Annotated in this window: 51 protein-coding genes (2 of these 51 only partly in view); 20 read left to right on the top strand and 31 right to left on the bottom strand. The window is 72.9% G+C overall.

What is annotated here, in order from left to right:
- The 12 genes from OG534_RS20835 to OG534_RS20780 all read right to left on the bottom strand — a co-directional run.
- Positions 1–306, bottom strand: the beginning of a protein-coding gene (locus OG534_RS20835; RefSeq protein WP_326589706.1) for a hypothetical protein. Its footprint begins 357 nt before the window's first position; the window shows 306 of its 663 coding nt (coding positions 1–306); its start codon is at positions 304–306; its stop codon lies off the left edge, out of view.
- 63 nt (positions 307–369) lie between these two features.
- On the bottom strand, positions 370–1,839 hold the full coding sequence (locus OG534_RS20830) for a lyase family protein (RefSeq protein ID WP_326589704.1): 1,470 nt from the start codon (positions 1,837–1,839) through the stop codon (positions 370–372).
- The gene (locus OG534_RS20825; RefSeq protein ID WP_326589702.1) at positions 1,839–3,887 is read right to left on the bottom strand and encodes an FAD/NAD(P)-binding protein; all 2,049 of its coding nucleotides are present in this window, start codon (positions 3,885–3,887) and stop codon (positions 1,839–1,841) included. The genes OG534_RS20830 and OG534_RS20825 overlap by 1 nt, the downstream gene beginning before the upstream one ends.
- Positions 3,877–5,418, bottom strand: coding sequence for a glutamine synthetase family protein (locus tag OG534_RS20820; RefSeq protein WP_326589700.1), 1,542 nt, complete (start codon positions 5,416–5,418; stop codon positions 3,877–3,879). The genes OG534_RS20825 and OG534_RS20820 overlap by 11 nt, the downstream gene beginning before the upstream one ends.
- The gene (locus OG534_RS20815; protein ID WP_326589699.1) at positions 5,415–6,914 is read right to left on the bottom strand and encodes an amidase; all 1,500 of its coding nucleotides are present in this window, start codon (positions 6,912–6,914) and stop codon (positions 5,415–5,417) included. The genes OG534_RS20820 and OG534_RS20815 overlap by 4 nt, the downstream gene beginning before the upstream one ends.
- The gene (locus OG534_RS20810; protein ID WP_326589698.1) at positions 6,904–8,613 is read right to left on the bottom strand and encodes a hypothetical protein; all 1,710 of its coding nucleotides are present in this window, start codon (positions 8,611–8,613) and stop codon (positions 6,904–6,906) included. Before OG534_RS20810 ends, OG534_RS20815 begins: the two co-directional genes overlap by 11 nt.
- Before the next feature lie 27 nt (positions 8,614–8,640).
- A complete protein-coding gene (locus OG534_RS20805) occupies positions 8,641–9,045 on the bottom strand; it encodes a GNAT family N-acetyltransferase (RefSeq protein ID WP_326589697.1) in 405 nt (134 codons plus the stop codon).
- A complete protein-coding gene (gene purB, locus OG534_RS20800; RefSeq protein WP_326589696.1) occupies positions 9,032–10,345 on the bottom strand; it encodes an adenylosuccinate lyase in 1,314 nt (437 codons plus the stop codon). Before purB ends, OG534_RS20805 begins: the two co-directional genes overlap by 14 nt.
- Before the next feature lie 73 nt (positions 10,346–10,418).
- Entirely contained in the window at positions 10,419–12,383 is a 1,965-nt protein-coding gene (locus OG534_RS20795) for an AfsR/SARP family transcriptional regulator (protein ID WP_326589695.1), read from the bottom strand.
- Between the two features lie 63 nt (positions 12,384–12,446).
- Positions 12,447–12,767 (bottom strand): PqqD family protein, encoded by a 321-nt coding sequence (locus OG534_RS20790; protein WP_326589693.1) that lies wholly within the window; start codon positions 12,765–12,767, stop codon positions 12,447–12,449.
- On the bottom strand, positions 12,767–13,477 hold the full coding sequence (locus OG534_RS20785; protein ID WP_326589691.1) for a hypothetical protein: 711 nt from the start codon (positions 13,475–13,477) through the stop codon (positions 12,767–12,769). The genes OG534_RS20790 and OG534_RS20785 overlap by 1 nt, the downstream gene beginning before the upstream one ends.
- 782 nt (positions 13,478–14,259) lie before the next feature.
- Positions 14,260–15,381 carry an MFS transporter gene (locus OG534_RS20780; protein ID WP_326589689.1) on the bottom strand — a complete coding sequence of 374 codons (1,122 nt, stop codon included), beginning with the start codon at positions 15,379–15,381 and terminating at the stop codon, positions 14,260–14,262.
- 251 nt (positions 15,382–15,632) lie between these two features.
- Here OG534_RS20780 and OG534_RS20775 point away from each other — a divergent pair, with 251 nt between their 5' ends.
- From OG534_RS20775 to OG534_RS20755, 5 genes are all read left to right on the top strand, one after another.
- A complete protein-coding gene (locus OG534_RS20775) occupies positions 15,633–16,457 on the top strand; it encodes an NAD-dependent epimerase/dehydratase family protein (RefSeq protein ID WP_326589687.1) in 825 nt (274 codons plus the stop codon).
- 122 nt (positions 16,458–16,579) lie between these two features.
- Positions 16,580–17,596, top strand: coding sequence for a YdcF family protein (locus tag OG534_RS20770; RefSeq protein ID WP_326589686.1), 1,017 nt, complete (start codon positions 16,580–16,582; stop codon positions 17,594–17,596).
- A gap of 106 nt (positions 17,597–17,702) precedes the next feature.
- On the top strand, positions 17,703–18,428 hold the full coding sequence (locus tag OG534_RS20765) for an HAD-IA family hydrolase (RefSeq protein ID WP_326589684.1): 726 nt from the start codon (positions 17,703–17,705) through the stop codon (positions 18,426–18,428).
- Positions 18,425–19,372, top strand: a complete 948-nt coding sequence (locus OG534_RS20760) for an ROK family protein (RefSeq protein WP_326589683.1) — start codon at positions 18,425–18,427, stop codon at positions 19,370–19,372. Before OG534_RS20765 ends, OG534_RS20760 begins: the two co-directional genes overlap by 4 nt.
- 9 nt (positions 19,373–19,381) lie before the next feature.
- A complete protein-coding gene (locus tag OG534_RS20755) occupies positions 19,382–20,113 on the top strand; it encodes a pyridoxine/pyridoxamine 5'-phosphate oxidase (protein ID WP_326589681.1) in 732 nt (243 codons plus the stop codon).
- Between the two features lie 21 nt (positions 20,114–20,134).
- Here OG534_RS20755 and OG534_RS20750 read toward each other — a convergent pair whose 3' ends face one another.
- From OG534_RS20750 to OG534_RS20740, 3 genes are all read right to left on the bottom strand, one after another.
- The gene (locus OG534_RS20750) at positions 20,135–20,614 is read right to left on the bottom strand and encodes a Zn-ribbon domain-containing OB-fold protein (protein WP_326589679.1); all 480 of its coding nucleotides are present in this window, start codon (positions 20,612–20,614) and stop codon (positions 20,135–20,137) included.
- The gene (locus OG534_RS20745; protein ID WP_326589677.1) at positions 20,611–21,063 is read right to left on the bottom strand and encodes a DoxX family membrane protein; all 453 of its coding nucleotides are present in this window, start codon (positions 21,061–21,063) and stop codon (positions 20,611–20,613) included. Before OG534_RS20745 ends, OG534_RS20750 begins: the two co-directional genes overlap by 4 nt.
- A 92-nt stretch (positions 21,064–21,155) precedes the next feature.
- Complete coding sequence (locus OG534_RS20740) at positions 21,156–21,962, bottom strand: maleate cis-trans isomerase family protein (protein WP_326589675.1); 807 nt, start codon at positions 21,960–21,962, stop codon at positions 21,156–21,158.
- Between the two features lie 160 nt (positions 21,963–22,122).
- On the opposite strand from OG534_RS20740, the gene OG534_RS20735 reads away from it, so the two are divergent.
- Positions 22,123–23,301, top strand: coding sequence for a flavin-containing monooxygenase (locus OG534_RS20735; protein WP_326589674.1), 1,179 nt, complete (start codon positions 22,123–22,125; stop codon positions 23,299–23,301).
- 62 nt (positions 23,302–23,363) lie between these two features.
- Here OG534_RS20735 and OG534_RS20730 read toward each other — a convergent pair whose 3' ends face one another.
- Complete coding sequence (locus tag OG534_RS20730) at positions 23,364–23,849, bottom strand: hypothetical protein (protein WP_326589673.1); 486 nt, start codon at positions 23,847–23,849, stop codon at positions 23,364–23,366.
- 302 nt (positions 23,850–24,151) lie between these two features.
- Here OG534_RS20730 and OG534_RS20725 point away from each other — a divergent pair, with 302 nt between their 5' ends.
- The gene (locus OG534_RS20725) at positions 24,152–26,386 is read left to right on the top strand and encodes an acetate--CoA ligase family protein (RefSeq protein ID WP_326589671.1); all 2,235 of its coding nucleotides are present in this window, start codon (positions 24,152–24,154) and stop codon (positions 26,384–26,386) included.
- 230 nt (positions 26,387–26,616) lie between these two features.
- Positions 26,617–27,420, top strand: coding sequence for an enoyl-CoA hydratase/isomerase family protein (locus OG534_RS20720; protein ID WP_326589670.1), 804 nt, complete (start codon positions 26,617–26,619; stop codon positions 27,418–27,420).
- Positions 27,421–27,435: 15 nt separating this feature from the next.
- Here the strand turns inward: OG534_RS20720 and OG534_RS20715 are convergent, their stop codons facing one another.
- The gene (locus tag OG534_RS20715; protein WP_326589668.1) at positions 27,436–28,230 is read right to left on the bottom strand and encodes a VOC family protein; all 795 of its coding nucleotides are present in this window, start codon (positions 28,228–28,230) and stop codon (positions 27,436–27,438) included.
- A 270-nt stretch (positions 28,231–28,500) separates the two neighbouring features.
- On the opposite strand from OG534_RS20715, the gene OG534_RS20710 reads away from it, so the two are divergent.
- Positions 28,501–29,118 carry a flavin reductase family protein gene (locus tag OG534_RS20710; RefSeq protein WP_326593729.1) on the top strand — a complete coding sequence of 206 codons (618 nt, stop codon included), beginning with the start codon at positions 28,501–28,503 and terminating at the stop codon, positions 29,116–29,118.
- Positions 29,119–29,189: 71 nt separating this feature from the next.
- On the opposite strand, the gene OG534_RS20705 is transcribed toward OG534_RS20710, so the two are convergent.
- From OG534_RS20705 to OG534_RS20695, 3 genes are read right to left on the bottom strand one after another with little or no spacing between them, the layout of a single operon-like run.
- Positions 29,190–30,257, bottom strand: coding sequence for a Zn-dependent alcohol dehydrogenase (locus OG534_RS20705; protein WP_326589666.1), 1,068 nt, complete (start codon positions 30,255–30,257; stop codon positions 29,190–29,192).
- A complete protein-coding gene (locus OG534_RS20700) occupies positions 30,254–31,453 on the bottom strand; it encodes an acyl-CoA dehydrogenase family protein (protein WP_326589665.1) in 1,200 nt (399 codons plus the stop codon). The genes OG534_RS20705 and OG534_RS20700 overlap by 4 nt, the downstream gene beginning before the upstream one ends.
- Before the next feature lie 17 nt (positions 31,454–31,470).
- A complete protein-coding gene (locus OG534_RS20695) occupies positions 31,471–32,391 on the bottom strand; it encodes an SDR family oxidoreductase (RefSeq protein WP_326589664.1) in 921 nt (306 codons plus the stop codon).
- A 115-nt stretch (positions 32,392–32,506) separates the two neighbouring features.
- On the opposite strand from OG534_RS20695, the gene OG534_RS20690 reads away from it, so the two are divergent.
- The 4 genes from OG534_RS20690 (at position 32,507) to OG534_RS20675 (ending at position 37,093) form a co-directional block, all read left to right on the top strand.
- Entirely contained in the window at positions 32,507–33,433 is a 927-nt protein-coding gene (locus OG534_RS20690; RefSeq protein WP_326589662.1) for a cyclase family protein, read from the top strand.
- Positions 33,434–33,590: 157 nt separating this feature from the next.
- On the top strand, positions 33,591–35,663 hold the full coding sequence (locus tag OG534_RS20685) for a serine/threonine protein kinase (protein ID WP_326589661.1): 2,073 nt from the start codon (positions 33,591–33,593) through the stop codon (positions 35,661–35,663).
- Between the two features lie 137 nt (positions 35,664–35,800).
- The gene (locus tag OG534_RS20680; RefSeq protein WP_326589660.1) at positions 35,801–36,493 is read left to right on the top strand and encodes a hypothetical protein; all 693 of its coding nucleotides are present in this window, start codon (positions 35,801–35,803) and stop codon (positions 36,491–36,493) included.
- Positions 36,494–36,631: 138 nt separating this feature from the next.
- Positions 36,632–37,093, top strand: a complete 462-nt coding sequence (locus OG534_RS20675) for a hypothetical protein (RefSeq protein WP_326589658.1) — start codon at positions 36,632–36,634, stop codon at positions 37,091–37,093.
- 153 nt (positions 37,094–37,246) lie between these two features.
- Here OG534_RS20675 and OG534_RS20670 read toward each other — a convergent pair whose 3' ends face one another.
- The 4 genes from OG534_RS20670 to OG534_RS20655 form a co-directional block, all read right to left on the bottom strand.
- Positions 37,247–37,711, bottom strand: a complete 465-nt coding sequence (locus tag OG534_RS20670; protein WP_326589656.1) for an ATP-binding protein — start codon at positions 37,709–37,711, stop codon at positions 37,247–37,249.
- A 446-nt stretch (positions 37,712–38,157) separates the two neighbouring features.
- On the bottom strand, positions 38,158–39,138 hold the full coding sequence (locus tag OG534_RS20665) for an acyl-CoA dehydrogenase family protein (protein ID WP_326589655.1): 981 nt from the start codon (positions 39,136–39,138) through the stop codon (positions 38,158–38,160).
- 5 nt (positions 39,139–39,143) lie between these two features.
- A complete protein-coding gene (locus OG534_RS20660; protein ID WP_326589654.1) occupies positions 39,144–40,298 on the bottom strand; it encodes an acyl-CoA dehydrogenase in 1,155 nt (384 codons plus the stop codon).
- Positions 40,298–41,584 (bottom strand): amidohydrolase family protein, encoded by a 1,287-nt coding sequence (locus tag OG534_RS20655; protein ID WP_326589653.1) that lies wholly within the window; start codon positions 41,582–41,584, stop codon positions 40,298–40,300. The genes OG534_RS20660 and OG534_RS20655 overlap by 1 nt, the downstream gene beginning before the upstream one ends.
- Before the next feature lie 147 nt (positions 41,585–41,731).
- Between OG534_RS20655 and OG534_RS20650 the strand changes: the two genes are divergently transcribed.
- Positions 41,732–43,333, top strand: coding sequence for an AMP-binding protein (locus OG534_RS20650; protein WP_326589652.1), 1,602 nt, complete (start codon positions 41,732–41,734; stop codon positions 43,331–43,333).
- A 644-nt stretch (positions 43,334–43,977) separates the two neighbouring features.
- Positions 43,978–44,301, top strand: a complete 324-nt coding sequence (locus OG534_RS20645) for a hypothetical protein (RefSeq protein ID WP_326589650.1) — start codon at positions 43,978–43,980, stop codon at positions 44,299–44,301.
- 32 nt (positions 44,302–44,333) lie between these two features.
- Here the strand turns inward: OG534_RS20645 and OG534_RS20640 are convergent, their stop codons facing one another.
- Together OG534_RS20640 and OG534_RS20635 are read right to left on the bottom strand one after the other, a co-directional pair.
- Positions 44,334–45,587: a zf-HC2 domain-containing protein gene (locus OG534_RS20640; protein WP_326589648.1), complete on the bottom strand. Its 1,254-nt coding sequence runs from the start codon at positions 45,585–45,587 to the stop codon at positions 44,334–44,336.
- Positions 45,584–46,162, bottom strand: coding sequence for a sigma factor (locus tag OG534_RS20635; protein WP_326589647.1), 579 nt, complete (start codon positions 46,160–46,162; stop codon positions 45,584–45,586). Before OG534_RS20635 ends, OG534_RS20640 begins: the two co-directional genes overlap by 4 nt.
- 302 nt (positions 46,163–46,464) lie before the next feature.
- On the opposite strand from OG534_RS20635, the gene OG534_RS20630 reads away from it, so the two are divergent.
- The gene (locus OG534_RS20630; RefSeq protein ID WP_326589645.1) at positions 46,465–46,983 is read left to right on the top strand and encodes an EF-hand domain-containing protein; all 519 of its coding nucleotides are present in this window, start codon (positions 46,465–46,467) and stop codon (positions 46,981–46,983) included.
- Between the two features lie 276 nt (positions 46,984–47,259).
- On the opposite strand, the gene purU is transcribed toward OG534_RS20630, so the two are convergent.
- Together purU and OG534_RS20620 are read right to left on the bottom strand one after the other, a co-directional pair.
- Positions 47,260–48,138, bottom strand: coding sequence for a formyltetrahydrofolate deformylase (purU, locus tag OG534_RS20625; RefSeq protein WP_326589644.1), 879 nt, complete (start codon positions 48,136–48,138; stop codon positions 47,260–47,262).
- A 14-nt stretch (positions 48,139–48,152) separates the two neighbouring features.
- On the bottom strand, positions 48,153–48,599 hold the full coding sequence (locus OG534_RS20620) for an SCO4402 family protein (RefSeq protein ID WP_326593727.1): 447 nt from the start codon (positions 48,597–48,599) through the stop codon (positions 48,153–48,155).
- A 198-nt stretch (positions 48,600–48,797) separates the two neighbouring features.
- On the opposite strand from OG534_RS20620, the gene OG534_RS20615 reads away from it, so the two are divergent.
- Positions 48,798–50,087, top strand: coding sequence for an ABC transporter substrate-binding protein (locus OG534_RS20615; protein ID WP_326589641.1), 1,290 nt, complete (start codon positions 48,798–48,800; stop codon positions 50,085–50,087).
- A 33-nt stretch (positions 50,088–50,120) separates the two neighbouring features.
- On the opposite strand, the gene OG534_RS20610 is transcribed toward OG534_RS20615, so the two are convergent.
- Both OG534_RS20610 and OG534_RS20605 read right to left on the bottom strand, forming a co-directional pair.
- Positions 50,121–51,452, bottom strand: coding sequence for a hypothetical protein (locus OG534_RS20610; RefSeq protein ID WP_326589640.1), 1,332 nt, complete (start codon positions 51,450–51,452; stop codon positions 50,121–50,123).
- A 357-nt stretch (positions 51,453–51,809) separates the two neighbouring features.
- Positions 51,810–53,192 carry a transcriptional regulator gene (locus OG534_RS20605; protein ID WP_326589638.1) on the bottom strand — a complete coding sequence of 461 codons (1,383 nt, stop codon included), beginning with the start codon at positions 53,190–53,192 and terminating at the stop codon, positions 51,810–51,812.
- Between the two features lie 233 nt (positions 53,193–53,425).
- Here OG534_RS20605 and OG534_RS20600 point away from each other — a divergent pair, with 233 nt between their 5' ends.
- The 3 genes from OG534_RS20600 (at position 53,426) to OG534_RS20590 (ending at position 56,749) form a co-directional block, all read left to right on the top strand.
- A complete protein-coding gene (locus tag OG534_RS20600) occupies positions 53,426–54,094 on the top strand; it encodes a bifunctional DNA primase/polymerase (RefSeq protein WP_326589636.1) in 669 nt (222 codons plus the stop codon).
- Between the two features lie 112 nt (positions 54,095–54,206).
- Positions 54,207–55,049, top strand: a complete 843-nt coding sequence (locus OG534_RS20595; RefSeq protein WP_326589634.1) for an ABC transporter ATP-binding protein — start codon at positions 54,207–54,209, stop codon at positions 55,047–55,049.
- Positions 55,046–56,749, top strand: a complete 1,704-nt coding sequence (locus OG534_RS20590; protein ID WP_326589633.1) for a transporter — start codon at positions 55,046–55,048, stop codon at positions 56,747–56,749. Before OG534_RS20595 ends, OG534_RS20590 begins: the two co-directional genes overlap by 4 nt.
- Before the next feature lie 150 nt (positions 56,750–56,899).
- Here OG534_RS20590 and OG534_RS20585 read toward each other — a convergent pair whose 3' ends face one another.
- On the bottom strand, positions 56,900–57,041 hold the 3' portion of the coding sequence (locus OG534_RS20585; RefSeq protein ID WP_326589632.1) for a hypothetical protein. It continues 377 nt past the right edge of the window; the window shows 142 of its 519 coding nt (coding positions 378–519); its start codon lies beyond the right edge, outside the window; it ends in the stop codon at positions 56,900–56,902.

The following is a 57,041-nucleotide window of genomic DNA, read 5'->3' as shown; positions in this document are numbered from 1 at the left end:
GGTGGCGGCGTGCTTGATCCAGTAGCCGTCGAGGATGACCACGTCCTCCTGCGCCGCGGCGGCGCGCTCCGCGGCGAGCGTGTTGAGCCAGCCGAGGAAGAGCATCCGCGCAGGATTGGGCATCTCCGCGATGCAGACCCGGAGTTCGTCCAGGGAGGAGCCGCGCAGGAAGCGGGCCTGCGGCACCCGGGCCTCCTCGAAGACCTGCCACTTTCCCACCACCCGGAACGACAGTCCCTGGCCGAGCGCCCAGCTCTCCAACCGCTTGACCTGTGTGCTCTTGCCCGCCCCGTCGGGTCCGTCCATCGCAATGATCATGTGGTTCGTCTTCCCTTCTCATCTCCGCAACGGGCCAATGCCGTACGGAAGTCAGTCGCGCGGCCCGGCGGGCAGGGTGGCGCGGTGGTGGGCGAGCGCCCGGTCGATCAGAGCGGAGGCCGCCCCCGTGTACCCGGCCGGCGCGAGCAGATCGGCCAGCCGTTCCGGTGTGAACTCGGCGGCCAGTTCCGGGGCCGCCGCCAGCAGTCCGTCCACGAGGGAGCCGGCGTCCGCGCCGCCGACGGACACCCGGGCGACCAGCCGCTTCGCGCCCGCCTTGCCCAGTACGGGCGTGAGGACGGCGGCGAGCCGCTCGGCGACGATGGAGCCGCCGGTGAGGGCGAGGTTGGCCCGCATCCGCTCCGGGTGCACCACCAGCCCCTCGGCGAGTTCCGCCGCGGTGCCGGCCGCTCCGCCCACCAGGCGCAGGGCCTCGCGCAGCGGCTGCCACTCCCCGTGCCAGGCGCCGGCGGGCCGCTCGTCCTCGGCGACCGCGCAGTGCGTCAGCGTCAGGACCAGGGAGGGCACTTGCAGGGCCGCCGAGCGGATCATGGCGGCGAGCACCGGGTTGCGTTTCTGCGGCATGGCGGAGGAGATCCCGCGCCCCGCCTCGGCGGGCTCGGCGACCTCGGCGACCTCGGTGCGGGACAGGTTCTGCACGTCGGCCGCGAACTTCCCGAGGGTGACGGAGGCCAGGGCGAGGACGGCCCCGATGTCGGCGACCGGTGTCCGGGTGGTGTGCCACGGCAGCACGGGTTCGGCCAGCCCCGTCTCGGCCGCGAAGAGGGCGACCAGGTCGCCGGTGTACCGGCCGGCGTCCCAGGGGCCGCCGGAGGCCGCCGTACCGGCGGCGGTGTGCGCCAGGTGCGCGTACTCGACGTACCCGGCCAGGGTGCCGGCGGCGCCGCCCAGCTGGACGGGCAGGCCGCCGTCGAGGAGGGCCGCCGTCCTGCTGCGCACGTCCAGCACGGCGACCAGCCAGCCGGCCGCGCGGAGCCCGAAGGTGGTGGGCACCGCGTGCTGGCCGAGGGTGCGGGCGGCGGCCAGGGTGTCCCGGTGCGCTTCGGCGTGCCGGGCCAGCGCGGCGGCGGTGCGGTCCAGTTGGGCCAGTACCAGCCGCAGCGTGCGCGCGGCGATCAGCATCGCCGCGGTGTCGAAGACGTCCTGGCTGGTCGAGCCCCGGTGGACGTAGTGCGCCGCCTCGGGGTCGACCGCAGCGACCACCTCGGTGAACTCCTCCACGAGGGCGACCACCGGGTTGGCCGCGCCGCGGGTGCGCAGGGCCAGCCCGGGCAGGTCGATCTCCGCGGCGCGGGCGCACCCGGTGATGGTCGCGGCGGCCTGCGGCGGTACGGTGCCCAGCCGGGCCTGGGCCCGTGCCAGGGCGGCCTCGGCGTCCAGCATCGCCTGCACCCAGGCCTCGTCGGTCAGTCCCGCCTCGGTGTCGGCGCCCGCCCTGACCGGCGCGAGCAGGCCGGTGTCCAGTCCGGCGGGATCCGTCTTCCTCGTCACGCTGCCCATCACATGCTCCTCGTCAGGGATTCCAGGCAGGGGTCCGGGTCCGGTTGCGGTTGCGGATCGGGCGGGCCGGCGGGCGTCTGCGCCGCGGCGGGCGTCTGCCCTACGGCGCGCGCCCCCGCCGGTTCGCCCGGTAACGCGGCCAGCGCCAGGATGCTGCGGGCCATCGCGTCGGAGTCGCCGAGGATCACGGAGTCGACTCCGGGCCGGGCCCCGGCCGCCGTCACCCAGTGGACGCCCTCGGTGGGCACGCCGTAGGCGAAGCGGCGCGGGTGCGCCGCGCCCGACGCGTCGAGCAGCCGGTAGGGGCGCTCGGTCACCGCGACTCCCCCGGTGCGCAGTGGCCTGTGTTCATCGTCGATCACGTACTCCGTGCACTGTCCGGTGTCCCGTAGATACCCAAGCAGCGGATCCTCGGTGCGCGCCAGGTCCGGTTCGGGCAATCTGGCCTCGACCAGGACCCGGGCGGTGACCGGATCCCCACCCACGCGCGGGGATCCGGCGCTGAAGCGGCCGGACGCCTCGTCCGCGCCGAAGCGCGCCCCCGGTCCGAGCACGGTGAGCACGCCGGCCTCGATCAGCGCGATGGTCTCCGCGATCCGCCGCGCGGGCGGGCCGATGGAGGTGTAGGCGTTGAGCGGGGTGTAGCGGCCCAGGAGTTCGTCGCGGTAGTCCGCGCCGGAGATGCCCCCGTGGTCCACCAGGAGCCGCACCTCGTTGCGCAGGTCGCGCAGGACGTCGAGGGCCGCCTTGTACGGGTTGCTCACGTTCCCCTCGTGCGCTTCGGCGACGTCGCGGCGCAGGTGGTCCAGGAGCCAGGAGTTGAAGTCCCCGAGGTCGGTGAAGGACCGGCCGCCGCAGGGGTGGGCGAGCGCCTCCCAGTCCCAGCGCCGGCCGGGCTCGACGCCCAGCGCGTCGAGCAGCCCGTCGCGGGCCCCGTCGGTCCAGGGTCCCGCGGACGCGGCCCGCAGGAACGCGTCGGCGGCCGCGGGCCGGCCCTGCCGGCGCAGGAGGGTCGTGTAGTAGACCGTCTCGACCTCCTGGGCGACGAGGGGCCAGATGTCCCGCCGGAAGGAGGGCCTGGGGGTGCCCGGCCCGCCGCGCAGCCGGGCGATGGTCCGCGGGGTGAGCAGCAGCGGGGTGTGCCGTCCGTGGGCGCCCTTCTCGTTCTCGCCGCGGGCCTGGTACGGGACTCCGCGCCGTGATCCGGCGTACAGGACGGGTTCGCGGCCCGACCGGTGGTAGACCAGGCCGGCGCCCTTGGGTTCGAAGGCGCCGCCGCGGCCGACGGTCAGCAGGGCCGCGTAGTCGCAGAAGTTCAGGCCGAGACCGCGCAGCAGGACGTTCTCCCCCGGTTCGATCCCGTCGAGGACGGCGTCGGCCGGGTTCCCGGGCGGGAGGTGCAGCAGACCCCGGTTCCGGGCGAAGGACGTCAGCGCCGCCTCGCCGGGGGTCGGGGAGACCGGCAGGTGGCCCTGGGCCAGGACCACCGCGTCCAGCCCGCCCAGGACGGTCCCGTTCTCCAGGCGCACCCGCTGGCGGCCGTCGGGCTCGTCGTCGAGGCGGACGGCGCGCGCGGCGTGGGTGACGATCTCCGCCGTGCCGCGCCGTACGAGGCTGCGCAGCACCCATTCCAGGTAGCGGCCGAACAGGGCCCGGGTGGGATAGCCGTCGGCGCCCGGGCCCGCTTCTCCAGCGGGCAGGCCGGACTGGGCGCGGGCGTGCGGGTCTGCGGCCCAGGCGTGGAGGCTGGGGCCGGGCACGACGGGACCTTCCATCCGCACGCTGTCGTCGGTGAACAGGGTGACCTGCGAGGTGACCGTGTTCATCAGCAGCTGCTCCGACTGGTCGGAGCGCCACACGTGTCCGCTGCCCGGTCGCGGATCGACCAGGTGCACGCGCAGGCGGGCGCCGCGGGCCCGCAGCCGGCCGGCCGAGGCGGTGAGCCGTTCGAGCAGGGACAGGCCGCGCGGCCCGGAGCCTATGACGCAGACCTCGGACCACACCTCGGACCGCTCTCCCCCGTCGCGGCGCCGTGCGTCAGTAGGCACCGAAGTACTCACGGTGCTCCCAATCGGTGACGTCCCCCGGGGTGGTGGGCGGGGCGGTGGCCCGCCACTGCTCGAAGCGGGACAGCTCGGTGCGCTTGAGCCGTACGAGGCAGTCGTGGAGGTGCTTGCCGAGCAGGGTGCGGGTCAGGGCGCTGTCCTGCGCGGCCGCGACGGCCTCCGCCAGGTCCCGGGGCAGCGCGGCGGCCGAGTCGGCGTGCGGGTCCTGCGCCAGGCCGCCCGGTTGCAGTCCGCGTTCGATGCCGTCGAGGCCGGCGGCGAGCTGGGCCGCGAGGTAGAGGTACGGGTTGGCGCAGGGTTCGCCGATGCGGTTCTCCAGGTGGGTGGATTCCTCGCCCGGGCCGCCCAGCAGGCGCACGAGCGCCCCCCGGTTCTCCGCGCTCCACACGATGCGGTCGGGGGAGAGGGCGAACTGACCCTGGAGGCGCCGGTAGCCGTTGACGGTGGGGACGGCGAGCAGGGTCGTCTCCGCGGCGTGTGCGAGCAGCCCCGCGACGTAGGAGAGGCCGAGGGGGGACAGCGGCCCGCGCCCGTCCCGCGGTACGAAGGCGTTGGTCCCGGCGGCGGTGTCGAACAGCGACTGGTGCAGGTGCCAGCCGCTGGGGTCGAAGCGGTCCAGGCCGGGCAGGGCCATGAAGGAGGCGTGGTACCCGAGGCGGCCGCAGATCTGCTTGGCCACCGTACGGAACAGCAGCATGGCGTCGGCGGCGTCGAGGCCGTTCATCGGGCTGAAGGTGAACTCCAGCTGGCCCGGCCCGGATTCGTGCTCGACGGTGCGCAGCGGCAGACCCAGTTCGCGCAGCGCCCGGGCCAGCGGGGTGATCACCGGCATCAGCCCGTCGGTGAAGGTGTCAAGGTTGAACTGGTAGCCGCTGTTGGCCGGTTCGACCGCGGGCGGCTCGCCCTGGATCCCGAACCCGCCGACCGAGGCGCCGGTCACCGACCCGGTCAGCCGGGTCAGGTACCACTCGACCTCCAGTCCGACGACGTACTCCAGTCCGCGCTCGGCGGCGCGCTCGCAGGCGCGGCGCAGCACGGCCCGGCTGGACAGCGGGTGCGGGCTGCCGTCGCGCAGGTACTCGTCCGCGATGACCCAGCCGGTGGCGGCCTCGGTGTGGGGCAGCACCCGGAAGGTGAGCGGATCGGGCACGATCAGGAAGTCGCCGGCGCCGGTGAGCTCGGTGAGGCCGATGCCGCCGCCGTCGGCGAAGAAGTCGACGCCCACCGCGTGGCCGGTGTCGAAGACGAACGGGCCCGGGCTCATGTCGATGCCGTTGCGCAGCACCGTGCGGAAGGACTCCACCGTGAGCGTCTTGGAGCGCATCAGCCCGTGCGGGTCGCCGTAGCCGACGCGGACGAACTCCAGCGTCTCCAGCGTCTCTTCGAGTTCCTCCGCGGCGGCCTGCCGGGCCTCGTCCCACAGGCCGTGCCGCTGCACGAAGCCGACGCTCCCGGTGTCGAAGCGCCCGTACGGCCGCTCGGGGACGCGGGGCGTGGTGCGGGCCTTGGTCATGTCGTTTCCTCTTCCGGCCGTCGTGCGGCGAGTCGCGGGTACCAGTGGTGCCAGGGGGCGCTCTGCTCCAGCTGGCGGGCGGCCGCGAGGACACGCGTGTCCTGGTGCAGGGGGCCCACGAGCTGGAGACCGACCGGGAGGCCGGCCGGGGTGAGGCCGGCCGGCACCGAGACGGCGGGCTGGCCGGTCAGGTTGAAGGTGTAGGCCTCGGGCGCCCAGGCCAGCCAGTCGGGCGGTCCCCCGGGCCGCGCGCCGGGCCCCGGGGGCGGTGCGTGCCGTTCCGCGGCGAACGGCCCGATGCCGACGGTCGGCATGGCCAGCAGGTCGTAGCGCGACATCAGGGCCAGGCTGCGGGCCCGCAGGAGCGCCCGGCACTCGTAGGCCCGGGCCAGGGCCGCGGCGCTCAGCCCGCGCCCGTGGCGCACGACCTCCAGCCGGTCCTGGTCGAGCAGTCCGGTACTGCCCGGCTCGTCGTACGGGAGCGCCGCCGCCTCCCAGCCGGCCAGGATCGTCACCAGGGCCGGGTACGGGTCCTCGAAGGGCGGGTCGATCTCCTCGACGTGGTGGCCCCGGGCGGCGAGCTCCTCGACGGCCTGCCGGGCGACGGCGACGATCGCGGGGTCCGGACCGGGCCCGCCCAGGGAGCGGATCCAGCCGATGCGCAGCCGTGGCAGCCGGCCGGCCGCCGCGTCCGTGTCGGCGCCGACCTCCCCGGACAGCCCGAAGGAGAGCGGGTCGTCCGCGTCGAAGCCGGCCATCACCGCGAGCAGTTCGGCGGCGTCCCCGACGGTCCGGGTGAGCGGCCCCAGGTGGGAGAGCTCCTCGGCGCTCTGCGGCACGTACGGGACGCGGCCGAGCGACGGCTTGAACCCGACCACGCCGCAGAACGCGGCGGGCACCCGGATGGAGCCGGCGCCGTCGGTTCCCGTGGCCCCCACCCCGATGCCGACGGCCACGGAGGCGGCGGCGCCCGCGCTGGAGCCGCCGGAGCTGCGGCTCAGGTCCCAGGGGTTGCGGGTGGGGCCCTGGAGCCGGTTCTTCCCGGCCGCGGACCAGCCGCCCTCGGAGGTGTTGGTCTTGCCCACGACGATGGCGCCGGCCGCGCGCAGCCGGGCCACGGCGGGCGCGTCCCGGTCGGGCACGGTGTGGGCGTTCAGCAGCGAGCCGCGGGTGGTGCGGATGCCCTCGGTGGCCGTCAGGTCCTTGACCGTCACGGGCATGCCGAGCAGAGGTCTGCCGCGCCAGGCACCCGGGCCCTCCCGGTGCAGCAGCCGGTCCGCGGCCCGGGCCTCGGCGGTCGCCCGCTCGCGGGCGACCGTGAGGAAGGCGCCGATGTCCGGCTCCCACCGGTCCAGCAGCCGGAACGTGGCGGCGACGAACTCGGAGGGGAGCAGGCTGCCGTCGCGGTAGCGGGCGCGGAGCGTGCGGATGTCGGCGAACGGGGCGTCGCGCGCGGTGCGCGCGCCGGGGTCGCGGACATCGGTCTCAGGAGGCATGGAAGTCCCGGTACCAGGCGTTGTCGAAGTCGCCGACCGTCAGGTTCAGGTCCGCGGCGGCCTGGTGGACCGTCGCCTGCACCTGCCCGATCGCGGTGGCCGTGCGCAGGTGGGCCAGCTCGAACGGGTCGCCGTCGGTGCGCATCAGCCGAAGGTCGTACAGGCCGGGCCGGTAGCGGCCCTCCAGCACGATGCCCAGCGGCACGCGCAGCGCGTGGCGCACCCCGAAGGCGACGTGGCCGGTGTGGTGCTGGTCGGACCAGTTGGTGATGTCGGGCATCCCCGGTGCGAAGAACCAGTCGTCGCGGCCCTGCTCCTCGTTCGTCCACGACATGCTGTGCGGCAGGTAGTGCCAGGTGTTGTAGCGCATGCGGGCGCTGTACGCGGACAGGGCGGTGGCCAGGGCCGCCCGGTTCTCGCCGAACCTCTCGCGGAAGGACCGGCCCGCCGCCACGCAGCAGTAGAAGTCCCGGGTGGCCAGGGCCGCCCGGCGCTCCGCGGGCAGGGCGCTGTGCAGGACGAGGACGTCCTTGGGGCCGCGCCCCATCACCACGTCGCAGTCCAGGGCCTCGGCGACCGTTTCGAAGAACCGGTGCAGGAACCCTTCGTACGCCGTGGTGAAGCCGGCGGTAACCGGCCCGGCCGTCACCCGCTCGACGAGGCCGCGCGTGTAGGAGCCCAGCTCCTCGGGGCCGGCGGCGTACGGGAACGGCTGCCCGGCGGCCTCGGCGAGCAGCGCGGTGAGCTCGGGGGGCAGTTCCGCCCAGGTGACCGGCTCGGCCATGCGCCGCTCCCGCTTGTGCAGGGACGCGCCGTTGATCTCCCGGTAGAAGACCGCGCCGTCGGCGACCAGGGCCGCCCGGGCGCGGGCACAGGCGCCGGACAGCACGTCGAGCGCGGCGCCGGCGGGTAACCCGCGGGTGTCGGGGAGCGGCTCGCCGTACGCCGATATGCGCTCCCGGAGGAACTCCCTGAGCACGTCGGGAGCGAGCTGGATGCCGTTGAACTCCTCCGCCCGGACCGGCGAGCCCGAGGAGATGAGCGCGTGCACGCAGGCGACGAAGGTGGCGTCCTCGGCCTTCCAGCGTGGCACCGGGGTGTCGCGCAGGGCCGTGAGGACGGAGCCCTCGGCGCCGGGGGCCAGGGAGCGCCCGGGCAGATTGCTGAACCGGCCCAGGTTGCTGTAACAGTGCTCGCCCACGTAGAGCATGACCGGGGCCATGTGGACGAGGGCGTGGGAGATGGCGTCGAGCCGCGCGTGCACCTGCGCCGGCTCCAGTGTGGCCATCCAGCGGTGGATCTCCTCGAACTGGAGCCGCTGGACCTCCTCGGCCAGGTCCCACAGGCGGCCCAGCGACTCCGGACGCGCCTGCCACTTGAGCGTGCCCAGTGCGGCGGCGCCGGCCTCCGGGCCGGGGCGCTCGCCCGCGGGCACGACGCGCAGCCGACCGGTCTCGGTGAGCAGCAGCAGCTCGCCCTCGGCGGTGTCGGTGGCGGTGTCCAGGCCGGCCGCGTGGGCCTCGGCGAGTTCCAGGTACATGCGCTCGCCCAGGCCGAGGGCGGCCCGGCCGACCTGTTCGGGGATCATCCCGTCGAGCGTCGCCGCTATCCGTACGGCGTCGGCGACCAGCCCGCAGCCGCGGGCGCGTTCGGCGGCCGCCTTGACCTGGGTGTCGAATCCGGGCGTCTTGAGAAGCATCGCGGTCACCTCTTCCGGAGGGCCGGCTCACCCGAGCGCATCGCGCGTCCAGGCGGACTCGTGACGGGTGAAGCCGATGTGGGGGTAGTAGTCGACCGCGGCGGGGGCGGAGAGGAGCACGAGCTTGGCCCGCGGCGCGGCCTCGCGGGTGGCCCGGATCAGGTCGCGTCCCACGCCCCGGCGCTGGAACTCGGCGTCGACCGCGATGTCGCTGAGGTAGGTGACGTACGCCCCGTCGGTGATCGACCGGGCGATGCCGATCAGCCGTCCGTCCAGGCGGGCGGCGATCACCAGGTTGGCTCCGGCGAGCATCCGGGCGAACCGTTCCGCGTCGTCCACCGGGCGGCGTTCGGCCAGGGTGGACGCCCGGTAGAGGGCGGCGACCTCCGCCACGTCCAGGCCGGCGCCGACGACGGGTTCACACTTCCACATGGCTCTGCAACTCCTTGCTCAGCCGGCTCAGCCGGGCCTTCAGATGGTCGCGGTTGCCGAGGAACCGCCGGGGGTCCAGCTGGTCCGCGGACACCTCGACGCCGCGGGCCGCGAGCCCTGCGGCGAGGGTCGATCCGGTCTCCCAGGCCTCGGTGGCGGCGGCCTGCACCAGCCGGTAGGCCTCCTCCTGGTCCCGGCCCCGGGCGACGAGGTCCACGAAGACCTCCGAGCTGTAGACGAGGCCGCGGGTGGCGTCGATGTTGCGGGCCATCCGCTCCGGGAAGACCCGCAGCCCCGAGAGCAGACCCGCGGCCGACACCAGCTGGTAGTGGGCGACGGTCAGGCTGTCGGGCAGGACGATGCGCTCGACGGAGGAGTGCGCGAGGTCCCGCTCGTGCCACAGGGCGACGTTCTCGTAGCCGGCGCCCGCGTTCGACCGCAGGATCCGGGCGAGGCCGCACAGCCGCTCGCTCGTCGTCGGGTTGCGCTTGTGGGGCATCGCGCTGGAACCCTGGTAGGCGCTGGTCCGCGGCTCGTCCACCTCGCCCACCTCGGTGCGCTGGAGCATCCGCATCTCCAGGGCGAACTGCTCGACCACCGCGCCCGTCACCGCCAGCGCCGAGAGCAGCTCGGCGTGCCGGTCGCGGGCGACGACCTGGGTGGGCATGTCCTCGATGCCCAGGCCCAGTTCCCCGCAGACGAACTCCTCCACGTACGGGGAGATGTGCGCGTAGGTGCCGACGGGCCCGGAGAGGGTGCCGACCGCGACCGCGGCGCGGGCCGCGGTGAGGCGTTCGACCCCGCGGTGCATGGCGAAGGCGTGCACGGCCAGTTTCTGGCCGAATGTGGTGGGCTCGGCGTGGACGCCGTGGGTGCGGGCGACGCACACGGTGTCCCAGTGTTCGAGCGCGCGCGCCGTGAGCAGTTCCAGGAACGTTCGGGCGGCGTTCAGTACGAGGTCACACGAGCGGGCCAGGGTGAACCCGAGGGCGGTGTCCACCACGTCGTAGCTCGTCATCCCGTGGTGCACCCAGCGCGCGGAGGCCGCGGGCATGGTCTCGGTGTAGGCGGCGAGGAAGGCGAGGATCTCGTGGTCACGGGTGAGTTCGAGCTCGCGCACCCGGGACACGGACGGGACCGGGGCGTTGCGGATGTCCTCCAGCGCGGTCCGGTCCACCACGCCGAGCTCCGCCTGGGCGGTGCTCGCCAGGACCTCGACCCTGGCCCAGGTCGCGTACTTGCGTTCGTCCGTCCAGAGTTCGGCCATCTCCGGACATGAATAGCGTTCGATCAACGACACTTCTCCTTGGTTCTCGGTCGGGCGCCGGGACGCACCGTGTGGGGGGCCTTACGACCGGATCGCGGCGCGGCGCTCAGCCGGTGAAGGTGAGCACCGTGGGCGCGGCGGGCTCGCCGTGTGCTATCCCGCCGGCCCCGGGACCGGTGGTGTGCCGTGCGGTGGCCGGCCGCGGCGGGGCCGCATACCAGGCCGCGAGAGCGCTCTGCACCGCCGCGTGCCGGGCCTGCGCCGAGTCCACGTCGAAGGTGAGCTCGCGGGCGTAGAGCCGTACCAGGGGGTGGTAGGCGAACCGCACGCCGCTGGCCTCGATGAAGTCGGCCTCCAGCAGGTGCTGCGCGGTCAGCCGCTCCAGCAGCTCCTCCGTGCTGTCCTGCGGCAGGCCGAGGGCGGCCGCCGCGACGTGCACGGGGAACGAGTCCATCTCCAGCAGGCTCAGCAGGCGGAAGGCACGGCGCTCGGCGTCGCCGAGCGCGGCCTGGCCGACCGCGAGACTGGCCCGGACGCTGAGGTTGCCCACCTGGAGCTCGTCCAGCCTGCGCCGGGTCGAGGACATCCGTGCGGCGAGGTGGCGGACCTGCCAGTGCGGGCGCTCCAGCAGCCGGGCCCCGACGATGCGGATGGCCAGCGGGAGCCGGCCGCAGTACTCCACCAGGTCGGCGGCGGCCTGCGGTTCGGCCGCGAGCCGGTCCGCGCCGATGATCCGGCCCAGGATGTCCCGGGCCTCCTCGGCGGAGAGCAGGCCCAGCCGGGTGTGGCTGATGCCGCCGAGCGTGGACAGCATCTCCAGACTGGTGACCAGGGCGGCGCAGGTCGGGGACGCGGGCAGCAGGGGCTCCACCTGGGCCTCGTCGCGGGCGCCGTCGAGGACGATCAGGGCCCGGCGCTGGGAGAGCAGGCCCCGGTAGAGCGCGGTGAGTTCACCGGTCCCGGACGGCACGGCCGCGGGGCTGACCCCCAGGGCGCGCACCAGCTCGCCGAGGACGTCGTGCGCCGGCCGCGGTCCGTGCTCGCCCTGGAGCTCCACGAACAGCTGCCCGTCGGGGAAGGCGGAACTGACGGCGTGCGCCACCCGGACGGCCATGGTGGTCTTGCCGACGCCCGCTTCCCCGTACAGCGCGAGGGTGCGCGGCGGATCGCAGTCCCGGACCGCCGCCCCCTCCGGCGGTGTGTACAGCAGCCGCCGGATCAGCCGGGACTCGATGTCCGGGCGGGCGAACTCGGCGAGGCGCGGCGGGAGGGTGAAGGGAGTGACGGGGCGGCGGACCGGCAGGGCCGAGGGCTCCGGCTCCCATCCCCCCTCGTCCGCGGCGGGTCCGGCGAGGATCTGCCGGTGTGCCGCGCGCAGTTCCTGGCCCGGGTCCACGCCGAGCTCGTCGGCGAGGACGCGGCGCGCCTCCTGGTAGGTGCCGAGCGCCTCCGCCTGCCTCCCGGCCTGGTAGAGCGCCTTCATCAGGCGGCTCCAGGCACTCTCGCGGAAGGGGTGCTCGGACACCAGCGCCCGCAGCCGGGGCAGGACCTCGGCGTGCCGCCCGACCGCCATCTCGGCGTCGGCCCAGTTCTCCGTGGCGTTGAGCCAGCGCTCCACCAGGGCGGCTCCGTCGCCCTGCCGGAGGTACTCGGAGGGAACGTCGACGAGCGGGGTGCCGCCGGCCTCGTCCATCGCCGAGCGGAACAGGCGGGCGCGCTCGGCCGGATCGTCGACGGTTTCGGCCTGCCGTAACGCGTGGTTGAAGCGGTCGAGGTCGAGCCGGTCACCGTCGGTGACGATGGCGTAGCCGGAGGCACGGCTGACGACGACCTCCGCGCCGAGCACCTTGCGCAGCCGCGCGATGTAGCCCTGGAGCGTCTTGCGTGCGGTCGGCGGCGGGTCGTTGCCCCACAGCTGCTGCATGAGTTCTTCGGATGTCACCGCGCGGTTGGCGCGCAGGAGCAGAGCGGCCACCAGGACCCTGTGTTTGGCCTGTGGTATTTCGACGGCACGTCCGTTCCGCCATATGGTCAGCGGACCGAAAACGCCGAACTGGAGATCGTCCAGCATGCATTTCCCCCGGTTGTCGAACCGGACACACGTGAAATCAGAGCCCCCGCTCGTTCCCGTGCGTCACTGGAGCCGAGAACTACTCTCGGAGATCTTCACGACATCATGTGCGGCGAGTTCGGAGAAGAGCTCGATGATGTCCTCCACGACGCTTTCACGATCGATGTCGTATTCCAGGGCGATGAGCGTCGCAATATCGTCCACTGTCCGGATTCCGTCGATCTGGCGCCAGATGTGGGCGGCGGAGTCGGTCAGCTCGAAGAAATGCCGGTACCCGCCGACGACCGTCGTGCCGCGGTGGTTGCGGATCTTGACGTTCAGGGGGAGGGAGGCGACGGATGCCGGACCGACCACGACGGGGGCCGCGTTGTCCTCGGGCGCCATCAGACCGACACCTCCATCGAGATGCGCTGGCAGACGCCGACGGTCTGCTCGATCCACTTCTGCGGGTTGTCGGGGTCGAAGGAGCGCATCGTCTCGATGGCCCAGTACTCCTCGAAGGAGAGCAGTGCGGGGTCGACGATCTGCATCCGGCGGGCTCGCCACTTCGGCCACAGGCTGCCGAACTGGCCCTGGCTCGCGGTCAGCGCGTCCACCGCGTGGTTGAAGGCGTTGCGCGAGGCGATGACCGCGCTGTACAGGTCGCCGCGGGCGATCTGACCGGCCGTGTCCTCGGTGTAACCGTCGGCCTGCTTGAGGGAGTTCACGATCAGGACGGACCGGTGGGCGGAGTCCGCGAGCCGGGTGCGGATGGATTCCAGCCAGCCGCCGGAGTCCGCGGCGGCCGCGTAGGGGAAGCGTTCCAGCAGCGCGATCTCGTGGTAGCTGAGGGTGCGCCAGGTGCCCTGGTCGTCGCCGAACTGCTCGTTCGTGATCTTCGAGAGGACCTGCTCGACCTGGCCGGCGGTCCAGTACTCGATGTCCCAGCGGCGGCCGTCGACGAAGATCTGCTCGTACTGGAGGGTGTTCGGCTCCAGCGCGACGTGGTTGGTCTCGTCGATCCCGCTGGTCCACGGGTCCCGGGTGACCACGTGGACATCCAGGTCGCTGGTGGGGTTGCCCCAGCCCCGGATGAGGGATCCGCTCGCGAACACGGTGTCGTAATGGGGTGGAAGGAGCGATCGGCTACTGAGCTCGGCGATTACCCCGGATACGTCATACGTCATGGAGTACTACCTTTCCCGTTGCACGTCCGCGATCGCCTGAGATCATCAGGGAGGGCGGACAACTGCATACCCTAGATCAAGCCGGGCGCACCGCCTTGAGCAAGGTGGTCAATTTCGGACTCTAGCAACGATCTTGAGGACCACGTCAGGTGGCAAGGGTGCAATGTCGGCCACCGGCGGCGGTCGGCCGGAACCGATACTGCACAAACGTACTGAGGGAACGCCAGGTGCCGGCCGACTCCAATCTGGCAAATAATCGCCCCAGTTGGCCGATTCAATGCGGAGCGCCCCGGGGGAATGTCGGGAAACCAACCTCCGCCCGTTCCGGTCACCTGGGCGGCCACGTGTGCGCCGCACAGTGTCCGGCCACGCGGTGGTGCACTGGAGGTTTTTCGGAGGTGCGCGGGATGGGCCGGATCAGGTCTCGACAGGCCTTCGAGGATCCCTCAGAACGGGGTTGATGTGACGGGGTGTTGTCGGCCACTCTGGACGGGTCGGTCACGACGACCCGTCCGGACCGACGGCGATCCGAACCGCTTTGGAGAACCCGAATGCCGACCACCGTCCAGCGCAGGGGAACCCCCGCGGCCGCAGGCCGAACCCACCGGACCGACTGCGGACAGCGACCACCGGCGAGCCGCACGCAGTGTCCGGCCGCCGGACCGCGCAGAGAACCCTGACCCACCCCCCGACCGGGCCCCGCCCGTCCCTCACCTCGACGACACCGCCGTCCAGCGTGCGGCGAGCGCCGCGGCGAGCGAGATGCCGGCGACCGCCAGCGGGACCGGCCCCGGCCCTTGGACCGCGACCAGCCATCCGATGGCCGCCGGGAAGACGATGCTGCCGACCATCGAGGACGATGCGGCGATTCCGGTGACACGCCGGCCCCCGCCCGCCTCCGCGATCCACGCCAGGCCCGTGGGGAACACCGGCCCGAGCGCCAGCCCGGCCACCGCGTAGCCGATCACGGTCGCCCCCGGAACGGTCGCGAGCAGCAGCCCGCCGGCCGTGCCCAGCAGTCCGAGGGGCACCACGACGGACGCCGACACCCGGGACGCCAGCGGGAACATCAGGAACTTGGTCAGGGTGGTGCCCGCCCAGAACGCGGCGAGGACCCGGGCCGAGGCCGGCTCCGAGAAGCCGGTGTCCACGATGTGTTTCGCCGCCCAGCTGGCGATCCCGGTCTCGATCCCCCCGTAGAGCCCGTAGAGAAGGAAGAACCCCGCGAAGGTCCGCACGGACCGGGGCTGGGCGGACCGGGGCTGGGCGGCGGCGCCCGGCGTGTCCTCCTCCACGGTCGGGGCACGGAACGCGGCCACCTTTCCGACGCGCAGGCACAGCAGCGCGCCCGCGGCCGCGACGAGGAAACCGTAGGGGCGTCCCTGCGGGATCGAGACGCTCGCCACCAGGGGTCCGGCGATGGTGCCGGCCGCGAACAATCCGTTCACCAGGTTCACAAGTGAAACGCCGTCGTCCTGTCGTGCAAATATGCTGTTCACGGCCAGGATGAGGGCGCCCGCACCACATCCCGAGAGGAGGCAGGAAGCGGCCGCGATCCATAATTCCGACGAGAAAAAGATTCCGGCGCTGCCGAGCGCATATACGAGCACGCTCGGCAGAATGATCCTGCTTTCCGGCAGGCGGACAGCCGACGTGAGCACCATGGCGGCCAGGGCCCCGGCGAAGTAGGACGTGATGAGCAGGGAGGCGCCGCCCGCCCCTGCCCCGAAGCGGTCCTCGAAGAGCGGCAACAAGGGCCCTGTACTGGACTGCGAGATCCCGATGAGGAAGAACGCGGCCAGCGCGGCACCAAATCCCGGAGCGTGTCTCAAACTCGCCTTCTCCGGCCGAATCACTGCATTCATTTTCTTCACCGAACCACCTCTTCTGCCATGTATGGATTCCGCTTCGATGCACCGTGGAGCGCGCTCACAAATATCACAGCCGGAACCGCCCATGAGAAGTGGCGCGGCTCACACAGATATTCATCCAGGGGGTCTGGCGGCAGACCGGAGAAATCTCCTACGTTCACATCAGGTACAGCTCATCATTGCCTCTGCAATCATGAACGGGGAGTAACCTCATGCGTATTGCCGTTACTGGTGGAGATGGATTCATCGGCCGTTACGCGGTCGAGTACCTGCGGGAGAACGGGCACGAGGCCTTAGCCATCGACCGGGCCTCCGGCATCGACATCCTCGAGGACAAGCTGGAGACCGCGCTCAAGGACGTGGACGGGGTCATCCACCTCGCGGGCGTGCTCGGCACCGACGAGCTGTTCGACATGGTGGAGACGGCCATCGACGTCAACGTCAAGGGCACCTACCGGGTGCTGGAGGCCTGCCGCAAGAACGAGGCCCGGTTCGTCGGGATCACCATGCCCCAGGTGTGGAAGAACGTGTACCAGACGACCAAGCAGTGCGCGCAGAACCTGTCGTACGCCTGGCACGAGAACTTCCAGGTGCCGGTCAGCCACGTCCGGGCGTTCAACGCCTTCGGCCCCGGCCAGAAGCACTACGGCGTCCAGAAGATCCTGCCCACCTTCGCCCTGAAGGCGTGGCGCGGCGAGGCCATCCCGGTGTGGGGCGACGGCACCCAGACCGTCGACCTCGTCTACTCGGCCGACCTGGGCCGGATGCTCGCCGACGCGCTGCAGTTCGGCGACTGCGAGGTGTTCGACGGTGGCACCGGCGTCGCCTTCACGGTCAACGAGGTGGCGCAGATGGTCCTGGAGGTCACCGGGTCCAAGGCCGGCATCGAGTACCTCCCGATGCGCAAGGGCGAGACCAAGACCGACCTGGTCGCCAAGGGCGACGGGTGGGAGAAGCTGGGCTGGCGGCCCGAGTTCCGCTCCTCGGACCTGGAGCAGACGGTGCTGCACTACCGTCGTTTCGCCACCGAGGCCTGATCACACCCCGGTACCGCCGGTACTGCCGGTACCGCCGTTCCCACTGATCCCACCCATCCCACCCATCCCACCGATCCCACCGATCCCACCGATCCCCACCCATCCGCCGATCCGAAGGTGCCATGGACCTCTTCACCGCCGCCCTCGACCACCTGCCGAAGACGGCGCCCGGCCGATCCGACCGGGCACTGAGCGTCCAGATCGTGGCGGAGGGCCCGGACGGCGGGCGCACCTGCTCCGGCCTGGTCCTCGGTACCTCGGACGCGGTCGGCCGCTGGCACGGCGACGTGCCGGCGGCCGACGTGCGCCTGGAAGTCCCCTACGACGCACTGCGCGACGCGGCGTCGGGCACCACGCTCGGCACCGGCCTGGTCATGTCCGGCCGGGTACGGATGGAGGGCGACTGGCCCGCGCTGGCCGCGTTCCGCGGTGCGGCGCGCGGTGCGGGCCTGCGGGCCTACCTCGACCGTCTCGCGGCGGCGGCGGCGCCGCCCGGCCCGGACGGCGGTCCGGCCGCGGGCGGCGGCCGCGCCGCGAACGGGGCCGTACCGGCCGGTGCCGGACCGGCCGGTGCGGGCGGGCTGGTCGCCGTACTGGCCGCGCCCAACGACGAACACGGCGAACTCAGCGTGATGGCCCGGGACCGCTCCCGCACGGCCCTGGACCTCGTACGCTCCACCCCCGGCGCCCGGCTCGTGCTGACCGGGGGCTTCGGCGCCCAGTTCAACACCACCGACGTGCCGCACTGGCGGCACTGCGCACGCTGGCTGCGGTCCCAGGGCATGGGCCCGGGCGAGTTCGCCGACTGTCTGGAGACCCGCCACAGCTCCGACGACGTCCTGTTCCTGCGGGAGCTCGCCCGCCGGCCCGGCACCGGCCGGGTCACCGTCGTCACCTCCGACTACCACGCGGACCGGATCCGCTACCTGCTGGACCTGGTGCTGCCCGCCGCCGCCGTCCGGGCGGTGGTCCACCCGTCCCTGCCACCCGCGCAGCAGGCGCAGTTGCGCGGACACGACGAGGTCGCGCTCGCCAAGTCCGTGGCCGCGGCCCTGCTGTTCGGGCCTGACCGCCTCCTCGCCCCGCTGCGCGTCACGGTGGAGGATGGTGCCGAACGCTACGCACCGGCCGGGGCCTGACCCACCCCGGGCGACCGCCTGGCCGGCCGACCGGCCGACCGACCGGCCGACCGAGTGGCCGAGCGACCGGCCACCGCCCCGCACCATGACCGCAACCGGAGGCTCCGTGACCGAGATCCCCTGCGACGCCGTGCTGTTCGACCTCGACGGCGTACTGGTGCGGTCGATGGGCCTGATCGAACGGATCCTGCGCGAGTGGGCCGCCGGGCACGGCCTGGACACCGACGCGGTCGTCGCCCTCTCGCACGGCCGCCGCGACATCGACCTCGTACGGCTGGTCGTTCCGCACCTCGACGCCGAGGCGGAGACCGCCCGCATCACCGAGCGCGAGGAACGCGACTTCGCCGGGCTCGAACCGGTGCCCGGCGCCCCCGAGCTCGTCGCGGCCCTGCCCGCCGACCGCTGGGCCATCGTCACCTCCGGCACGCGGGCCGTGGCGCTGGGCCGGCTGGACGCGGCGGGCGTGCCGCGCCCGGTCCACCTGGTGGCCGCCGAGGACATCACCCGGGGCAAGCCCGACCCCGAGGGCTACCTCCGGGGCGCCGCGCTGCTGGGCGTGGACCCGGCCCGCTGCGTGGTCGTCGAGGACGCCCCGAGCGGCGCCGCGGCGGCCGCCGCGGCCGGCATGCGCTGTGTGGGCGTCGGCGGCGCGGTCGCCGACCCCGCGGTGCGGCTGACCGCACGCGTGGCGGACCTGCGTACGGTCGAGGTCCTGCACGGGCCGGGCGCACCGGGACGGGAACGGGGACCAGGACCGGGACCAGGCCCGGGATCGGGACCAGCACTGGGACTGAGGATCTCCGAGCCCACCGGGAAGGGCCCCGCGGCATGAAGCACGTCATCGCCCTCGACGTCGGCGGTACGTCCATGAAGGCCGCCCTCATGGCAGAGGACCACACCCTGCTCCGGCAGGAACGCCGGCCGACTCCCGTCTCCGAGGGACCCGAGGCGACCGTCGCGGCCCTCGTCGACTTCACCGCGCACCTGCGGGAGTACGGCGAACGCACCTACGGCCGCGGCGCCCTGGCCGCGGGCTTGGCCGTGCCCGGCTTCGTCGACGAGGCCACCGGCACCGCCGTGTACGCGGCGAACATCGGGTGGAGCGACGTACCGCTGCGCGACCTGGTCGCCGAACGCCTGGACGGGGTCCCGGTCGCCGTCGGCCACGACATGCGCACCGGCGGCCTCGCCGAGGCCCGGCTCGGCGCCGGCCGCGGGCTGGACCGCTTCCTGTTCATCGCCCTCGGCACCGGGATATCCGCCGCCATAGGGATCGACGGCGGGTTCGAGGCGGGCGCCCACGGCGGGGCCGGGGAACTGGGCCACGTCATCGTGCGGCGGGACGGCCGCCCCTGCAACTGCGGCCAGCGCGGCTGCCTGGAGACGGTCTCGTCCGCGTCCGCGGTGGCGCGTGCCTGGGCGGAGGCGTCCGGCGACCCCGGGGCGAGCGCCGCCGACGCCGCCGACGCCGTGCGCCGCGGCGATCCGCGGGCCCTGGCCGTCTGGGACGAGGCGGTCGCCGCGCTCGCCGACGGCCTGACGATCGGGGTGCAGCTCATCGACCCGCGCGCCCTGGTGCTCGGCGGCGGTCTGGCCGAGTCGGGCGAGCTCCTGTTCGCCCCGCTGCGCCGGGAGTTGGCCGCCCGCCTCTCGCACCGCGTACCCCTGCCGTCCCTCGTTCCGGCCGAACTGGGCGACCGCGCGGGCTGCCTCGGGGCGGGCCTGCTCGCCTGGGACGCCCTGGCGGGGACCACGCAGCCGAACGGCACGCCCTAGCCTGGGAGCATGACCAGCGAGATCAGCAAGATCGGCGGCGAGACCGGCGGCGAGACCGGCGGCGAGACCGGCGAGACCGGCCCTGACGACTTCCACGCCACCCTGCACTCCCTGCGCGTGTGGGACTCTCCGCTCCCCGGGTTCGACGCCGGGTCCGCGCCCGGCGAGCCGCTGACGCTGTTCCGGGAGTGGTTCGTGCACGCCGCACGGGCGGGGCAACCGGAGCCGCACACCATGAGCCTGGCGACGGTGGACGGCGAGGGGCGGCCCGACGTACGGACGCTGATGCTGCACGACGCCGACGCGCGGGGCTGGCACTTCGCCTCGCACGCCACCAGTGCCAAGGGCGAGCAGCTGGCCCTGCGGCCGGAGGCGGCGCTGGGGTTCTACTGGCCGACCGTGGGCCGGCAGGTCCGGATCCGGGGCCGGGTCACCGCCTGCGGGCCCGAGGAAAGCCGGGCCGACCTCGCGGTGCGCTCGCGCGGGGCGCTCGCCGCCGCGCTCACCGGGCGGCAGAGCGAGGTGCTGGAGTCGGCCGAGGACCTGCTCCGCGCGTCGGAGCAGGCCTGGGAGCGGGCCGGTGCCGAGCCGGACGCCCCGGCGCCGACCTGGACCCGGTACGTCCTGGCCCCGGCGGAGGTGGAGTTCTTCCAGGGTGACGCCGCCCGCCGCCACACCCGCCTGCGCTACCGGCGGCCCGCCGAGGGCGCGGGCTGGGTGCGCGAGCTGCTGTGGCCGTAGGTTCCCCGGGAGAGGCAGCGGTCAGCCTGCGCCGGACCCCGTGCCCGGCCCCGTATCCGATCCCGTATCCGATCCCGTAGCCGGCGCCGGGGCGAAGACCGGGTTCCAGATCCCTTCCGCCGCCTCGCGGAAGGTGACCGTCAGCGGCATGCCGATGCGCAGGTCCGCCGCCTCGCAGGCCACCACCTCGGTCATCATCCGCGGGCCCTCCGCCAGATCGACCACCGCCGCGGTGTACGGGACGCGTGTGCCGAAGGGCGGCAGGTCGTTGCGGTGGATCACCGACCAGGTGTAGAGGGTCGCGCGGCCGCTCGCGGTCTCCCACGTCACCCGCTCCTCCCCGGCCCAGCAGAACGGGCAGAACTCTCGCGGGTAGTGGTGCGCCCGCCCGCAGTCCCCGCAGCGCCGCAGCAGGAGCCGGCCGGCCGCCGCCGCGTCCCAGTAGGCGCGGGTGAAGTCGTCCGCCTCGGGCAGGTCGTAGCGCACCGCGCCGCCGCTCAAAGGAAGAGTCCGATCGCCGCGTCGAGGGACCAGGTCTGCCAGGACATGGCGAGGAGCGCGACGAGGGAGATCAGCGCCATCATCGCGTTCTGGCCCTGCTCGGCCCAGTCGTGGATCATCAGCACCAGGTAGAGCAGGTTCAGCAGCAGCCCGCCGACCAGGGCGATCGGGGTCAGGAAGCCGAGCACCAGGCCCAGCCCGAGGGCCAGTTCCGCGTAGACGACGACGTACGCCATCACCTTGGGGCGCGGTGCGACGACCTGGTGGAAGCCGCCCTTGACGAAGCTCCAGCGGTGCTTGTTCGCGACGTCGGCGGCCCACGCGATGCCGGTGCCGCGTTCGAACCAGCCCTTCTTGTCCTTGTGCCGCCAGCTCTCCAGCCACCACAGGCCGAGGCCTATCCGGAGCACGGCGAGCCATTCGGCCCCACTGAGCCAGATGGTCTGCATCGGCAGCCCCCACCCTCTCGCGATCGACACGCACGATCTGACGGAACGTCAGTTCAGCGGATGCGGGGCGATCACGCAAGGCCTCGGGCCGGCTACGGGTGCGCGAAGAGCCGCCCGTAGCCGTCGATGCCGCCGGTGCCGGAGGTGGTGCCGGAGCCGGTGCCAAAGCCGGTTCCGGAGCCGGCCGCGCGCAGGGCAGCCCACAACAGGACCTGGTTGGCGGTGAGGACGGGACGCCCCAAAGTGGCCTCCAGGGCCCCGATCACGCCGACGGCGCGGAAGCCGTTGCCGCCGATGACGACCGCCTCGACCTCGTCCGGAACCTGTGCGGCCACCCGGTCGTGGAGCGCGTCCGGCCGGATGAGCACCTGCCCACTGGGGAGGTCGCACGGGGCCGCGTACGGGACTTCGAACCCGGCCTCCTCGTAGTAGCCCCGGCCCAGGTCGTTCAGCGTCGCGTCGAACCACGGCGGATCGACGAGACCGATCCGCGCGATCCCGAGGACGCGCAGCGCCTCGACCGTGGCGGCGCAGGTGGCGACCACCGGCAGGCCGTGGGCCCGCTCCCGCAGCCGTTCCAGCATGTACGCCTCGCCGCGCGCCCCGATCACGTACGCCGAGCTGGTGAAGGCGTAGGCGATCGCCGCCACCGGGGCGGCGGCCAGCAGCTCGGCGGCCTCGTCCACGAACGGCGGCTCGGCGAAGGCCCGCACCGGGGCGAGCGGAATGGTGGGGTCCATCGCGCCGCCCCGACCGATCCCGCCGAACGGTACCCGGGCGGCATGCAGACCCACGTCCGCCGGGGCCATCGCGCGCAGTTCCGACTCGGGTCCGACATCGGCGTGGGGGGTGAGGACGCCGAGGCGGACGCGTACGTCCCACCCGTCGGGCTGCCACATCGCGCACTCCTCTCGTGGGGCGAGATGACCCACTTTGTCAGCGTTCGGCGCACCGCGGCGCCGAGCCGCGCCGGGCCCGCCCCCGCCCGTGACCGATCCGCAATCGATTCCCTCCTCGTCCGAGACCCATCAACGCAGCGTGGCGATACGATCACCCCTCATGCCCGGAGACCCCACAGCACCCGACATGACCACCCAGCCCCGCCCCGTGTACGTCATCGGAGCCGGCCCCGGAGGCCTCGCCGTGGCCGCGGCATTGCGCGCCCGCGGGGTCCGCGCGGTGGTCGTCGAGAAGTCCGACGAGGTCGGCGCGTCCTGGCGGCGGCACTACGACCGGCTCCACCTGCACACCACGCGCCGGCTCTCCGCCCTCCCGGGCCTGGCCGTGCCGCGCCGCTTCGGACGCTGGGTCTCCCGCGACGACGTCGTGCGCTACCTGGAGAAGTACGCCGAGTTCCACGAGCTGGAGCTGGTGACCGGCGTCGAGGTGACCCGGATCGAGCCCGCCCCCGAGGGGGAGGACGGCTGGACCCTGCACGCCACCGGCGGGCGGGTGCTGTCGGCCGCGGCCGTCGTTGTCGCCACCGGGTTCAACCACACGCCCGCTCTCCCCGACTGGCCGGGCCGGGACACGTACGGCGGCCCGCTGCTGCACGCCGCCGACTACCGCAACCCCGGGCCGTACGCCGGCCAGGACGTCCTCGTCGTCGGCGTCGGCAACACCGGCGCCGAGATAGCCGTCGACCTCGCCGAGGGCGGGGCGGCCCGGGTGCGGCTCGCCGTGCGCACCGCCCCGCACATCGTGCGCCGCTCCACCGCCGGCTGGCCGGCCCAGCGCACCGGGATCCTGGTCCGCCGGCTGCCCGTGCGGCTCGTGGACCGGCTGGGCGCGCTCGTCGCCAAGGCCTCGGTCCCGGACCTGTCGGCGTACGGGCTTCCGCGCCCCACCACCGGCCTGTACAGCAGGGTGAAGCAGGGCTCGATCCCGGTCCAGGACGTCGGCCTAATCGACGCGGTGCGCAGCGGCAAGGTGGAGCCGGTGGCCGCCGTCGACTCCTTCGACGGCGCCGAGGTGGTGCTCGCGGACGGCTCACGGATCACCCCGGACGCGGTGGTCGCGGCCACCGGGTACCGCCGCGCCCTGGAGGGGCTGGTCGGCCACCTCGGGGTACTGGACGAGCGCGGCCGGCCCCGTACGCACGGCGCCCGCACCCCCGGGCAGGCCCGCGGGCTGTACTTCACCGGCTTCAGCAACCCCATCAGCGGGATGTTCCGGGAGATGGCCCGGGACGCGGAGAAGATCGCCAAGGCGGTGGCCCGGCAGACGGCCGGCAGCTGAGCCGCCGCCCGCGTCGTCCCGCGGAGGGGCGCTGCCGGCGCCCGTCGGCGCCCGTCGGCGCGTCACAGCAGGTGGTCCAGGTCGTAGAGGCGCTGGTGCCACCAGGCTCCCCTGCGGTGCGGCTGCCGGTGGGCGAACGGGTCGGGCACGGTCCGGCGCCACAGCTCCTCGTCCAGGCCGGCCAGCAGGGTCTCCAGTTCCCGGCGCGGCCAGGGCGGCAGCCTGTGTACGACCAGTTCGAGGAGATCCCGGGCCACAGCGATGTCGTGGCGGAGGTCGCACTGCTCGCAGCCGCAGTAGTCCCGCCGCAGGTACAGCCAGCGGCCCGGAAGGGTGAGGAAGTAGCGACAGGTCGCGAGGGCCGTCGCCGTCGCCCCGGGCCAGAGCCCTTCGTCGTACGGGCGCCGGCACTCCTCGCGGTGGATCGCGGTGACCGTCCGGGAGGAGAGCCGGTCGATCCGGGTGGGCCACGGCCTGGGGGGCCGGTAGCCCCGGCAGTGGCCGGCACCCGTGTACATCGTGTGCGGCAGGGCCAGTTGTGCGCGCAACGCACTCGGTCGCCTACGCGGCATGGGCCTTTCGGGCAGCAGTCATGCGGTAGATGATCACACCGCCGCGGGGAAACATCCAGGGCCGCGGGCGGAAGTGCGCCGACCCGGACCGCGGGCGGGTGATCTCGGCCGGAAGTGCACTCTGGACCCGCTCCGCGGGAATCTGTCACCGTTCACCACATCACCTCCACCAGCTTTCCTGCGCAGCCCTGTTCCTGACGGCACGTCAGTTCAGTAATCTGACTACACGTCAGTTATTGAGTTCCATCGAGGTTCATCGAGCAGGAGCGGGCGGAACGATGCTTGGATCTACTCACGGCACCCTCACCACCGACTTCCGCGCACGTGTCGAGGCCTGCGGGGAGTCCCCCAGGACGGCCGTCCACTCGTCGGCGGCGCCCTCCGCCGACGACGCGGTCGCCATGGACGTCAGCGGCCGGCCGCTGCACGCCGACGTACCCGACCTGGACCGGTTCTTCCGGCCCGAGTCCGTCGCCGTCGTCGGCGCCTCCGACGCCGAGGGCAGACCGAACACCGGCATCACCCGCCAGCTCATCGCCTGGGCGGAACGCGTCGGCGCCCGGATCCACCCCGTGCACCCTTCCCGCCCCACCGTCTTCGGACTGCCCTGCCACGCCTCCGTGGCCGACCTGCCCGAACAGGTGGACCTCGCCGTCCTCCTCGTCGCCGATCCGCTCCCCGTCATCGAGGAACTGGCCGAGACCAAGGTGAAGTTCGCCGTCGCCTTCGCCTCCGGCTTCGCCGAGACCGGCGACGCGGGCGCCGCCGCCCAGGCCCGGCTCGGCGCCGCCGTCCAGCGCTCGGGCCTGCGCCTGCTCGGCCCGAACACCAACCTCAACGCCTTCGAGGAGTTCCGCGACGACCTCGACGGCCCGGCGATCGCCCTGATCACCCAGTCCGGCCACCAGGGCCGCCCGGTCTACACCCTCCAGGAGCTCGGCATCCGCCTCTCCCACTGGGCCCCCACCGGCAACGAGGCCGACCTCGAAACCTCCGACTTCATCTCCTACTTCGCCGAGCAGCCCGAGGTCGGGGCCATCGCCTGCTACGTGGAGGGTCTCAAGGACGGCCGGTCCTTCCTGCTCGCCGCCGACCGGGCCGCGCGCAACGGCGTCCCGGTCGTCGCCGTCAAGGTCGGCCGCACCGAGACCGGCGCCCGCATGGCCGCCTCCCACACCGGGAAGCTGACCGGCGCCGACACCGTCGTGGACGCCGCCATGCGCCAGTTCGGGGTGATCCGCGTCGACGGGCTCGACGAACTCCAGGACACCGCGGCCCTGCTCGCCCGGGCCCGCAGGCCCCAGGCCGACGGGGTCGTCGTCTACTCCATCTCCGGCGGCACCGGCGCCCACTTCTCCGACCTGGCCACGGAGGCGGGCCTGACCCTGCCCACCCTCGCGCAGGCCAAGCAGGACGAACTCCACCAGTGGATCCCCGAGTACCTGAACGTCGCCAACCCCGTCGACAACGGCGGCCACCCGGTCGGCGACTGGCGCGGCCGCAAGATCATCGACGCGATCCTCGCCGACCCGTCGGTCGGGGTCCTGATCTGCCCGATCACCGGCCCCTTCCCCCCGATGAGCGACAAGCTCGCCCAGGACCTGGTGGACGCGGCGGAGGCCACGGACAAGCTCATCTGCGTGATCTGGGGCTCCCCGGTCGGCACGGAGGACGCGTACCGGCGGGTGCTGCTGGGCTCCTCCCGCGTCGCCACCTTCCGCACCTTCGGCAACTGCATCACCGCCGTCCGCGCCTACCTCGGCCACCACCGCTTCACCGCCGGGTACCGCTCCCCCTTCGCGGACGCACCGCGCACGCCCTCGCCCTCGTACCGCAAGGCGCAGGCCCTCATGCGGCCCGGCCAGCAGCTCAGCGAACACGCGGCGAAGCAGCTCCTGCGCGCGTACGGGATACGGGTCCCCCGCGAGCAGCTGGTGACGAGCGCGGCGGCCGCGGTCCGGGCGGCCGGCCTGGTCGGCTACCCGGTGGTCATGAAGGCCTCGGGCCCGCAGCTGGGCCACAAGACGGAGCTGGGTCTGGTCAAGATCGGCCTGACCTCGGCGAGCCAGATCCGCGACGCGTACCGGGAGCTCACCGACATAGCCCGCTACGAGAACGTCCCGCTGGACGGCATCCTGGTCTGCCAGATGGTCGAACGCGGCGTGGAGATGGTCGTCGGCGTCACCCAGGACGACCTGTTCGGCCCCACCGTCACCGTCGGGCTGGGCGGCGTCCTCGTCGAGGTCCTGCACGACGCGGCGGTCCGCGTGCCGCCGTTCGGCGAGGACCAGGCCCGCGCGATGCTCACGGAACTGCGCGGCCATGCCCTCCTGGAGGGTGTACGGGGGGCACCGCCGGCCGACGTGGACGCCCTGGTGGAGGTCATCCTGCGGATCCAGCGCATGGCCCTGGAACTCGGCGACGAGCTCTCCGAGCTGGACATCAACCCCCTGATGGTCCTCCCCCGCGGCCAGGGGGCGGTGGCCTTGGACGCCCTGGCCATCTGCCGCTGACCCCCGGTGGTCGCAGTCCCCGCCGCTTCCCGGGGCTCCGCCCCGGACCCCGCGCCTCAAACGCCGGCGGGGCTGGATGTTTCCAGCCCCGCCGGCGTTTGAGGCGGTCTTTCAGCCCCGCCGGCGTTTGAGGCGGCCTTTCAGCCTCGCCGGCGTTTGAGGCGCGGGGGTCCGGGGGCAGCGCCCCCGGCAACGGCGCCGCACCCGATCCCCCGAACAGGAGTTCATCCATGACCCGCGCCCCCGAGGACGAAGTCCTCCACCGCATCGACAACGGCGTCGCCTGGATCACCCTCAACCGCCCGGAGGCGATGAACGCCGTCGCCTGGGCCCAGCGCGAACGCGTCATCACCCTGCTCGCCGAAGCCTCCGCCGACCCGGCGATCCGCGCCGTCGTCGTCACCGCCACCGGCAAGGGCTTCTGCGCGGGCGCAGACCTCCGCGGCGCACCCGCCGCCGCGGGCGACCGCGTCGCCGGGGACGTGGCCCGCATGATCCGCCTCGGCGCGCAGCGCCTGATCACCGCGGTCCTCGACTGCGAGAAGCCGGTCCTCGCCGCCGTCAACGGCACGGCCGCCGGCATCGGCGCACACCTCGCCCTCGCCTGCGACCTCGTGATCGCCGCCGAACCGGCCCGCTTCATCGAGGTGTTCGTCCGCCGCGGCCTGGTCCCCGACGGCGGCGGCGCGTACCTGCTCCCCCGCCTCGTCGGCCCGCAGAAGGCCAAGGAGCTGATGTTCTTCGGCGACGCCGTCCCTGCGGCCGAGGCCGAGCGCCTCGGCCTGGTCAACAAGGTGGTCCCGGCCGAGGAGCTGGAGGCGACCGCCCGCGCGTGGGCCGAGCGGCTCGCCCAGGGCCCCACCCGGGCCCTCGCCATGACGAAGCAGCTCGTCAACGCCTCCCTGGACGGCGACCGGGCGGCCGCGCTGGCCGCCGAGGCCACCGCTCAGGAGATCAACATGGGCACGGCCGACGCGAACGAGGGCGTGGCGAGCTTCGTGGAGCGCCGCACGCCCAAGTACCTGGGCCGCTGACCGCGCCCCGCCCGCTCACATCCGCGGGTCGGGCTTGAGCAGCGCGAACACCGCGCCGGCCGGGTCCGAGGCCCACGCGATCCGGCCGACGTCCGGCACGTCCGCCGCCGGCATCATGACCGCGCCGCCGCTCGCCTCGACCGCGGAGATGGTGGCGTCCACGTCCGTCACGTGGAAGTACGGCACCCAGCGCGGCACCATGCTCGACCCGCCGCCCGCGCCCTCACCCTGTTCGGCGACCCCTCCGAAGGAGGTGTCCTGCTGGTCGCCCTCGGCGGTGCTCAGCACCCGGTACGTCATCCCGGGCGCCTCCATCTCGGCGTGCCGCCACCCGAACAGCGCGGAGTAGAAGGCGATGGCCGCCAGGGGGTCGGGTACGTGGAGCTCCGTCCACACCAGCGCGTTCTCGGCGGACGCCACCTGCACACCGGCGGTCTTCCCGGGCTGCCAGCAGGCGAACTCGGCGCCCTGCGGGTCGGTGAACTGCGCCAGCCAGCCCTCGCCCATGACGTCCATGGGCTCCATCCGGACCGTGCCGCCGCCGGCCCGCACGCCTTCGGCGGTGGCCTGGATGTCGGGGCTCATGAAGTGGACCATCCAGGCCGACGCGGCCCCCTCCTCGGTGAGCGGTCCGAGCGCGGCGACGGTCTTCCCGCCCAGCTGGAAGAAACCGTACCCGCCCGCCTCGGGCCCGGCGGAGACGAAGTCCCAGCCGAAGACGGATCCGTAGAACGCGGCGGCCGCCCCGGTGTCGGGGCTGCCGAGGTCGAGCCAGTTGGGTGATCCGGTACGGAAGTCGGTGCCGAGCATGGGTGGGTCCTCCCGGGAGTACGGCGGCGGTACGAGGTCGCTGCCACCATGCCGAGCCTCCACCCCGGCCCGGGCGCACGGCCAGGCGGATCCGGGACGGTTCACCCGTGTGGAGTAAAGGGGCGGGGGCGCACCATGGCCCGCACCATGGCCCGCACCATGGCCCGCACCACAGACCGCACCGCAGCCCGCGCCGAAGCCCGTGCCGCCCGTCCCTTCCTATCTGACGAACCGTCAGGTTCAATCGTCGGTGTGATGGGACACGCAGGGATGGCGGCCACCGTCGTCCGATACCTCAGGTCAGTCGGCTCCCCCACCTCCGCTTCGGCAGAGCGGGAACCCGAGCCCGTCGACGCCCTGCCGCGTCCCGACCTCCGGGCCGTCGGCGAGGACGAGCGCGCGCCGGTCTCTCCCGCCGAGTTCCGGGCCGTACTGGGGAACTTCGCCAGCGGGGTCACCGTGATCACCGCACCTCCGGGTGAGGACGAGATCGGGCCCGCGGGCTTCGCCTGCCAGTCCTTCGCCTCGCTGTCCCTCGACCCGCCCCTGGTCACCTTCATGGTGGCCCGTACGTCGACCACCTGGCCGCGGATCGCCCGCGCCGGGGTGTTCTGCGTCAACATCCTCGGAGCCGAACAGGGCCCACTGTGCCGGTCCTTCGCCGTCAGCGGCGCGGACAAGTTCGCCGGGGTGAGCCACACGCCCGCCCCCGTCACCGGATCCCCGCAGCTCGACGCCGTGCCCGCCTGGATCGACTGCCGGATCCAGGCCGTCCACACCGGCGGGGACCACCTCATCGTCGTGGGACGGGTCGTGGCCATGGGCGCGGCCGGCGAGGGCGAGCCGCTGCTCTTCCACAAGGGCCGCTTCGGCCGCTTCAGCGACTGACCGACGCCTGCACACACACCGAACGCCGGCGGGGCTGAACTTCAGCCCCGCCGGCGTTCGAGGTGCGCCCGTCAGAAGGTGAGCACCCCGCGCGCCACCCGCCCGTGGTGGGCGTCGTCGGCGGCCTTGGCGAAGTCCTCGACCGGGTAGACCTCCGTCACCAGCTCGTCCAGCAGCAGCCTGCCCTGCCGGTAGAGCTCGGCGTACAGCGCGATGTCACGCTGCGGGCGCGAGGACCCGTACCGGCAGCCCATGATCGTCTTGTCCAGGTACATGGACGAGACGAGGAAGGACGCCTCCTCCGTGAAGCCGGGCACGCCGAGCAGGATCGCCTGGCCGTGCCGGTCGAGGAGGTCGACGGCCTGCCGGATCAGCTTGACGTTGCCGACGCACTCGAAGGCGTGGTCGGCGCCGGTCGGCAGGATCTCGCGGACCGCCGCCGACGAGTCGGCCACGGCGGACGCGTCGATGAAGTGCGTGGCCCCGAACTGCCGGGCCACCGCTTCCTTCGCCGGGTTCGCGTCCACCGCGACGATCGTCGTGGCCCCCGCGATCCGGGCCCCCTGAAGGACGTTGAGCCCGATGCCGCCGGTGCCGATGACGACCACCGTCTCGCCGTTGTCGACGCGGGCCCGGTTCAGCACCGCGCCCACCCCGGTCAGGACCCCGCAGCCGATCAGCGCCGCCGACGTCAGCGGGATGTCGGCCGGTATCTTCACCGCCTGCACGGCCTTGACGAGCGTGCGCTCCGCGAAGGCGGAGTTGGAGGCGAACTGGAACAGCGGCTTCCCGCCCCGCGAGAAGGGCTGTCCGGGCATCCCGATCGCCTTGCGGCACATCGTCGGCCGGCCCCGGTCGCAGTCGGCGCACGCCCCGCAGTTGGCGAGGGTGGACAGCGCCACGTGATCGCCCGGCGCCACGTGCGTGACACCCGCGCCCACGGCCTCCACAATGCCCGCGCCCTCGTGCCCCAGCACCACCGGCGGCGGGAAGGGGATCGTCCCGTCGATCACCGACAGGTCGCTGTGACACAGCCCGGCCGCCCCGATCGCGACCAGCACCTCCCCCGGACCGGGGTCCCGGATCTCCAGGTCGTCGACCACCTGGGCCTGCTTGCCGTCGAACACGACGCCTCTCACGTGGACTCCTTAGGCAGGCCGAGCACGCGCTCGGCGATGATGTTCCGCTGGATCTCGTCCGAGCCGCCGTAGATGGTGTCGGCGCGGGTGAACAGGAACAGGCGCTGGTCCTCGTCGAGTCCGAGTTCGTACGGGAGCCCCGCCGCCCAGGCCGCCGGCCCGGCGGCCGCCGCCGCGCCGCGGACCTCCACCGCCAGCTCCCCGAGCCGCCGGTGCCAGCCGCCCCACAGCAGCTTGGCCACGCTCGGCGCGCCCGCGTCGTCCGTGCTGCCGAGCGTGCGCAGCGCGTTCCACCGCATGGTGCGCAGCTCCGCCCACTGCCGTACGAGGCGGTCCCGGACCACCGGATCGGCCGTACCCGAAGCCGCGTACAGGCGTATCACCCGCTCCAGTTCGGCCGCGAAGCCGATCTGCTGCACCAGCGTCGAGACGCCCCGTTCCAGGGCGAGCAGGCCCATGGCCACGGCCCAGCCGTCGCCCTCCCCGCCGACGACCTCCGCCGCCACCGCCCCGTCGAAGAACACCTCGTTGAACTCCGAGGTCCCCGACATCTGCCGGATCGGCCGGACCTCGATCCGGCCCGGCTGGTCCATCCGCACGAGGAGGAAGGACAGGCCCCGGTGGCGCCGCGATCCGGGCCCGGTGCGCGCCAGGACGAAGCACCAGTCGGCGTCGCGGGCCAGGGAGGTCCAGATCTTCTGCCCGGTGACCCGGAAGAGTCCGTCGGCCGGGTCCCGGACCGCCGCCGTACGGATCCCCGCGAGGTCGGAGCCGGCGCCCGGCTCGCTGTAGCCCTGACACCACAGCTCCTCGCCCCGCGCGATGCCGGGCAGGAAGCGGTCCTGCTGGTCCCGGCTGCCGTACGCGATCAGCGTGGGCGCGAGGAGGTTCTCCCCGATGTGGCCGACCCGGCCGGGCGCGCGCAGCGCCGCGTACTCCTCGGCCCACACCACCTGCCCGGTCAGCGAGAGCCTGCGCTGCCCGTACGCCCCGGCCGGGGCCTCCCAGCCCTGCCCGATCCAGCCGCCGCGGCCCAGCTCGCGCTCCCAGGCCCGCCGGGTCTCGACCCCTTCGTGTTCGCTGCCCGGTCCGCCCAGGCCGAGGACGTGCGCGTACGGGCCCACGAGGTGCTCCGCCAGCCACGCCCGGGCGTGCCCGCGCAGCTCCCCGTCCTCGGCCCCGAAGCCGAAATCCACGCCGCTCTCCCTGCGTCCTATGCGTTGGGGCGGTCCTTGGCGGCCGCCGCCTTGGCCATGGCCTCCAGCTGCGCCAGCATCGGCATCGGGTCGGTGCCCACCGTCCCGGGCAGGAAGTCGGCGATCTTCTCCGGCGTCCAGGAGCCCTCGGCGTATCCGGCGCGCAGCTCGCGCGGCTGCGCCCAGACGGCGATCTTCGGTCCGGCGATCGTGTAGACCTGCCCGGTGATCTTCTCGCCGGCGACGGCCACGGCCTTGTCGCTGAGCAGGTAGGTGACGAGCGCCGCCACGTCCTCGGGCTCGCCGATCTCCTTGAGCTCCATGGGCACGTTCGCGGACATGCGGGTGCGGGCGACGGGTGCGACGGCGTTGGCCGTGACCCCGTACTTGGCCAGGCCGAGCGCGGCGGACCGTACGAGGGAGATGATCCCGCCCTTGGCCGCGCTGTAGTTGGCCTGGGCGACCGAGCCCTGGTGGTTGCCGCTGGTGAAGCCGATCAGGGTGCCCGAGCCCTGCCTGCGCATGACGGCGGAGGCGGCGCGGAAGACGGTGAAGGTGCCCTTGAGGTGGGTGGCGACGACGGGGTCCCACTCCTCCTCGCTCATGTTGAAGAGCATCCGTTCGCGCAGGATGCCGGCCACGCACACGACGCCGTCGATGCGCCCGTACCGGGCGAGGGCGGTGTCGACGATGCGCTGGCCGCCCGCCATGGTGGAGATGTCGTCGGCGACGGCGACGGCCTCGCCGCCCGCGGCCTGGATCTCCTTCACCACGCCGTCGGCGATTGCGCTGGTCGGCTCGCCGCCCTCGATCCCCACCCCGTAGTCGTTGACGACGACCTTGGCGCCCTCGGCGGCCGCGGCGAGTGCCACGGCCCGCCCGATGCCCCGGCCGGCGCCGGTGACGGCGACGACCTTGCCTGCCAAGAAGTTCCCCACGTCCGGCCCCTTCCCGCGATTTCTGACGGACCGTTAGATTCTATGGGTAGTCAGACGCACCTGCACAAGCCCTCGTTGCCGCATCCACGCAAGACGCAAGGAGCTGTCGACGCCCATGACCCTGCCCGCCGAGTTCCACGACATCGCCAAGCGCGTCAACAACTGGGGACGCTGGGGGGCCGACGACGAGATCGGCACCCTGAACCTGATCACGGACGAGGTCGTCCGGGGCGCCGCCGCGGAGATCCGCACCGGCCGCCGCATCCCGCTGGCCCTCCCGCTCAAGGAGGACGGCGTCCAGGTCGGCATGATCCCCGGCCGGATCAACCCGCTGCACACGATGGTGCAGATCAACCAGGAGATCTTCGGCCCGGGCACCGTGGCCTGCAGCGACGACGCCGTGAGCATGGGACTCCAGGCGGGCACCCACTGGGACGCCCTCACCCACGTCTCACACTCGGGGAAGATCTACAACGGCCGCCCGGCCGGCACCATCACCGCGCACGGCCGCGCCGAGTTCAGCGGCATCGACAAGGCCGGCCCCATCGTCTCGCGCGGCGTCCTGCTCGACGTCGCCCGCGCGAAGGGCCTGGACCGGCTGGAGGGGAGCCACGCGGTGACCCCGGAAGACCTCGCGGAGGCGGAGGAGTTCGGCGGGGTCACGGTCCGCCCCGGCGACATCGTCCTGGTCCGCACCGGCCAGATCCAGGTCTACCTGGCGGGCGACAAGCACGGCTACGGCTTCCCGTCCCCCGGCCTCTCGGTCCGCACCCCGGAGTGGTTCCACGCCCGCGACGTGGCGGCCGTCGCGAACGACACCCTCACCTTCGAGATCTTCCCGCCGGAGATCGACAACCTCTGGCTGCCGGTCCACGCCCTCGACCTCGTCGAGATGGGCATGCACCAGGGCCAGAACTGGAACCTCGAAAAGTTGTCCACAGCCTGTGCAGAAGAAAACCGTTACGCCTTCCTCCTCTCCGCCATGCCGGAACCCTTCGTCGGCGCCACCGGCACCCCGGTGGCCCCGGTGGCCCTCCTCTGAGCCCGGACGCCACGGCCACGGGCCGCTCGAAGGATCTGCCGGGCCGTGCCGTCACGTGAGACGGCACGGCACCCACCCGCACGACCTCGTACCATCCAGTGGCTTTACGACGAACGGCCCCTGACTGCCTGATCACCTTTTAAAGGAAGCAACTTCTGTGCACACGGCTGGCTCCGGCGGGCGGGTCCAGCCTGCCCGCCCCGGCGATCCCACCCGGATCGGCCCGTACCGGATCATCGGCCGTCTCGGCTCCGGCGGCATGGGCACGGTCCACGCGGCCCTTTCCGATGACGGAACCCGTGTCGCCGTCAAGGTGGTTCACCCGGCACAGGCCGACGACCCGGAATTCCGCGCCCGGTTCCGTCGGGAGGTGCAGCTCTCCGCGAGGGTGAGCGGCCCCTGCCTCATACCGCTGCTGGCGGCCGACCCGGAGGCCGAGCTCCCGTGGCTGGCCACCGCCTACGCCCCCGGTCCCACTCTGAACCAGCACCTGGCCGCCCACGGACCGCTGACGGGCAGCACGCTGTACGCGTTCGCCACCGGCACCGCCCAGGCCCTGGCCGCCATCCACGCGGCCGGCGTGATCCATCGGGACGTGAAGCCGCAGAATGTGATCCTCAGCCCGGCCGGACCGCGCGTCCTCGACTTCGGCATCGCCCACGCCGCCGACGGGACGTCCGTCACCCGTACCGGCGTCATGACGGGCACCCCGGGCTGGATCAGCCCGGAGCACTACCGCACCGGCACCGCCGGACCGGCCGGGGACGTGTTCGCCTGGGGCGCGCTGGTCGCCTACGCCGCCACCGGCAGACTCCCGTTCGGCACGGGCGCTCCGGACGTGGTGGCCTTCCGCGTCATGTCGGGCGACCCCGACCTCGACGGCATCCGCGCGGAGCTGCGGGAGGTCGTGTCCAAGGCCCTCGCCAAGGAGCCCGGCCACCGGATCAGCGCCATCTGCGCAGCGGAGAGCTGCTCGCTGCTCCTCTCCGACCAGTCGACCCAGGTACTCCCCACCGATGCGGGGCCGGAACCGACGCGGGTCGGCGCGCTCGTCGCGGAGGAGTGGCGCGTACCCCCTGTGGACGACCCCGCCTGGCCCGCGCCCCCCGGCCGGCCTTGGCGACGCAAGGCCGCGGGTGTCCTCGCCGCTGCGGCCGTCGTCGGCGGCATCACCGGCGGCGCCCTTGCCTTCCCCACCAACGGCAGCGGTGACCGTACGGCCGGCGCCGCCCAGACTCCGGGCGCGTCCTCGGGCTCGCCCTCGGGCACGTCCCCAAGTGCCCCGGACCAGGCCGCCGACCCGGCAGGGACGAGCGGAGAGGCGAACACACCCACCGCAGACCCCCGGGGTGTCAGGGCGCCGGCCGACCCGCTGGCCGGAATCCCGAACCCTGCCTACACCCGCGCCGACGACACGACACAGCCCCACGACGGCGAATGGGCAGCCAGCACTCGGGCCGCCACTCCGGAGGAGGAGCAGGTCGAGAAGGCGATCCGGGACCAGGTGAAGTCCGTACTCGCGACAAAGGCCATCAGTCACATCGAGCCCGTCGTGACCTTCAACAGGCGGGCCCAGACGGTGATGGTGACGAGCGGGCCGGTTCCGCAGATCCCCGATGACCACACGGAGCTGTTCGGGCGCGCCGGGGAGATGGCAGCCTGCACCGTCCTCGCTCACCGGCTCAAGGGACACCCGACCACGTGGCCCTACGGCCGGTACGCCGTGTACGGGAAGGATGCCGACGGCTCCCCCGCGGCGACTCTTCTGGACTTCGGAGAAGCCACCACCGGGTGCCACGGCGAGGTGGCCGGGAAGTGGCAGGGCGACGAGACCGGGATGGAGACCGCCCAGATGCCCAGCAGTGACAAGGCCGAGATCCGCGTCGCGGACGACACGGTCAAGGCGATCAACACGGTCTGGGACGCCCGAGTCGCAGAAGGGAACGGGCCGGTGGCCTTCGACCGGGACGACGCCGTCACCCTCGGGTTCGACCCGGTCGAGAAGGCCGCGTACGTGTGGGCCTGGGACGGGTACGGTGCCCTGTCCAGCCGTGCCCAGCAGGGAGCCTTCCAGCACGTCGCGGAGAAGACGCTCTGCAAGAAGCTGGTGGCCGAGTACACCGCGAACCGGAACTGGGGCTATACCCGGTGGTCCGTCGGCTTCTACACCGGCAACAGCGGCGTACCGGTCATCATCGGCTCGGGAGACTGCCTGCCCCAGCGCCAGTAGGGCGAGGGGCAGGGCAACCCCGGCCGCATCCGAGTCGTGTCCGTGTCACGTCCGGTGGAACCATGAGGTGGACATGACGCGTCACCGTACGCGCGCCACACCCCGTCCCCACCACTTTCCCCGCAGGAGAAGTCCGCATGGCCAACCCGTACCAGGTACCACCGCCGCCGCCTGCTCCCAGGCGCCGCTCGGGCGGCAACATCATCGCCGTCATCGTCCTCGCCGTGATCATCATCGGCGGCTACGCCGCCCTGCAGTCGTTCCGCAAGGACGACGCCAAGCCGACGGCGTCCACCTCGGCGTCCCCGTCCGCCAAGCCCACGGCCAAGGACCCCGGCTCCCCCGAGTCCTCGTCCGACACCTCCAGCGCGTGGAAGGTCGGCGACTGCGGCGGCCCCGACCCGGCCAAGGCCCCCGACGGGTACAAGCGGACGGGCTGCTCCGACTCCGGGGCCACCTTCAAGGCCATCGACATCAAGGAGGCCAGCATCCTCCCGGGCTCGATCCAGTGCCCGCCGGGCACCGACCTGATGATCGAGGTGAGCATCTCCTACAGCGGCGGCAAGTCGAGCGGCATCCCCACCAACACCGTCTGCGGCCGCAACCTGTCCAACGACCACCCCGGTGACGCGGGCGCCGGCGGCGGCCAGCTGGTCAAGGGCGACTGCGTGACCGACCAGGCCAAGGAGGTCGCCTGCGGCGGCTCGGGCGCCCAGAAGGTGCTCGGCCTCGTCAAGACGGAGGCCGAGTGCCCCTCCGGCACCACGGACCCCATCAAGCTGACCATCTCGATCGGCCGTCCGTACGACGTGATCTGCACCGACGGCTGACCACCCGTCACCCCCGCCGCCCCCGCGCAACGCCATCCACCGGCCGGCGAACCGCGGGGGCTGCCGGGCACATGCACGACCAGGGGCGTCCGGAGCGTCCGGAAGCGAGTGACGGTGGAGACCTTCAGGTTTCGGTTCATGAAGGGCGGCGCGGGACTGGCCGCCGACATCACCGCGGCGGCGTACCAGGTGGACTCCCCGCCCCCGCAGACCCTGCACGCGTACGGGAGCGTCCACCTTCGCCTGCCGGCGAAGGGGCTGTACTGGAAGGACGCCGCCTGGCTCGCCTTCGGGATGTCGCTGCACACCCACGAGCTGGTCGCGAGCGTGGCGGGCCGGGGGTACCTGGTTCTGGAGGTCGCCTCCCTCGCGTACCCCGGTGCCGACTACCGGTCCGAGGTCGCCGCGCTCGCGCTCGACGGCTGGATCCACCAGCACCTCCGGCTCCCTCCGTGCGGGAGTGCGGTCCGCCACGACCGGTCCAGCCGGCGGTTCACCTTCGACTGGGCCGGGGGCGAGACGCCGTTCGCGGACGATCTGCCGCCGTTGCCGCCACTGTCACCGCTGCCGCCGCCACTGCCGCCACCGCCGCCGGAGTAATGCGGGTGGCGGCGGCGCGCATGCACGCCCCGAGCGCGGCACGGCAGCCGCCACCCCACGACCCGCACTCGTCAAGGCCTGTCCTTGGCGTCCCCTCGCGTCGAATCGCTCCACACCAGGGTGATCAAGATGTGACGGAACGTCAACACCTCGTTAGAGGTACACGCGCGGTTCCCGTGTCGGGGAGTGAATGTCCGACGGACCGTCGGAAGCCCCGTCCGACGCCGATTTCTCGGCCCTGTCGATCTCGCACCAGATGCGTTTGCCCGCGCCCTCGCGCTGCCAGCCCCAGCGGTCCGCAAGGCCGTCCACCAGCTCCAGGCCCCGCCCGCCCGTGTCCTCCCCGCACGCCTGCCGGCGGTTCGGCGCCCGGTCGCTCGCGTCGGCGACCTCGACCCGCACCCCGGGCCCCCCGAACAGCATCCGCAGCACGGCCGGGCAACCCGTGTGCACGACCGCGTTCGTGACCAGCTCGGAGATCAGCAGGATCAGCGTCTCGGCGAGCGGCTCGTCGTCCCCTATGCCCGACCCCGCCAACCGCGACCGGGCCCACCGGCGGGCCCGGCCGACCTCGGCGGGATCCGCTCCTACCTCCAGCTGAACCTGAAGCACCTGCACCGCTCACACCATCCGAACCGGCGGACACTTCGCCTCGCGACCGACGGGATCACCTGGGGGTACCTCGGGTCGGCAACCCAGGGGGAGTGATCCCCTTGCGGAGCAGCATGGTTGACATACAGTCACGACAACAAGCGCTTCGGGCATATTCCCGCGCGAAGGAGTGGGCGTGGTGCATACTGTGCGACGCTCGCGCCGCTCAACCGCTCGCATTCGTGGGAGCGTACCGGAGCAGGCCCTCGACTCCGGTCCGCAATGAGTCGGGCCAAGGACACAAACCGATATCAACTCTCCGTAATCGGACATGCGTCCCACCCTGTCCGTCCCGTGCCCAGCCGCGCCTCCCGTCACCGTGAGCGACCTCGGCCGCCCGCACACCGCCGGGCCCGGCCGCCCACGCCGCCTACACCGCAGGCCCGCCCGCCCACACCGCAGGGGTCGGCCGCCTACACCGCCGAGCCCAGCAGCTCCTCCGCGAGCAGTTCCTCCGCCTCCGCCGCCGTCCGCCACTGCTCGGCCCGCACCCAGGCCCGCTTCAGGTGCAGGTGCACGTCCGCCTCCCACGTGAAGCCCATCCCGCCGTGCACCTGCAGGCAGTCCCGGGCGTTGCGCACGGCCGCCGCGTCAGCGAGGAGCTTGGCCCCGGCCACCTCGGCCGGGTCCTGCGTCACCGCCGCCGCGTAGACCGCCGTACGGGCCACCTCCGCCCGGACCAGCATCTGCGCGCACAGGTGCTTGACCGCCTGGAACGCCCCGATCGGCTGCCCGAACTGCTCGCGCTCCCCCGCGTACCGCACCGCCAGCTCCACCGTCCGCAGCGCGCTCCCGAGTTGGAGCGCGGCCGTCAGCAGCGCCCCTTGCGAGCGGTACGAGGAACGGCCTATGGAGCTGTCCGCGGAGCCGTCCGCCGAGCCGTCCGCGGAGCCGTCCGCCGAGCCGTCCGCGGAGCCGTCCGCCGAGCGGTCCGCGTACGAGGTCACCCGGTGCAGCGGCGTCAGCGGATCCGCCGAGCGCACCGGCGAGCCCGCGGGCACCCCGGGCGCCCCCAGCACCGCGTCCGCCTCGCCCAGGTACGCGACCAGGCCGTCCCCCAGGTCGAAGGCGGTCACCACCGCCGTCCCCGCCGCCGCCCCCGGGACCACCCCGGCGGCCAGGTGCGTGGCCACCAGCGGCCCCGGCAGCAGGGCCCGCCCGGCCTCCTCGAAGACGAGCACCGCCTCCGGCAGCCCCAGCCCCACGCCGCCCTCCGCCTCCGGAAGCCGCAGCGCGAAGAAGCCCGCCTCGCCCAGCTCCCGCCACAGCGCCCGGTCCACGGTGACGCCCGTGTCCACCGAAGCCCGCAGCGCCTCGCGCCCGTACCGCCGCGCCAGCAGCTCCCGTACGCCCGCCCGCAGGTCCCGCTGCTCCTCGGTCGGCTGGAAGTGCATGCCCCTCACCGGCCCTTCGGGAGGCCGAGGATCCGCTCGGCGACGATGTTCTGCTGGATCTGCGAGGTGCCGGCCGCGATCGTGTACGAGAGCGAGGAGAGCCGGTCCAGCGTCCATTCCTCGTCCAGGGACAGGGAGCCGGCCCCGAGCACCTCCGCCGCCGCGTCGTACAGCTCCTGGCGCGCGTGCGAGTAGGCGAGCTTGAAGACGGAGCCGCCGATGCCGGGGACTCCGCCGGAGCGTTCCGCCTCGCTGACGTTCCACTGGGTGAGCCGCCACAGCGCGCCGAACTCCCCGTAGAGCCGCCCCAGCCTGCGCCGCAGCACCGGGTCGTCCCAGCGGCCGTTCGCCTTCGCCGTACGGGCCAGCTCGCCGAGCGTCCGGCGGCAGGCGACAACCTCGCCGACGAAGGCGGTGCCCCGCTCGAAGGAGAGGGTGACCATGGTGACCCGCCAGCCGTCGTTCTCCGCCCCGACCCGGTTGGCGACCGGGACCCGTACCTCGTCGAGGAACATCTCCGCGAACTCCGTCGACCCGGCGAGCGTGCGCAGCGGCCGTACGGTCACGCCCGGCGCGTCCATCGGCATGGCCAGCCAGGAGATCCCGCGGTGCTTGGGGGCCGCGGGGTCGGTCCGCACCAGCAGCTCGCACCAGTCGGCGACCTCCGCGTGCGAGGTCCAGATCTTCGACCCGGTGACCACGTAGTCGTCGCCGTCGCGGACCGCGCGCGTCCGCAGCGAGGCCAGGTCGGAGCCCGCGTCCGGCTCGCTGAACCCCTGGCACCACACCTCGTCGCCGCGCAGCACGGGCGGCAGCCAGCGCGCCCGCTGCTCGGCGCTGCCCTCGGCGGCGATGGTCGGCCCGGCGTGCAGCAGCCCGACGAAGTTCGCGCCCACGTACGGGGCTCCGGCGCGCTCCGTCTCCTCCAGGAAGATCAGGTGCTGGGTCGGGGTGGCCCCGCGCCCGCCTGCGTCCACCGGCCAGTGCAGGCCCGCGTACCCGGCGTCGTACAGCCTGCGCTGCCAGCCGAGGTCGTACGCGCGCCGGCCCGGCCAGTCGTCCGGGGAGGGTTTGACGGGTAGCTCGGGCAGCGCCTTGCCGAGCCAGGCGCGCAGCCGGGCCCGGAAGTCCTGTTCCTCCTCGGTGTAGGTCAGGTCCATCAGCGGCCCTTGACTTGGTTCCGGTTCTGGTTCTGGTTCCGGTCCTGGTCCTGGTCCTGGTCCTGGTCCTGGTCCTTGACCCGGCCCTTGACCCGGTCCCGATCGAGGTCGAGGCCGAGCATGCGGATGGCGTTGCCGCGCATCAGTTTGTAGACCGTCTCGTCGTCCAGTCCCTTCACGTGGTCGAGGGCGACCTCCTTGGTGTGCGGGAAGGTCGAGTCCACGTGCGGGTAGTCGGTCTCGAAGGTGGCGTTGTCGCGCCCGACGACGTCGATCGAGGCGATCCCGTGCTTGTCGCGGAAGAAGCAGCAGAACATCTGCCGGTAGTAGTACGTGGACGGCGGCTCGGGGATGATGTCGCGGACCCCGCCCCAGGCCCGGTGCTCCTCCCAGACGTCGTCGGCGCGCTCCAGGGCGTACGGGATCCAGCCCATCTGCCCCTCGCTGTAGGCGAGCTTCAGCGTCGGGAACTTGACCAGCACTCCGCTGAAGAGGAAGTCCATCATCGAGGCCATCGCGTTGTTGAAGCTGAGCGAGGCCTGGACGGCGGGCGGCGCGTCGGGGGAGGCGGCGGGCATCTGGGAGCTGGACCCGATGTGCATGTTGACCACCGTGCCGGTCTCCTGGCAGACGGCGAAGAAGGGGTCCCAGTAGCCGGAGTGGATGGAGGGCAGTCCCAGGTAGGTCGGGATCTCGGAGAAGGTGACCGCGCGGACGCCGCGGGCGGCGTTGCGCCGGATCTCGGCGACGGCGAGGTCGATGTCCCAGAGCGGGATGATGCACAGCGGGATCAGCCTGCCGCCGCTGTCGCCGCACCACTCCTCGACCATCCAGTCGTTGTAGGCGCGCACGCAGGCGAGGGCCACCTCCTTGTCGTGCGCCTCGGCGAAGGTCTGGCCGCAGAAGCGCGGGAAGGTCGGGAAGCACAGGGAGGCCTCGACGTGGTTGAGGTCCATGTCGGCGAGGCGCGCCTTGGGGTCCCAGCAGCCGCGTCGCATCTCCTCCCTCGTGATCCCTTCCAGCGTCATGTCGTCGCGGTCGAAGCCGACGGCGGCGATGTTGCGCTTGTACGGGAACTTCAGGTCCTCGTAGATCCACCAGTCGGTCGGCGGGCCGTCGGGGTCCATGGTGATGACGTACTTGCCGCCGGTGTAGGCGAGTTCGCCGATGCCCGCGGTGAGTGCCTTGGGGCCGCGGTCGCGGTACTTGGCGGGCAGCCAGACGTCGAACAGGTGCGCGGGCTCGATCACGTGGTCGTCGACGCTGATGATCCGAGGCAGTTCCATGGTCTCCCCAATTCACCGATCTACCGATCTGATGGATCGTCAGAAACAAGCTAGCCCCGGCACCCCTGGACCGACAAGCGTCGGAGCCCTACGCTCTGCGCTTGATCTGACTAACCGTCAGCTATGGGCAGCCATGGGAGGTCTGGGATGACGGACACCGCGTCGGACACCGCGTCGGACACCGCGCCGGACACCGCGCCGGACACCGCGACCGCGACGGAGCTGAGCCGCTCGCGCACCCTGTGGGAACTGGTCGACCGCCGGGCCGCCCTCACCCCCGACACCACGGTCCTGATCGAGGCTGCCGAGGACCCGGCGCAGGACCGCCGGCTCACCTTCGGGGAGCTGCGCGACCGCTCCGAACGCGTCGCCGCCGGCCTGTACGGCATGGGCGTGCGTCCCGGTACGGTCGTCGCCTGGCAGCTCCCCACCCGCATCGAGACCGTGCTGCTCTCCGTCGCGCTCGCACGGATCGGCGCCGTCCAGAGCCCCGTCATCCCCTTCTACCGGGACCGCGAGGTCGGCTTCGCGCTGCGCGAGTCCAAGGCCGGGTTCTTCGCCGTCCCCGGGGTCTGGCGCGGCCACGACCACCCGGCGATGGCCCGGCGGCTCGGCGCGCGCGGCGTCTTCGACGCCTACGCCTCCCTCCCGGACGGCGACCCCGCCGTCCTCCCCGCGCCGCCCGCGTCCGGCACGGACGTCCGGTGGATCTACTGGACCTCCGGCACCACCTCCGACCCCAAGGGCGTCCTGCACACCGACCGCTCCCTGATCGCGGGCGGCTCCTGCCTCGCCCACGCCCTGCGCCTGGGTCCGGCCGACGTCGGCTCGATGGCCTTCCCGTACGCGCACATAGGCGGCCCGGACTACCTGGTGATGCTGCTCCTGTACGGGTTCCCCGCGGTGCTCTTCGAGAAGTTCGCGATGCCCGACGCGCTCGACGGCTACCGCCGCCACGGCGTCACCGTGGCCGGCGGCTCGACCGCCTTCTACTCCCTGTTCCTGACCGAGCAGCGCAAGGCCCCCGACGTCCCGCTGATCCCCACCCTCCGCCTCCTGGCGGGCGGCGGCGCCCCGAAACCGCCGGAGATCTACCACGCCGTCGTCCGCGAGATGGGCTGCCAGCTGACCCACGGCTACGGCATGACCGAGGTCCCGATGATCACCATGGGCGCCCCGGACGACACGGCGGCGAACCTCGCCACCACCGAAGGCCGCCCCCCGGCGGGCATGTCCATCCGCATCACCACCCCGGACGGCACCCCGCTCCCCCCGAACACGGACGGGGAGGTCCGGCTCCGGGGCGAGGCCGTCTGCCAGGGGTACCTGAACCGGGACCGGACGGCGGAGGTCTTCGACGCCGACGGCTACCTGATCACGGGCGACCTCGGCCACCTGACCCAGGACGGCTACCTCGTCCTCACCGGCCGCAGCAAGGACGTGATCATCCGCAAGGGCGAGAACATCTCGGCGAAGGAGATCGAGGACCTGCTCCACCGCCTGCCGGGCATCGCGGACGTCGCGGTCATCGGCCTCCCGGACCCGGCCCGCGGCGAACGCGTCTGCGCCGTGGTCGAACAGCCCGCGGGAGCCGCGCCCTTGACCCTCCCCCAACTGACGGCGTACCTCCGCGCGGAGGGCCTGGCCACCCACAAGCTCCCGGAACAACTGGAGCTCGTGGAATCCCTCCCCCGGAACGAGGCCTTGCGCAAGATTCTGAAGTACAAGTTGCGGGAGTGGTATGCGTGAGGGGGGCTGGGCGGGGGAGGGGGCGTGGGAGGGGCTGGGCTTCGGGGGCCTGATCCACTTGGCCGGTATCAGAGAGGGTTTGGGGGGTTCCCGTCAGTCTCATCGTCTCTCCGTGGCGGGCCGGTCCCTCAAGGGCGCTCCTTCGTCGCGTCGCTGCGCGATGGCCTTCGGCCACCCTTGACCGACCGACCCGCCACGGAAATCCGAAGACCGACGGGAACCCCCCAAAGGAACGGGCCGGCCATTGCCAACCCCAACGCGGGGCGGCCAGCGACCCCCGGGCGGAGCCGGGGCGCGTCCGATCGCTACGCGCTTCTCGCCGATGGCGGCTGCAGGCCGTCTGTGGCCGGACATAAGCCGCCACAGATCGCTACGCGCTTCGCGAAGGAGGCGGCTGCAGGCTGTCTGTGGCCGGACATAAGCCGCCACAGATCGCTACGCGCTTCTCGCCGGAGGCGACTGACGGCCGTCCGGGGCTGGAGAGGCGCGGGCGATCGGGCGAGACCTGGCGGGGGCTTCGGGTCCCCGGTCGCACTGGGGAAGGGGCGGAGTGACGATGGAAGGGCGGTCCCCGCTCTCGGTGTGGCCCGGGGCGCCGGGCGTGCGGCTCGCGGCTTTCCGACTCCTCCCGTAAAGGAAGACTCATGAACCGGCGCACACGCCTCCTCGTACTCGGCCCCCTCGCGGCCGCCTCGCTCATCGCCGCCCCGGCCGCCCTCGCGGCGGCACCCCAGTCCCCGCCGGCCGTCGTCCCGGCCGCGACCTGCTCGACCTCCGGCGTACTCGAGAACGGGAAGGTGCACCTGTCCGGCGGCGGGTTCACCCCGGGCCCGGCCTACGTGTACGGATCGGCCGGCTTCGGCGGGACCGTCGAGATCGCCCAGAACGGCGGCTTCCAGGTCATGAACGTGCCGCCCGGCCAGTACAGCGTCCGGCAGGGCGGCGAATTGACCCAGTGCAGCGGCTAGGGGCGTAGGGCCCGGGTCCGCGAACGGATCGTCTACAGGCGGCTCAGCGAGGCCGCCGCGAACAGGACGTCCCGGATCGCCTCGCGGTCGCCGTGCTGGCCCACCGCCGCCTCCTCCGGAGCGATGTGCCCGGCGGCCAGCTGGCAGAACTCGATGCCGTCGAGGGCGATCTCCGCCACCGTCCGATCCGGCGACGGCTTCGCACCCGGCGAGTCCAGCGCGATGTCCCAGCCACCGCCGCCCGAGCCCTCGATCTCCAGGTGCAGGGTCCGGCCGGGCGCGCCCGCCGCGACCAGGCCGCGTGCCGGGGACGCCAGGCCCGCGCGGCGTCGCTGCGCCAGGGCGCCGGGCAGGAGCCGTGCCGCCAGGTCGATCATCCGGTGCAGGTGCGGCCCCGACGGCGGCTCGTACGGGTAGTCCACCGCCTCCGCGATGTCCCACGCGTGCACCCAGCACTCGAAGGCCCGCTCCAGGAACGCGTCCTCGAGCGGCAGCGCGAAGCCGCCGTAGTCCACCGCCAGCTCGGCGACGCCCCGGCCGGCGAAGGACACCGTGCGCACCAGCGTGTGGCCCTGTTCCCGCCACGGCTCACGCACCTGCCGCGTGGCCGGGTACGCCGACGCGTTCCAGAAGTGCTCCGTCCGTACGGTCGGACCGCCCGGCGGTGCGTCCGACCCCAGCGGGTCGTCCAGGCCCAGCGCGGTGGCGATCAGCCCGTCCACCGTCAGCAGGTGGCCGATCACCCCCGCGACGGTGGTCCGCTGCGACCGGCGCCGTTCCTCCTCGAACCACTTCAGCCGCACCGGGGTGTGCCATTCCGAGTCCCCGAAGTCCTGCAGCAGCGCGTCGAGCCGCGCGGTCTCGGTGTCGTACGGGCTCGCCCACACCGGAACCGGGATGCGGGCCGGCCGCTTGCCCAGGCAGTCCTCCAGCACGCGCGAGCGCAGCAGCGGCTTGAGGTCGAGGTTCTCCTCCGGGTGCAGCAGCCCCACCGCGTCGCGCAGCCGCAGCGCCTCCTCGGCGCAGGGCGCGCACTCGGTGAGGTGGTCCTCCACGGCCTGGGTCTCCTCGGCCGAGCAGGCGGCGAGCGCCCACGCGCCGAGCAGGGACTTCAGCACGGTGTGCGAGGGAGGCGGCGGCGGTTCGGGCAACGGCCGCGGCCTCGGCGGCGTCTGCGGGGCGTGCCCCGGATCCAGGTCGTCGGCGGCCCCGCGCGGACCCGGTATCCGCGCCCGGCCGCCGGGACGCTCGTATCCGTCGTCGGGCGACTCGGCAGGGCCGTTCATCGGGATGTTCCGTATTCGCGCGGGCCGTATCCGGACTGGGCGGTGTCCTCCTGCGGGAGGGCGTTGGCGGTCGACAGCAGCTGCAGCCCGAGACGCAGCCGGCGCCGCGCCTCGTCCTCGGTGATCTGCAGGTCGGCGGCGGCCTGGCGGTAGTCGCGCCGCTTGAAGTAGGCGAGTTCCAGTGCGGCGCGCAGCGGGGCGGGCATGGAGGTGACGATGTAGTCCGCGCGGGCGGCGGCGTTGGCGCTGCGCACCTTCTGCTCCAGCTCCTCGCGCGAGCCGCGGCCCAGTTCGGCCTGGCGCAGCCGGGCCACCGCCTGGCCCTGGGTGATCCGGGCGACCCAGGAGCGCATGGAGCCCTGCTTGGGGTCGTAGGCGTCCGGGTTCTCCCAGATGTAGCCGAAGACCTCGCGGGTGATCCGGTCCGCCGCCTTCTCGTCGCCCAGCACCCGGTGCGCCAGGCTGTGCACGAGCGAGGCGAAGCGGTCGTACAGCTCTCCGAGCGCGGCGGCCTCGCCGCGGGCGAGGCGCTGCTGCATGCGGCGGTCCCAGCGCGGTGGTACGTCCTTCGGCATAAGTGCCCCCAGCCGTGTGTCGACGGAACGAATGTAGTGGGCACATGGCGGATCGCGCCTGTTTTGGGAGAACCTCACCCTGGAAGAGCGCCCTCCGTGATAGGGGCGTGGCAGGGCGTGAACAGTGGTACGGCCGATGGCACATGGGGACAGGTGTACGCGCCCCACCGCGCTCCCCGTGCGCGGGTTCGATGCGGCAGCCTCCTTGACCACTTCGCTTAACGCGCAGGCCACGTAGGCCTTACGCTCCTGCCTTGTCTTGATCTGAACCCCACCGCACATGTGAAGGCGGAACGCCGAATATGGACAGCGCAGAATACGAGCGCAAGATCGCCGCCCGATTCGCCAGCTTCGACCAGGACGGGTCCGGCTATATCGACCGGGAGGACTTCAGCGCCGCCGCGAAGGCCGTGCTGGCCGAATTCGGCACGACGGCCCGGTCGGACAAGGGCCAGGCCGTCTTCGCGGGCGCCGAGGCCTTCTGGCAGGGGATGGCCGGCATCGCGGACGTCGACGGGGACCAGCGGGTGTCCCGCGAGGAGTTCATCACCGGTGCGGCGAAGCGGCTGCGGGACAGCCCGGAGCGGTTCGCGGAGATCGCGCGGCCGTTCCTGCGGGCCGTGATCGCGGTGGCGGACGAGGACGGCGCCGGCACGACACCGCCGGCCGCGGCCCGGGTCCTGCGCGTCCTGGGCACCGCCCCGGAGCTGGCCCCGCAGGTGGCGGCGGCCCTGGACACCGACGGCGACGGCCGCATCTCGGAGGACGAGATCCTGGCGGCCTTCGCGTCCTACTGCGGCGTGGAGGCCCCGGACGCGTAACGCCAACCCGGCCTCGCCAATCCAGCCCGCCGAACCAAGCCAGCCTGGCCGGGCCAATCCAACCCCGCCGGGCCAACCCAGCCTGGCCGGGCCCAACCAGCCCCGCCGGCGTTTGAGGCGCGGGGTCCGGGGCGGAGCCCCGTTCTTTCAGCCGGTGTACGGCCGCTGCGGACCGGCTTCCTGGGGCGCTGCCCCAGACCCCGCGCCTCAAACGCCGGCGAGGCTGGATTGCGCAGGCCAGCGCGGGTTGCGCCAGCGAGGCGAGGCGCGCGCGGGCTACGCGAAGACGACCGTCCGCGAGCCGTTCAGCAGCACGCGGTGCTCGCTGTGCCACTTCACCGCCCGCGCGAGCGCCTGGCACTCCACGTCCCGCCCCACCGCCACCAGCTGCTCCGGCGTCACCTCGTGCCCCACCCGCTCGACCTCCTGCTCGATGATCGGCCCCTCGTCGAGGTCCGCCGTCACGTAGTGCGCGGTCGCGCCGATCAGCTTCACACCGCGCGCATGCGCCTGGTGGTACGGCTTCGCGCCCTTGAAGCTCGGCAGGAACGAGTGGTGGATGTTGATGATCCGCCCGCTCAGCTCCTTGCACAGGGTGTCCGACAGCACCTGCATGTACCGGGCCAGCACCACCAGCTCGATGTTCTCCGCGCGCACGAGCTCCAGCAGCTGCGCCTCCGCCGCCGCCTTCGTGTCCTTCGTCACCGGGATGTGCACGAACGGGACGTCGTACGAGCCGACCAGCTCGGCGAAGTCGGTGTGGTTGGAGACGACCGCCGCGATCTCGACCGGCAGGGCCCCGATGCTCGAACGGAACAGCAGGTCGTTGAGGCAGTGGCCGAACTTCGACACCATCAGCACGATCCGCATGCGCTCCTCGGAGCGGTGGATCTGCCAGTCCATCTTGAACGAGTCGCCGATCGCGGCGAAGCTGGCGCGCAGCTTCTCGACGGTCACCGCGGGCTCGGCCTCGAAGTGGACCCGCATGAAGAAGAGTCCGGTCTCCCGGTCTCCGAACTGCTGGCTGTCCACGATGTTGCAGCCGGTCATGAAGAGGTAGCTCGACACGGCGTGCACGATGCCCTGCTTGTCGGGGCAGGACACGGTCAAGACGTACTGGGGCTGGGCCTGGGCCTCGTTGTGCGGGTCGCTCATGACCGCACAGCCTTTCACACCGCGCGCGTGAGGATCCCCAACACTTCCAGCGACGTGGGCCGGACGTCCGGGTCGTCCCCGTCCGCCTCCGCCAGTCGTACGTGCGCCTCGCGCGCGGCGCGTACGGCCTCGGGCCACGCGTGGTGTTCCAGATAGGCGGAGACGGGGGCGTCGGGCCCGACCTGGTGGAGGATACGGAGCACCCGCAGCACCGCGAGGTCGACGAGGGTCGCCTCCTGCGAGTCGCGGAAGATCGTTCCGACGTACTTCTCGGCCGACCAGCTGTCGAGCCAGGTGTCCTCGACGAGCCGGTACACGGCGTCGGTGACGTCCCCGTACCCTTCGCCGCCGGTCAGCCAGGTGTCCTCGTGGAAGGCCGGATCGGAAAGCATGTGCAGCGCCGAGCGCACGTTGCAGCGCCAGCGCCACCACGGCATGTCATTGAGGGGCATGCCGCCCATGGTGGAGGAGCGGCCGCCGCGGCGGGAAGGGTTCTTCGAACCTTGGACGAATGTCACGCTTTCGATCGTACGTTCCTGTTCAGCGCGATCTTGAGGCGCCTGCGGGGTGACCGTGCCCCCGCAATTTCACCTGGACGTCACCGGATGTTGTGCCCCTCTCACTCGACAGTTACCTGTGGGGCGGAATGGTGCATGGACATGACCATCTCGCGACGCGCTCTCTCCCTCTCCCGCACCTTCGTGGCCACGGCGATGGGTGCGTGCCTCGTCGCCGGGTGCGGGGCGCTCCCCGGAGGCTCGGGGGGCTCCGGGGAGACCATCACCGTCATGACCTTCGCCCCCGAGGACACCAAGGCGACCAACATGCCCGGCATGACCGGCATGGCCAAGGCGTACGAACGCTGGGTGAACGCCAAGGGCGGCATCAACGGCCGCAAGCTCCGCGTGGTGACCTGCAACGAGAAGAACACGCCCAGCGGCGCCGCCGACTGCGCCCGCAAGGCCATCACCGAGAAGGCCGTCGCCGTCGTGGGCTCCTACAGCCAGCACGGACGCGCCTTCATGGCCCCGCTGGAGGCCGAGGGCATCCCCTTCATCGGCGGCTACGGCGTCTCCTCCGAGGAGTTCCAGTCGCCCCTCTCCTACCCGGTCAACGGAGGCCAGCCCGTCCTGATCGCGGGCGCCGGCCACCAGCTGGGCCGCGCCTGCAACCAGGTCGCCCTGGTCCGTCCGGACACCATCGCGGGCGACACCCTCCCGGTCCTGCTCAACGCCGGCCTGCGGGCCAACAAGCTGGCCGACGCCACCGACATCCGGGCCGCCGAGGACTCCGCGGACTTCGTACCGCAGGCCCGCGAGGCCCTCGCCCACACCACCGGCAGCGGCAAGGAGAAGGAAAAGGAGAAGGGCTGCGTGACCGCGGTCCTCGGCGAGCGCACCGAGACCTTCTTCGACGCCTTCCGCCGGACCGAGGTCGAGCGCAGGAAGCCGCAGATCTCCTCCGTCCTGGGCAGCGTCAGCCAGTCCCTGGTGGACCGCACGGGCGGCAAGGAGAGCCCCTTCGAGGGCGCGTACCTGACCAGTTGGTACCCGGTGGCCACCGATCCCCTCTGGGAGCCGATGCGCAAGGTGGTCACCGAGCACGCCTTCGGCGACGACGCCGTCGACCCCGACGACAGCGGGACGCAGACCACCTGGATCGCGTACACCGTGCTGAGCGAGATCGTGAAGCGCTTCGACGAGGACGAGCCGCTCACCGCCCGCAAGGTCAAGCGGTCGCTGAACGAGTCGGTCCCCGTCAAGACCGGCGGCCTCACCCCGGACCTGAGCTGGCGCTACCAGGACATGCGCGCCGTCGCCGACTTCCCCCGCATCGTCAACGGCCGGGTCACCTTCCAGATCGTCCAGGCGGGCCGGCTCGTGGCGCAGCCCGGCGAGCAGTCCCTGGACATGACCCCGACCCTGGAGCAGGCCCCCCGCACGGCGTGAGCGGGCCGCACGGCATGTGCGGGCCGCACGGGCTCAGAGCTGGGACTTGTCCCGCTTGGTGAGGCCGTACTTGCCCGCGATCGTGTTCCACATGACCGCGGCCGACTCCTTGGCCTTGGTCGCCTCGCCGCTCGACCTGTTGCCGTCGGAGGCGTTCTTGGTGACCTTGGCCTTGCCGTCCTTGCACTTGTCGTCGTCCACGTCGTCCGCCCAGGCGGCGTAGCTGTCGTCCGCGTCCGCGGAGGACTGCCAGGCCTTGGTGAGGGACGCGGACAGCTTCACGTGGTCCGGGAGCTTGTCCACCTTCAGCTCCTGGAGGCGGGTGACGAGCTCCTCGCGCTGGCGGGCCGCGTCGCGCAGGTCGGCGGCCGCCTGGTCGAGGTTTTTGCAGGTCTTGATGTCCTCCACGGCCTTGATCACCGCGGCCCGGCTGTCGTTGCTGTCCGCGAGGAGCTTGTCCAGCTGGACGGCCTGCGGGCGGGCCGGGTCGACCGGGGCCTCGCCCACCGGCGCCGCGGAACCGCCGCTCGCGGCCGGTGCGGCGGGCACCGCGCCCGGGTCGTTGTTCTGCGGCTTGCCGTCGCCGAGCAGCGAGCCGACGCCCAGCCCGACGACGGCCAGGCCGATGACCACCGCGCCGATGATTGCGGGCGAGACCTTGCGCCCGGCCTCAGGGGGCGGCGGCGGGGGCGCGTACTGCTGGTGCTGCGGCGGCGGCTGCTGCTGGAACTGCTGCGAGGGGTGCGGCTGCTGGGCGCGCGGCGGTACGGGGCGCTGCGCACGCGGCGGGTGGGGGCGCGGCGGCGGCTGGCGCAGCACGGGCTCCTGGACGGGCGGCAGGTGCTGCGTGTGCCCGGCGGAGTCGTCGCCGCGGAACAGCCCGTCGAACCCGTCGACCGCGCGGTCGGCGGGGACGGCGGGGACGGGCGGTATGAACTGCGTCGCCGCCTCCTCGTGCGCGGGGGCGGCCGGCACGGGCGGGATGTACTGGGTCGCGGCCTCGTCGTGCGCGGACGCCGCGGGCGCCGCCGGTACGGGCGGGAAGTATTGGGTCGCGGCCTCGTCGTGCGCGGAGCCCGCGGGCGCCGCCGGGAAGTACGGGGTCGCGGAGTCTGCCGCGACGGGCGGGATGTACTGGGTGACGGCCTCGGGCAGCGGCGGATAGCCGTAGCCGTGCGGCGCCCCCGGCCCCTCGTAGCCGGGCCCCACGACGTGCCCGGGCGCGGCCTCCGGCGCGGGATAGGCCTGCGGGTACCCGTACGCGGCACCCGGCTGCGGCTGCTCCGGGTACTCGTACCCGCTCGCCGGGTCCGGACCCCACGGAGCACCCGGCTGGGGGGCGCCCCCTTGTCCGCTCTGCGTCACCGGGACTCCTTCTCCGACTCGCCCAACCCTACGGAACCGTCGGTCACGCTACCCCGTCACGCAACGCCACGGTGAGACCACCCACCACCCCATGCGGTCCCACAGCTCAATCCAGCCCGGCGGGCACCTCCAGCCCGCCCGCGACAATCCACCCCCCGCCGGCACCATCCAGCCCCGCCGGCGTTTGAGGCGCGGGGCCCGGGGCGGAGCCCCGATCTTTCAGGCGTCGGCCCCACAGCGGCCCCCACCCAATCCAGCCCCGCCGCCACACTCCAGCCCCGCCGGCGTTTGAGGCGCGGGGCCCGGGGCGGAGCCCCGATCTTTCAGGCGTCGGGCCCCCGCGCCTCGGCCCGACGATCAGGCGGCCCGGGCCGCGAGCCGCGCCCCGAACTCCCGCACGGCCGCCTCCTCCCGGTACGGCTCCAGCCGCGCCCGGAAGTCGTCCAGATACTCCGCCCCCCGGTTCGAGCGGAGCCCCTCCAGCAGTTCCGCCGCCTTCGTGGCCGTCTGGCAGGCCTGTTCCACCTCCCGCTGCTGCACCTGCGCCGCCGCCAGCAGCAGCAGCCCGATGGCCCGGCGCCGCGCCTTGCCCGCCGGGAGCCCCCGCAGGGCCTCCTCCGCCCGCAGGCCCGCCTCCTCCGCCTGCCCCAGGTCCCGGTGGCAGTGGGCCAGCTCGTCCGCGAGGTACGCCTCGTCGAAGTGCCGGATCCACGCCGGGTCGTCGCCCGACTCCGGCTCCGCCCGCTCCAGGGCGCTCACCGCCCGCCCGGACAGCACGGCCGTCGCCCGCGTGTCCCCCAGCAGCGCGTGCCCGCGCGCCTCGGCGGCGTAGAACATGGCCTCGACCCGCGGCGTGACCTGCCCGCGGGTCCCCTCCTGCGCGGCCCTCGCGAGCTGCGCGATCTCCCGCGGATTGCCCAGTTCCGCCGCGAGGTGGCTCATGGACGCCGCGAGCACGTAGCCCCCGTACGCGCGGTCTCCGGCCGCCTGGGCCAGCCGTAGCGCCTGGATGTAGTAGCGCTGGGCCAGTCCCGGCTGGCCGGTGTCCACGGCCATGTAGCCCGCCAGCTCCGTCAGCCGGGCCACGGCCGCGAACAGCCCCCTCCCCACCGGCTCCCGGTACGAGCCGCCGATCAGCCCGGACACCACCGAGTTGAGGTAGTGCACGACCACCGGCCGGACGTGCCCGCTGCCGAAGCGGTGGTCGAGGTCCTTGAGCGCCTCGGTGGTCGCCCGGACCGCCTCGACGTCCGACATGCCGACGCGCGACCCACCGCTGCGGGCGACCTGGGTGTCGGCCCCGGTGATCAGCCAGTCGCGGCTCGGCTCGACGAGCGCGGACGCCGCCACGCTCGAGCCCGCCAGGAAGTCGCGGCGGCCGACGTCGCTGCGCCACAGCTCGCAGACCTGCTCGATCGCGCCGATGACGGTCGGGGAGAACTGCAGGCCGACGCCGGAGGCGAGGTTCTTGCCGTTGGCCATGCCGATCTCGTCGATGGTGACGGTCCGGCCGAGTTTGCGCCCGAGGGCCTCGGCGATGATTCCGGGAGCCCGGCCGCGCGGCTGCTGGCCGCGCAGCCAGCGGGCCACGGAGGTCTTGTCGTAGCGGAGATCGAGGCCGTGCTCGGCCCCGCACATGTTCACGCGCCGGGCGAGCCCGGCGTTGGAGCACCCGGCTTCCTGGATGAGCGCCTGTAGCCGTTCGTTCGGCTGGCGGGCGACGAGAGGCCTGGCTGCCATGAAAACCCCCTGCTGGCCGCGGGTGATCGTTGGAATGATCACTTCCCGCCTGATGTGCGGAGAATCTTCCGCTCTGCGTCGTGTCGCTACCCAACTCCAGCGCCCCGGCCTCCCACGCGCCCCCACACATGCATCAATGCGCCCCGTATGCAGGATCGATGCTCCGCCCACCGGGCGGTTTACGCCCGTAACCCCGGGTGGGCCGGGGAGTTGTGATGGGCGTGGAAGAGACCATGGGAGTCACGGAGACCGCACCCATCCCCAAGCAGCGCGGCGAGCAGCTGCTGGACCATGCCGTGCGGTACGCGGAAGAACGGCACTGGGATGTCTTCGCCGGCACCTGGTTGGAGCCCGGGGACGGCCGGGAGCTGTGCTCCTGCGGGGCGGCGGACTGTCCGGTGCCCGGCGCGCACCCGGCGGTGAAGGACTGGGCGGCGCACGCCACCGGCAGCGCGGTGCAGGTGCGGCGGATCTGGGCGAAGCACCCGGAGGCCTCGATCCTGCTGCCGACGGGCCGCACGTTCGACGCGCTGGACGTGCCGGAGTCGGCCGGATTCCTGGCGCTGGCGCGGCTGGAGCGGATGCAGCGCACCCTCGGTCCGGTCACCCTCACGCCCGACCACCGGATGCTGTTCTTCGTCCTCCCGGGGGCGGGCGTCAAGGTGGCGGACCTCGTGCGCAAGCTGGGCTGGTCGCCGAGCGGGCTCGACCTGGTCGCGCGGGGCGAGGGCGAGTACGTGGCCGCCCCGCCCACCCGCTTCGGCGGCCGCGGCTCGGTCCAGTGGGCGCGGCGGCCCACCCCGGCGAACCGGTGGCTGCCGGACACGGAGGAGCTGATCGACGCGCTGGCGTACGCCTGCGGGAGCGAGGCGGCGGCGGACCGCAAGCGGCGCCAGGGCTGACGCTCCCGCCTCGGGGCCGCGAACTCATGACATAAGTAACTGCTCGGCCTCTCCCCCTCCTCCTATGGTGAGGAAAGAACGACCAAACGGGGACGTGACGAGAGGCAGGCGCATGCCGGACCAGGGCGATGCGACGGGTGGAGCGTACGGGACGGGTGGCGCGGGATCCGCGCCGTCCGCCGTGCGGGTGGAAGGTCTGTGGAAGCGCTTCGGTGAGCAGGTGGCCGTCGCCGGGATCGATCTGGAGCTGCCCGCGGGCAAGTTCATCGGTCTGGTGGGCCCGAACGGGGCGGGCAAGACGACGACGCTGTCGATGGTGACCGGACTGCTGCGCCCGGACATGGGGCGGGTGCTCGTCGCCGGGCGCGACGTGTGGGCGGACCCGACCGAGGTGAAGGCCCGGATCGGCGTGCTGCCCGAGGGGCTGCGGCTGTTCGAGCGGCTGTCGGGGCGCGAACTGCTCGGCTACATGGGCCGCATGCGCGGGCTGCCGGGCGAGGAGACCGACAAGCGGGCCACGCAGCTGCTGGAGGTCCTCGACCTCGCGGGCTCGCAGCACAAGCTGGTCGTGGACTACTCGACGGGCATGCGGAAGAAGATCGGGCTGGCGGCCGCGCTGCTGCACAACCCCGAAGTGCTGTTCCTGGACGAACCGTTCGAGGGTGTCGACCCGGTGTCGGCGCAGACCATCCGCAGGGTGCTGGAACGTTACACCGCGTCCGGTGCCACGGTCGTCTTCTCCTCCCACGTGATGGAGCTCGTCGAGTCGCTGTGCGACTGGGTGGCCGTGATGGCCGCCGGCCGGATCCAGGCCGCCGGCCCGCTGGCCGACGTACGGGGCTCCGCGCCCTCCCTGCAGGCCGCGTTCCTCCAACTGGTCGGCGCGCACGGGCGCGACGTGGCCGGGGACTCGCTGGACTGGCTCGGCGGCGGCTCCGGGACGGTCGCGCCATGACCTCGCCCGCCACTCCCGCCGCGGGCGCCCCGGGTGCCACGGACGCCGCTGCTTCAGGTGCCGTCACTCCGGCCGCCTCCGCCGCTCCTGCCGCTTCCGGCGCCTCCGTGGCGTCGGTCCCGCTGACCCCGATCTTCGTCCGCCTGAAGCTCTCGCTGCTGCGCAACGGGCTGAAGGGCTCCTCGAAGCGCAAGGCTGCCTACTTCACGACGCTGGGCTTCGCCCTGCTGGTCGGCTTCTTCGTCACGCTCGGCCTGTCGATGCTGCACGGGAACGCCCACGCGGGCACGGTCGTCGTCCTGCTGGCCGCGATCCTGGCGCTCGGCTGGGCCTTCATGCCGCTGTTCTTCCCCACTGGCGACGAGACGCTCGACCCGACCCGGCTGGTCATGCTGCCGCTGCGGCCGCGTCCTCTCGTACGGGCGCTCTTCGCCTCCTCACTGGTCGGGATCGGGCCGCTGTTCACGCTGTGCCTGGCCGCCGGCTCCGTGATAGCCGTCGCGCGCGGCGCGGCCGGCGCGGTGGCCGCGGTGGTGGGCGCGCCCCTGCTGGTGCTCGGCTGCGTCGCCCTCGCCCGGGCGGTGGCCACGGCCAACGTACGGCTGCTGACCAGCCGCAAGGGGCGGGACCTGGCGCTGCTCAGCGGCCTGCTGATCGCGGTGGGCGCGCAGGTGGCCAACTTCGCCAGCCAGAGCCTGCTCGAGGCCGGCGGCCTGTCGGCGCTGGAGCCCGCCGAGGCGGTGGTGCGGTGGCTGCCGCCCGCGACCGCCGTCGGCATGGTCGACTCCGTGAGCCAGGGCGCGTACGGGGTGGCGGCCGCCCAACTGGCCCTGACGCTCGCCGCCCTGGCCGCCCTCCTGTGGTTCTGGGAGCGGACCCTGACCAAGCTGATGGTCACCCCGGACGGCTCGACCATCGCGGCCGTCCGGCCGGTCAAGGACCGCGGCGAAGGCGGCTTCTGGTCGCTGCTGCCCGCGGGGCGGACGGGCGCGACCATGCAGCGCACCCTGCGCTACGTCGTCCGCGACCCGAAGACCAAGGCCTCCTGGGTGACCGCGCTGGCGATCGGCCTGATCATCCCGGTCTTCAACGCCCTCCAGGGCACGGGATCCCTCTACCTCGCCTGCTTCGGCGCGGGCATGCTCGGCGTGCAGATGTACAACCAGTTCGGGCAGGACACCTCGGCGTTCTGGATGGTCGCGCAGACCATCTCCGGACCGCGCGACGCGTACGTGGAACTGCGCGCCCGGGCCGCCGCGCTGGCCCTGGTCACGGTCCCGTACACGGTCCTCGTCACGGCGGTCACCGCCGCCCTGATCGGCGACTGGTCCGCCTTCCCCGCGGCCCTGGGCCTGGCCCTGGCCCTGGTGGGCTCGATGCTCTGCACGGGCGCGCTGGCCTCGGCCCGCTTCCCGTACTCCATCCCGTCGGACGGCGCATTCAAGAACGTCGCCCCGGGGCAGGGCGGACTCGCCTGGATGGGCATCTTCGCCGGACTGGGGGTGTCGGCGGTGATCTGCGCCCCGGTGATCGCCCTGACGATCTGGCTCAACGTGGCCGACCACCACGACGTTTCCTGGATCCTGCTCCCCCTGGGCGTGGTCTGGGGCGCGCTGGCCACCTGGGCGGGTCTGCGGCTGGCGGCCCCGACGGTGGCGCGGAAGCTGCCGGAGATCCTGTGGGCGGTGAGCAAGGGCTGACGCGAGCAAGCCCACGCCGCATGAGGCGAGCCCGCTCCGGAGACTTCCGGGGCGGGCTCTCTGTTGCGTAGTTGCCCAGGAGGTACGCGTCCGGCCGCTGGGAGCAGGTGGTCGCCTGCGGCCGACGTGGCGAGCGGCGAGCGGGGCGGTTCAGCCGGCGGCGAGCAGGACGAGCACGGCGCCGGAGCCCGCGAAGACGACGGCGTGCCGGAGGTTCTGCAGGTAGGGCATCACCCAGCGGGGGAAGCCCTGCTCGGCGGCGCGGAGCATGGACGTGACGTCGATGCGCTGG

Source organism: Streptomyces sp. NBC_01294 (genome assembly GCF_035917235.1).
Taxonomy (GTDB): Bacteria; Actinomycetota; Actinomycetes; order Streptomycetales; family Streptomycetaceae; genus Streptomyces; species Streptomyces caledonius.
This window is presented reverse-complemented; position numbering and strand designations above follow the sequence as displayed.

Coding starts and splice junctions, on each gene's coding strand:
- OG534_RS20830 (WP_326589704.1), bottom strand. CDS start 1,839: ATGGGCAGCGTGACGAGGAAGACGGATCCCGCCGGACTGGACACCGGC.
- OG534_RS20820 (WP_326589700.1), bottom strand. CDS start 5,418: ATGACCAAGGCCCGCACCACGCCCCGCGTCCCCGAGCGGCCGTACGGG.
- OG534_RS20815 (WP_326589699.1), bottom strand. CDS start 6,914: ATGCCTCCTGAGACCGATGTCCGCGACCCCGGCGCGCGCACCGCGCGC.
- OG534_RS20810 (WP_326589698.1), bottom strand. CDS start 8,613: ATGCTTCTCAAGACGCCCGGATTCGACACCCAGGTCAAGGCGGCCGCC.
- OG534_RS20805 (WP_326589697.1), bottom strand. CDS start 9,045: ATGTGGAAGTGTGAACCCGTCGTCGGCGCCGGCCTGGACGTGGCGGAG.
- OG534_RS20795 (WP_326589695.1), bottom strand. CDS start 12,383: ATGCTGGACGATCTCCAGTTCGGCGTTTTCGGTCCGCTGACCATATGG.
- OG534_RS20790 (WP_326589693.1), bottom strand. CDS start 12,767: ATGGCGCCCGAGGACAACGCGGCCCCCGTCGTGGTCGGTCCGGCATCC.
- OG534_RS20775 (WP_326589687.1), top strand. CDS start 15,633: ATGCGTATTGCCGTTACTGGTGGAGATGGATTCATCGGCCGTTACGCG.
- OG534_RS20770 (WP_326589686.1), top strand. CDS start 16,580: ATGGACCTCTTCACCGCCGCCCTCGACCACCTGCCGAAGACGGCGCCC.
- OG534_RS20760 (WP_326589683.1), top strand. CDS start 18,425: ATGAAGCACGTCATCGCCCTCGACGTCGGCGGTACGTCCATGAAGGCC.
- OG534_RS20755 (WP_326589681.1), top strand. CDS start 19,382: ATGACCAGCGAGATCAGCAAGATCGGCGGCGAGACCGGCGGCGAGACC.
- OG534_RS20745 (WP_326589677.1), bottom strand. CDS start 21,063: ATGCAGACCATCTGGCTCAGTGGGGCCGAATGGCTCGCCGTGCTCCGG.
- OG534_RS20740 (WP_326589675.1), bottom strand. CDS start 21,962: ATGTGGCAGCCCGACGGGTGGGACGTACGCGTCCGCCTCGGCGTCCTC.
- OG534_RS20735 (WP_326589674.1), top strand. CDS start 22,123: ATGCCCGGAGACCCCACAGCACCCGACATGACCACCCAGCCCCGCCCC.
- OG534_RS20725 (WP_326589671.1), top strand. CDS start 24,152: ATGCTTGGATCTACTCACGGCACCCTCACCACCGACTTCCGCGCACGT.
- OG534_RS20720 (WP_326589670.1), top strand. CDS start 26,617: ATGACCCGCGCCCCCGAGGACGAAGTCCTCCACCGCATCGACAACGGC.
- OG534_RS20715 (WP_326589668.1), bottom strand. CDS start 28,230: ATGCTCGGCACCGACTTCCGTACCGGATCACCCAACTGGCTCGACCTC.
- OG534_RS20710 (WP_326593729.1), top strand. CDS start 28,501: ATGGCGGCCACCGTCGTCCGATACCTCAGGTCAGTCGGCTCCCCCACC.
- OG534_RS20690 (WP_326589662.1), top strand. CDS start 32,507: ATGACCCTGCCCGCCGAGTTCCACGACATCGCCAAGCGCGTCAACAAC.
- OG534_RS20680 (WP_326589660.1), top strand. CDS start 35,801: ATGGCCAACCCGTACCAGGTACCACCGCCGCCGCCTGCTCCCAGGCGC.
- OG534_RS20675 (WP_326589658.1), top strand. CDS start 36,632: ATGAAGGGCGGCGCGGGACTGGCCGCCGACATCACCGCGGCGGCGTAC.
- OG534_RS20665 (WP_326589655.1), bottom strand. CDS start 39,138: ATGCACTTCCAGCCGACCGAGGAGCAGCGGGACCTGCGGGCGGGCGTA.
- OG534_RS20660 (WP_326589654.1), bottom strand. CDS start 40,298: ATGGACCTGACCTACACCGAGGAGGAACAGGACTTCCGGGCCCGGCTG.
- OG534_RS20655 (WP_326589653.1), bottom strand. CDS start 41,584: ATGGAACTGCCTCGGATCATCAGCGTCGACGACCACGTGATCGAGCCC.
- OG534_RS20650 (WP_326589652.1), top strand. CDS start 41,732: ATGACGGACACCGCGTCGGACACCGCGTCGGACACCGCGCCGGACACC.
- OG534_RS20645 (WP_326589650.1), top strand. CDS start 43,978: ATGAACCGGCGCACACGCCTCCTCGTACTCGGCCCCCTCGCGGCCGCC.
- OG534_RS20640 (WP_326589648.1), bottom strand. CDS start 45,587: ATGAACGGCCCTGCCGAGTCGCCCGACGACGGATACGAGCGTCCCGGC.
- OG534_RS20635 (WP_326589647.1), bottom strand. CDS start 46,162: ATGCCGAAGGACGTACCACCGCGCTGGGACCGCCGCATGCAGCAGCGC.
- OG534_RS20630 (WP_326589645.1), top strand. CDS start 46,465: ATGGACAGCGCAGAATACGAGCGCAAGATCGCCGCCCGATTCGCCAGC.
- purU (WP_326589644.1), bottom strand. CDS start 48,138: ATGAGCGACCCGCACAACGAGGCCCAGGCCCAGCCCCAGTACGTCTTG.
- OG534_RS20620 (WP_326593727.1), bottom strand. CDS start 48,599: ATGGGCGGCATGCCCCTCAATGACATGCCGTGGTGGCGCTGGCGCTGC.
- OG534_RS20615 (WP_326589641.1), top strand. CDS start 48,798: ATGACCATCTCGCGACGCGCTCTCTCCCTCTCCCGCACCTTCGTGGCC.
- OG534_RS20605 (WP_326589638.1), bottom strand. CDS start 53,192: ATGGCAGCCAGGCCTCTCGTCGCCCGCCAGCCGAACGAACGGCTACAG.
- OG534_RS20600 (WP_326589636.1), top strand. CDS start 53,426: ATGGGAGTCACGGAGACCGCACCCATCCCCAAGCAGCGCGGCGAGCAG.
- OG534_RS20595 (WP_326589634.1), top strand. CDS start 54,207: ATGCCGGACCAGGGCGATGCGACGGGTGGAGCGTACGGGACGGGTGGC.
- OG534_RS20590 (WP_326589633.1), top strand. CDS start 55,046: ATGACCTCGCCCGCCACTCCCGCCGCGGGCGCCCCGGGTGCCACGGAC.